Source organism: Microbacterium sp. WCS2018Hpa-23, assembly GCF_031843845.1.
GTDB lineage: Bacteria > Actinomycetota > Actinomycetes > Actinomycetales > Microbacteriaceae > Microbacterium.
In genome coordinates this window covers 1-57,001 of sequence record NZ_JAVTIZ010000013.1, presented here as the reverse complement: position 1 = coordinate 57,001, position 57,001 = coordinate 1, and the positions used below count along the sequence as shown (strand labels likewise).

Below are 57,001 nucleotides of genomic sequence, written 5' to 3'. Positions count from 1 at the left end.
GTGACACGGTGTCGGCGCCGCCGTGCACGGCGAGCACAGGGACCTCGATCGCCGCGAGGTCTGCGGATGCTGGGAGCGGCTCGGCCGGAGTGACGTCGACGGAGGTGGACTCGGTGGCCAGCACGCCCAGGTGCAGGGGGCACGCCGTGCGCTCCTCGGCGGACGGCAGGTCGAGCTCGGCATCCGCCAGGGTTCCGGCGACGACCGCAGCCTCGACGGAGACGCCCTGCGCAGCGAGACGGAGCACGGCGGATGCTCCGGCATCCGCCCCGACGAGCACCCGCGGTGTGTCGGTCGCCTCCGAGAGCCAGGCGCTCGCGGCATCGGCATCCTCTTCGAAGACGGCGACGAGGTAGCCGTCCGAGCTCAGCCGGCGGCCGAAGCGCTCGTACACGCCTGCGCGCTCGCCGCGTCCGGTGACGAGGGCGAGCGTGCCGCGGACGCGGGCGGGAGGCGCCCAGAGTGCGGGAGAGGAGGTCGTGGTCATGCCCCCATCCTCCGATCGGCCACCGACACGCACCGAGGATGTGTCGCCGTGTTGCGCTCCGTTTCGCTGCGCTTCCCCGGCGGTTGGCGGTCGGATCCGGGCGCTCATACTTTCGGGGCATGACCGAACCCCTCATCATCGGCGCCATGGTGCGCACCCTCGGCGCGTACCCGTCCGGTTGGCGTCAGCCTGGCGCGCACCGCGACCCCTCGGCAGACGCCGACATCCTCCGCCACATCGCGCGCGAGGGCGAGGATGCGGGGCTCGACTACCTGTTCTTCGGCGACTGGCTGGCGACGGGACCGGATCTCGAGTTCCGCGACCCGTATCTGTTGGCGCGCATCGACCCGGTGAGTGCGGTGCTGTTCCTCGCGGGGGTCACCTCGCGGATCGGGCTGATCGCCACAGTGAACACGACCTATGCGGACCCGTATGCGACAGCGCGCTCGCTCGCCTCGCTCGACGTGCTCACTCAGGGCCGCGCCGGCGTGAACCTCGTCACGGGCGCGGAGCCGCGCGCCGCGGGCAACCACGGCCGCGATGCGCATGCCGACAACGAGACCCGGTACGACCGCGCCGAGGAGTTCGTCACGGCGCTGCGTCGCCTGTGGGACTCGTGGAGTGAGGACGCGTGGATCGCGGATGCCGAGCGCGGCGTGCTGATCGACCCCGACGGCCTCCGCGGCGCCGACCTGCAGGGCACGCATGTACGGGTCTCCGGCCCGTTGAACGTGGCGCGCCCGCCGCAGGGCCAGATCCCCATCGTGCACGCGGGAACCTCGCCGCGATCCCGCGCGCTCGCGGCCACCGAGGCAGATCTGGCGCTGATCGCCGCCCCGAACATCGCGGATGCGATCGCCACCCGTCGCGATCTGCGCGAGATCGCGGCAGCCGCCGGGCGCTCGCCCGAGACGCTGAAGGTGATCGCTCCCGTGCTGCCGGTCGTCGCCGACTCCGACGCCCAGGCCCACCGCATCGTCGAGCGCCTGCTCGCTCTCGTGCCTCTCGCAGAGGGGCATCAGCCCGCGCGCACCGCGTTCCCGCCGAACCGGTCGGTCGCGGCGCTCGCCGACGCACTCGGGGTGGCGGCGGATGATCCGCTGCGCGCGGCCGACTTCGATCAGGTCGTGTCTGCGGACGACGCGTCTCGGCTGGGCGATGCCGGTGCAGCACTGCTCGACAGGCTGGGTCGAATCGCCGGCGTGCGCGTCGCGGGGAGGGGAGCCGGCGGTGCGCTGACCTGGCGTCACCTGGTCGCGGCGCACGCAGTGCCCGCCGCATTCGTCGTGGGCGACGCCTCGACGATCGCCGACCACTTCGAGACCTGGCGTGACGAGGGGGCGGCCGACGGATTCAACGTGCTGTCGGCGTTCCAGCCGGCGCAGTTCGAGGCCTTCACCCGACTGGCCGCTCCCGAGCTGCGTCGCCGAGGACTCCTCGGCCGCGCCGATGACGGTGCCCGGCCGACGCTCCGAGGCCGACTCGGGGTGGGTGTCCGCGACGGCGCCGCATCATCCCTCGCCGCACGCTGAACCGCCGCATCCGTTACGCCGCATTGCGCCGGGTGACCGGTCATGACGCCTCGTGACAGGTCAGGTCCGCGCATGACGACTCCATTCGCGACCGGGGTCGCAGAGTCCCTAGCGTGACGTTCACCCGCACACCACGAACCACAGCATCCCTTCTCAGGAGGACCGCATGACCCGCCGTCTCATCCGCGCAGCAGCCGTCGCGCTCCCGCTCGTCCTCGCAGCGGGCCTCGCCGCCTGCGCATCGTCGCCCGCGCCCTCCGACACCTCGGCTGCGGCCGGCGACCCCATCACCGGGGGCACGCTGACGTACCTGGAGCACCAGACGTTCACGAACCTGTACCCGCCGCAGGCGGGCTTCTATCCGAACGGCGGCGTGGTCAACAACATCACCGCGCGCCTCACCTGGCAGAACCCCGACTCGCTCGAGATCGAGCCGTGGATCGCGTCCGACTGGACCGTGAACGACGACGCGACCGAGTACACCTTCACCCTGAAGCCGGATGTCACGTTCTCCGACGGCACGCCGCTGGATGCCGCAGCGGTCGCGAAGAACTTCGACACCTACGGTCTCGGCGACGCCGAGCGCGGCCTGACCGTCTCGGAGGCGATCAACAACTACGCCTCCAGCGAGGTCGTCGACGAGGACACCGTCACCTTCCGCTTCTCCGCCCCCGCCCCCGGCTTCCTGCAGGCGACGTCGACGATCAACTCCGGACTCCTCTCACCCGAGACCCTCGACGGCACGATCGAGGACTTCGGTGCGGGCAACGCCGAGGCGATCATCGGTGCGGGGCCCTTCACCGTCACGGACGAGAAGCTCGGCACCGAGTTCACCCTGACCGCCCGTGAGGACTACGCGTGGGCTCCGGAGAGCGCCGAGAACCAGGGCCGCCCGTACCTCGACGCCGTGCACGTGCTCGTGACCCCCGAGGACTCCGTGCGCATCGGCTCGCTGCTCGCCGGCCAGGCCGACTATGTGCGCTACGTGCAGGCCTTCGACGAGGACCGCGTCGAGAGCTCGGGCTTCACGCTCTACGCTCCGCAGACCCGCGGAGTGAACAACTCCATCTCGCTGCGTCCCGAGAACCCGCTGCTCACCGACATCCGGGTCCGCCAGGCGCTGGTCGCCGCCGTGGATGCGCAGGAGGTCGTCGACACCCTGTTCACCGAGAACTACCCGGTCGCGACGTCGGTGCTGTCGCAGGAGGCCCTCGGCTACAAGGACGAGTCGGAGCACTACGCGTACGACCCCGACAAGGCTGAGGAGCTGCTCGATGAGGCCGGCTGGGAGCCCGGTTCCGACGGCATCCGCGAGAAGGACGGCGAGCGTCTGTCGATCACCGTCTACGAGGCCGCCCCGCAGCCGCTCTCGAAGCAGACCCTCGAGCTCGTCGCCCAGCAGCTCGCGAAGGTGGGCGTCGAGCTCACGGTGAAGCCCGCCGACGCGGGCTCCTACGCGGCGGACACCCGCGACCCGCTCAAGACCGGCTTCTACCACTCGATGGTCGGACGCGCGGACTTCGACGTGATCAAGAGCCAGTACTACACGAAGAACCGTGACGCGCTGATCTCGAACGACCCCGAGCTCGACGCGCTGCTCGAGGCCGTGGCCTCCGAGCCCGACACCGACAAGCGGGTCGAGGCATCGCAGGCTGTGCAGGACTACATCGCCGAGCAGGCGTACGTCATCCCGCTGTTCGAGGAGCCGCAGGTCTACGGCGCCGCCACCTACGTGCACGGTGTGGACTTCGAGTCGGTCGGTCGCCCCACCTTCTCGGGCGTCTGGCTCGCCGAGCACTGAGCCTGACTGACACGGTGCATCGATGAGCTTCGTCCTCCGACGGGCCGGGCAGGCCGCGATCGTTCTGATCGCGGCCTTCACGGCCACCTTCTTCCTGCTGCAGCTGCTGCCCGGCGATGCGATCCTGATCAAGTTCTCCGACCCCAGCCTCGGGCTGTCGCCGGAGCAGCTCGACGGGATCCGCGCCACCTACGGCACCGATCTGCCCTGGTGGCAGCAGTACGTGCATGCGGGGCTGGGCTTCGCGGCGGGCGACTTCGGATACTCGACGCAGTTCGGCACCCCGGTGCTGACCATGCTCGCCGAGGCGCTGCCGTCGACCCTGCTGCTGGCGTCGCTCGGACTCGTGGTGGCACTGCTGATCGCGGTTCTCGTCGCAGGGCTCTCCTCTCTCGCCCCGTTCGCATGGCTGCGCAACGGCATCCGCCAGGTGCCGGGCCTGTTCGTCGCGGTGCCGGTCTTCTGGCTCGGCATCCTGCTGATCCAGGTCTTCTCGTTCGGCCTCGGCTGGGTGCCGATCGTCGGCGCCGACCCGGTCGCGGGGCTCGTCCTGCCCGTTCTCACTCTGGCCGTGCCCATCTCGGCCCCGCTCGCGCAGGTGCTGGTGCGGGCGATCGATCAGGTGCAGGCGCAGCCCTTCATCACGGTGGTCCGCGCCAAGGGTGCGCCGCCGTCGTGGGTACTCACCCGCTCGGTCGCGCGCAACGCGGCGCTCCCCACGCTCACGATCGCCGGTGTGCTGTTCGGCGAGCTGGTCGGCGGCGCGGTCGTCACCGAGACCGTGTTCGGCCGCACCGGCATCGGCCGGCTCACCGAGCAGGCAGTGTCGAATCAGGACATCCCCGTGCTGCAGGGCGTCGTGCTGCTGTCCGCCCTCGGCTTCGTGCTCATCAGCTTCGCGGTCGACCTCGTCACCCCGCTGATCGATCCCCGCCAGCGCGCCCTCTCGAAGGCAGGAGTCTCGGCATGACCGTCGCCGCCATCGCCGCATCGACCGACCCCGCCGTCGAGTCTCCGGAGCAGGATGCCACGGCATCCGCCCCGAGCAGGCGGGCCCGCGGGCTGCGTTCCCGGCCCTGGGGCCTCTACCTCGCGATCCTCGTCGTGACGCTCGCGGTGCTCTGGGCGCTGATCCCCGGGGTGTTCGCGCCCGGCGACCCGCTCACCGGCACTCCCGCCGACAAGCTGCTGCCGCCGAGCGCGGCGCACTGGTTCGGCACCGACACCCTCGGCCGCGATCTGTTCGGTCGCGTCGTCCACGGTGCGGTGCACTCGCTCTCCGGCGCTCTCATCGCCGTCACGGTCGGCCTCGCGCTCGGCACCCTCCTCGGAGCGGTCGCCGGAGCCCTCGGCGGCGTCGTCGACGACATCCTGATGCGCGTGGTCGACGTGCTGCTCGCCATCCCCGGTCTGCTGCTGTCGCTGTCCGTCATCATCCTGCTCGGGTTCGGAACCGTGAATGCGGCGATCGCGGTGGGCCTCGGCAGCGTCGCCGCCTTCGCGCGTCTGATGAGGTCGGAGGTCGCACGCGTGCGGCGCAGCGAGTACGTCGAGGCGGCGTACGGCAGCGGCGGGACGTTCCTCAGCGTCCTCCGTCGCCATGTGCTCCCGAACTCGCTCACGCCGATCGTCGCGCTCGCAGCGCTGCAGTTCGGCACCGCGATCCTGGCGATCTCGACGCTGGGCTTCCTCGGCTACGGCGCACCGCCGCCCACCCCGGAGTGGGGTCTGCTGATCGCGGAGGGTCGCAACTACACCGCCACCGCCTGGTGGCTGACGGCTCTGCCCGGCCTCGTCGTGGTCGCGGTCGTGCTCAGTGCCAACCGCATCTCGCACCGCATCGGAAGGAGCTCGCGATGACCGTTCTCGCCGTCGACGACCTCAGGGTCTCGTATGCCACACGCACCGGTCAGCGCGAGGTCGTGCACGGCGTCTCGTTCGAGATCGCCGAGGGTGAGGCGCTGGCACTCGTGGGGGAGTCCGGGTCGGGCAAGTCCACGACAGCGCATGCGCTGCTCGGCCTGCTGCCCGCCGGCGGTCGGGTCGAGGGCGGCACCGTGCGTCTCGGCGACCTCGACATCTCGGGGTGGACGGATCGCTCGCTGCGGAGCATCCGCGGGCCCGAGATCGGCCTCGTCCCGCAGGACCCGGTGACGTCCCTCGACCCCGTGCGCCCGATCGGTGCTCAGGTCGAAGAGGTGCTGAAGCTGCACGGTCACCGCGACGGTCGTGCGCGTCGGGCACGGGTGATCGAGCTGCTCGATCGCGTCGGCATCGACGACCCCGACCTGCGTGTGCGCCAGTATCCGCACGAGCTCTCCGGCGGCATGCGGCAGCGGGTGCTCATCGCGTCGGCGATCGCATTGCGGCCCCGGCTGCTGATCGCCGACGAGCCGACCAGCGCGCTGGATGCCACGGTGCAGCGCAAGGTGCTCGACCTGCTCGACGAGCTGCGCCGCGACGAGGGGACGAGCATCCTGCTGGTCACCCACGACCTCGGCGTCGCCGCGGACCGCGCGCAGCGCCTGGTCGTGCTCAAGGACGGACGCATCGTCGAGCAGGGCGCGAGCGAGACCGTGCTCGCGGCGCCGTCCGACGCCTACACGAAGCAGCTGCTCGCCGATGCCCCGGCGTTCATCACGGGGTTCCGCCGGCCCGAGGCTCCGCCCTTCCTGCGGGACGCGGCGGCAGTGGCCGCCGAGAACCCGTTCGCGATCACCGCCACCGAGCTCGTCAAGGAGTTCAGGGTCGCCGGTCGTGAGCGCTTCCGCGCGGTCGACGACGTCTCGTTCCGGGTGCGCCGCGGTACGACGCACGCGCTGGTGGGGGAGTCCGGGTCGGGCAAGACCACCACGGCGCGTCTGATCACGCGGTTCCACCAGCCGGATGCCGGTGCCATCGAGATCGAAGGCGAAGACGTGACCGTGCTGTCGGGTCAGAGGCTGCGGGCGCTGCGCCGCCGCATCCAGCTGGTCTACCAGAACCCGTTCGCGTCTCTGGATCCGCGGCAGCAGATCGTCGACATCATCTCCGAGCCGCTGCAGAACTTCGGTGTCGGCTCGCGTGCCGAGCGCAAGGACCGGGCGCTCGCGCTGCTCGACCGGGTGTCGTTGCCGAGCGATGTCGCGCAGCGCACTCCTCGCGAGCTCTCGGGCGGTCAGCGCCAGCGTGTGGCGATCGCCAGGGCGCTGGCGATCGACCCCGAGATCGTCGTGCTCGACGAGGCGGTCTCGGCCCTCGATGTGACGGTGCAGGCGCGCATCCTCGAACTGCTCACCTCGCTTCAGGCCGAGCTCGGTCTGACCTACCTGTTCATCTCGCACGATCTCGCGGTCGTGCGCAGGATCAGCCATACGGTCTCGGTGATGCGCCGCGGTCGCATCGTCGAGGAGGGCAACACCGAGGAGCTCTTCCACGCCCCGCAGCACGAGTACACCAGGGAGCTGCTCGCAGCCGTCCCCGGACGAACGGAGCAGCCCGTATGACCGCCCCCACGATCGCCTTCTTCACGCGCCTGCTCGACGACGCGGCCCCTGCCGAGCGGTACGCGCTGGCCGCCGAGCAGATCCGGCACGCCGAGCGATACGGCGTCGGACGCGCGTGGGTCGCCCAGCATCACTTCCGTGCGGCGGAGGGCGGGCTCCCGTCGCCGCTCGTCTTCCTCGCCCATGTCGCGGCGCAGACGTCGCGCATCCGCCTCGGCACCGGCGTGATCACGCTGCCGCTCGAGGATGCGGTGCGCGTCGCCGAGGATGCGGTCGTCGCCGACCTCCTCGCCGGCGGACGCCTCGACCTGGGCCTGGGAAGCGGAGGGACGCCGTCGTCGTTCGTCCCGTTCGGCGAGGACGTGCGCGACAAGGCGCCGACCTACGACCGCAAGCTCCGCCTGCTGCTCGACGCCCTCTCGGGGCATGACATCGGCGCCGAGAACACCCTCTATCCGGATGCCGGCACGCTCGCCGACCGCATCTGGCAGGCGACGTTCTCGGCACCGGGCGGCCACAGGGCAGGCATCCACGGTCACGGCCTGCTGCTCTCCCGCACCCAGCCGCGGTCGACGGATGCGCTGCACGCGCCGCTCTCGGCGCTGCAGGATCCGATCATCGACGCCTACCTCGAGGCGCTGCCCGACGGCGTCGCCCCTCGCGTGACGGCCTCGCGCACGGTATTCGTCGCGGACGACCGTGCCGAGGCCCTGCGCTTCGCGGAGGTCGGACTGCGCCGTGCCGCCGAGGGCTTCCGACGCCAGGGGCAGAAGATCCCCGGCGACGACCTCGACGAGCTGATCGTCGCGCTCGACACCCATCTCGGCACCCCCGAGGAGGTCGCCGAGTCGCTCGCCGCCGACGCCACCCTGGCGAGGGCCACCGAGGTGGCGTTCCAGGTGCACTCCGTCGACGCACCGCACGAGCACGTGCTGCGCTCGATCGAGCTCTTCGCCGAGCAGGTCGCCCCGGCCCTCGGCTACGCCCTCACCGACACCATCAAGGAGAAGGCATGACCACCGACATCGTCGATCAGATCGTAGGGGTGACGCCCGAGCTGGATGCTCTGCGCCGGCGCCGCCCCGTCACCAGGGAGCAGCTCCAGGCGAGCTTCGACGCTCTCTTCGCGCCGGTGTCGACGACGGAGGTGTCACAGGCCGAGCGTGAGCTGGTCGCCGCGTTCGCCACGCGTCTCGCCGGCGACACCGACGCGACGGGCACGTTCTACGCCGACCGGGCCCTGGCGGCTGATCCGCAGCGGGCGACGGTCGTGATCGCCGAGGCCACGGGTGCCGCCGTCAGCGGACCCTTCGGCTCGTACACCGAGGCGGGCCTGCAGGACGAGGACACCGAGGGCGAGCGCTACACGCCGTCGGCGGAGGTCGCAGACGTGCTCGGCGACCGTCTCGCCGCAGCCCTCGCGCACACGCACCTGCTCGTGTTCCGCCCGCGGGAGTCCTCGGCCGCGGACATCCGGCGACTGGTGGATGCGGGGTGGTCGGCCGACGGCATCGTCACCCTCTCGCAGCTCGTCTCGTTCCTCGCGTTCCAGCAGCGAGTCATCACCGGACTGAGGGTTCTCGCGGCCGCCGGCATCGCCGCGGCATCCGACTCCGAGGAGGAAGCAGCATGACCGAGCTTCTGCATGATGACGCACCGCACCCCGAGGCCTTCACCCGGGCCGAGGTCGGGTGGACGCCCCACCTTCCTCCGCTCGCCGAGGAGGATCTGACCGAGCGCCATTACGACGGACTCGTCGACGCCGCCCGTGCGAAGAACGACTACTTCCGGCTGCTGGCGCGCGACCCCGAGGTGCTCAAGGCGCGCACGCTCGTCGACAAGGACATCTTCTACAACGCCAAGGAGGGGCTTCCGCGTGCCGAGCGCGAGCTCTCGGCGACGGCGGCCTCGCGTCGCAACGGCTGCGTGTTCTGTGCCTCGGTACACTCGCGCTTCGCGGCGCACCACAGCAAGCGCGTCGACGACGTCGATCTCCTGCTCGACGAGGGCGTGGACGCCGACCTCGGTGAGCGGTGGAACGCGGTGGTGGCCGCCTCCGTCGCCCTGACCGACACCCCGAGCGCCTTCGGCCCCGACGAGATCGCGCATCTGCGCGCAGCGGGGCTCGACGACCTCGAAGTGTCGGACGTCATCCACGGCGCCGCGTTCTTCAACTGGGCGAACCGTCTGATGCTCTCGATCGGGCGCCCGGTCGCGCCCGCCTAGACCCGGGCGAGTTCTGCGTCAGCCCCCTCCCGCCGTCGAGGCCGGAGGGGGCTGATCGCTTTGGCGAGAGTATCGGCATTCTGCCTAGCGTCCTCATATGACGACGTATAGATTGCTAACGTCGACGCATGGCATCTGGGGGCGGAACTTCGTACGACGTCGACACCGACGTGTTGAGGGCGATGTCGTCGAAGGCCATTCGTGTCGTCGGAGAGTTGACCTCGCGTGAGGTGACGAAGCTCGGTGACGCCGGCCACGAGTGGGTGGTCGCAGCAGCGGCACGTTTCTGCACTGCGTGGTCCGACGGGCTGTCCGCCCGCGTGACCGACACCGACGACTTCGCCGACAGGTTGCGAACGACCGCACGGGTCTTCGACGAGGGCACCGATGCGGCGAAGGCCGAAGTCGACGCGATGATCTGGGCCGACTGATGGAGCTGGGGCAGACCCAGTCGCCGACCGACCTCGTGCCGGGGTCCGTGTCCGACGTCCGGGCAGCCGCGGAAGCGTGGAAGGCGCGTGGCACAGAAGCGACGCGGGTGCGCGATGACCTCGCCACGTTGGATGACGACGGCACGTGGAAGGGCGCCGCCTACGACGCATACCTCGAACGGTTCGAGCGCCAGCTGCTGCACTGGAAGCGCGCGGGGGAGTGGCTCCGTGCCGGAGCGAGCGCACTGTTCACGTGGGCCGACGCAGTGCAGTGGGCGCAGGACGAAGCCGACCGTGCGATCACGCTCTGGAACGAGGCGGAGCAGCAGGCGGCGGCGGCGCTGACCGCCCACCGTGCGCACGTGCGGGAAATGCGCGTCGGCCAAGGACTGCGGCATCCCGATGCGGACGTGCCCTTCATCGATCCGTCAGGTCCGGCGCACGACGAGGCGCGTGAAGTCCTGTTCAACGCGCGGATGACTCTCGAGGTGTACGCGCGGGACTGCGCGATCCGGTTGGACGAGGCCGCGGATGCGGCACGGATGCCGCTGACCGACGCGGAAGCCGCGACGCAGACCCAGCACGCGATGACCGAGGCGATCTTCACCCTCGCCGTCGTCCAGCCGTTCCAGGCGACGATGGACATGCTCGCGATCTCGGCGCAGACGCTGTGGGAGCACCCCGACATCATCCTCGAGCTCCTCGGCGGCGCTGCCACGTTCCTCGGCGGTGCCGCCGTTGCAGCCGGAGGTGGGGCTATCACCATCACCGGTGTCGGTGCGCTGGCAGGGGCTCCCGCACTCGCCGTCGCCGGAGTGGGAGTCGCCGGCGCAGGCGCGACGATGATGGGCGATGCCGCGGGACGGTGGCTCACCGAGAACCACGCGGGTGGTGATCGGATCAGGGGTCTGGATCGCGGTGACGGCCGTGACTACCTCGGCCATTTCGCCAAGGGGCAGAACAGTCCGCTGTGGGTGGATAAAGAAAGGATCGGTCTCGACAAGTTCGCGGATGAGCGCCATGTCGATGTGATCAGAACCAAGGTCAGAGTGGACTTCGACAATTCGCCGCAAAACGGTCGGTATTACGACGGCCTCGTTGAGAACTCCGACGGGACCTACACTGCAGTCGAGATCAAATCGGGGTCTGCCTACGACGAATACTTCCGCCCAGGAAGCACACAGAGGCAGTTCGACGAATTGGTCAACGGCGGCACGTCCGCGACTGGAAGGCTCGACGGCAATGACATAGCGATCACGCGGGTGATCGTGAGGAAGGAACCATGACCTCCTACGGACCGTTCGCCGAGAGAACACCTCGCGGCCAGGACGGATGGATCGATGAGGCCTTTCGAACGGCCGCGGAACACCTTCGTCTGATGCTCGGAAGCTTGGACGGTGAGGAGAAGCACACGTACATCGTCTGGCGCGGAGACGACCCCACAACCATCGTCGGTTTCGGAGACCAGGCCAGCGATTCATTCATGCAGGCCGCAGGCTCCGCCGACGCGATGACCGTGGAGGTGCGGCTCCCGGGCCCTGATGGTGAGACTCACCTCTACACCGTCGGCAGGCCCGATCCTGCTGACGGCGCGACCACTCTCCTCCCCATCAGTGATGACCGCGCGGTGCGAGTGTTCTCGAACGAGGTGTTCACCGCCGATGAGGCCGCGGTCATCTTCTACACCTACTACCTCACGGATTCCGTCTCGCAGCCCTATGTGCTGCGCGAACTGGATCTCTCGCACGAACTCTCGGAGGAACGATGACGCTCTACGGTCCATTCGCTCAGGCGACATCCAGCGGTCAGACAGGGTGGTTGACGGACGACTACCGGCCGATTCTCGATCAACTGCGCCGCATGCTCGACCTCCTTGGCTCAGAAGAGAGATACACCTACTCCATCTGGCGCGGCGCTGATCCGACGAGCATTGTCGGGTTCCGCGACTCTGCGACTGACTCATTCATGCAGGCCGCGGGTTCGGATGAGGGGGTGACCGTGGAGGTGCGACTGCCTGGCCCCGATGGTGAGAGCCACCTGTATGCGGTGGGACGTTCGGAACCTACTGATGGCACGACCACTCTCATCCCCATCAGCCATGACCGTGCGGTACGCGTGTTCTCGAACGAAGTCTTCACCGCCGACGAGGCCGCGGCGATCTTCTACACGTACTACCTGACGGACAGCGTCGCGCAGTCCTACGTGCTGCGCGAACTTGACCTCGCACAGGAACTCTCGGAGTTACGATGACAGACAGTGCCGGACGCACGTACTCGGGACTGGTGAAGAACGGCGACGGCCCGAACACCTATACCGGCATCGTGATCCTCTTCGGTCCCGCGGTCGACGACTACTGCAGCCCGGAGAGCTTCGAGAGGCAATTCGACGAGGGGGTCAACGCCGGCACACCCGCGCATGGGGAACTCAATGGGGAAGCGATCGTCATCACTCGAGTGGAAGTGGAGATCATGCCGTGACAGATCACAGAACTCTCGCACGGGACCTCTCTGAGCTGCGATGAAGGTCTCGGTCCGCCACGACGCGGTCGTGGAGACGGTCGCGCAGCTCGCACTCGCAGTGAGAGCTTTCGAGCACGAACTCGACACCCTCGATTCCGAGATCGAACGGCTGGAGGCCGCGTGGGACGGGGAGGCACAGCGTGCCTACGACCGGGCACAACAGGAGTGGTCCACCGCGATCGGGAGCATGAAAGCCCTGCTCGCCGAAGCCACGCGCCGACTGATCGCCGCGAACTCCATCTCCATGAGCACTGCCGACACCGCCGCAGACGTCTGGTCCTGAGGCTCTACGGGATCAGGACGATCTTCCCCGAGGCGGCGCCGGACTCCACGAGCTCGTGGGCCTGCGCGGCTTCGGCGAGGGGAAGCTCGGGACCGAGCTCGATCGTGAAGTCGCCGGCCGCGAGCAGATCGACGGTCGCCGCGAGGGCCTCGGCTCGCCACGCGAGCTCCTGCTCGGTCAGCGGCACGGGGGAGCCGCCGGAGAAGGCACGGATGCCGAACGATGCGGCGTCCGGTCCACGCACGATCGTCGCGATGCGGTCGCGGTCGACGACCAGTTCGAGCGACACCTCGATGGCCTCATCGGTGCCGGCGCAGTCGAGAGCGACTGTCACGCCCTCCGGAGCCGCCTCGCGCACGCGCTCGAGAAGCCCCTCGCCGTAGGCGACCGGGATCGCGCCGAGTTCACGCAGCTGATCGTGGCGGGCGGGACTCGCGGTGGCGATCACGGTCGCGCCCCAGGCGACGGCGAACTGCACGGCCGCCTGCCCGACCGATCCGGAGCCGCCGTGCACGACAAGCACGTCGCCCTCCGTGATGCCGAGCGAGCGGAGCGCCTGGTGCGCCGTTCCCGCGGGGATGCCGATGCCGGCGCCCTCCGCCGCGGTGACCGAATCGGGGAGGGCGACGAGCTTGTCGACCGCCACGGCGAGCAGGCTCGAGTAGGTGCCGACCGTGTCGCGGATCGCCACCCGGTCGCCCACGGCGAAGGCGTCGACGCCGTCGCCGAGGGACTCGATCACACCGGCGCCGTCGAAGCCCACGCCGCGCGGTTCGGTGATGGGCGGCGACGGGCGCTTGGCCGAGCGGAGCTTGGCATCGATCGGGTTGACGCCTGCGGCTTCGATGCGCACCACCGCCTCGCCGCTCAGGGCGATCGGATCGGGGGTCTCGATCAGATGCAGCACGTCAGGGGAACCGAACTCTGTGTAGACGATCGCGCGAGCCATGCCTTCAGGCTACCCCCGTGCGGACAGCACCTTCATGATGCGCTGCGGCGAGACCGGCTGTGCGGTGCCGAGACGCTGCGCGAACACGCTCACGCGATACTCCTCGAGCAGCCAGCGCGTCTCGACGAGCGCGGGCGACGCATGCGGAGCGAGCGGGATCGTGCCTCCGGCATCCTCGAACACCTTCGCCATGCGCTCGAACTCGCTCATGCGGGTGCGGTCCTTGCCGGGTTCGCTCGCCAGCGTCTTCAGCCGATCGAGCATCCCGTCGAGGTAGCGCGGGAAGTGCGCGAGACGGTCGACGCCCGCCGCCGAGACGAACCCCGGGTGCAGCAGGCCCGAGAGCTGCGTGCGAATGTCGTTCAGGGGCCCGAGCAGCGCGAGCGAGTTCTGCGACTTGATGCCGCGTTCGACGTCACGTGTCTTGGTGAGGATGCGGGCGACGAGAGACACACAGGCGAACAGCTCGTCGACGAGCGATGCCGACACGGCGTCGCGCACCCTCACGAACTCGGCCTCGGTGCGGATGATGCCGCCGGGGTGCGCCCGGTCGATCAGGTTCTGCACGACGGCTGCTCGGCAGTCTTCGATGAGCGCCGCGGCCGACTGGTACGGCGATGCGGCGAGTGCGAGCTTCTCCTGGCTCGTGAGGTGCTGCTGCACGTAGGACGACGGCGAGGGCACACCGAGCAGCACGAGCCGCAGCACGCCCGCACGGGTGGCCGCGACCGCCGCATCAGCCGTGGACTCCACGCGCACCGAGACGGTCTTGCCCTGATCGACGATCGCCGGGTAGCCGCGCACGACGCCGCCGGCCACGCGTGTGTCGAGAACGTCGGGCAGATCGCCGAAGGTCCAGGTGGTGAGGCCGTCCTGCTCGATCGATGTGGTGGCCGCGGCTGCCGGCTGCGGCCCTCGCGAGGGCCCGGGGCGGCGGGGTGGCGCCGCGATCGATCGTGCCACGCTGCTGCGCGCCCGATCGGCGAGCTCGGCCTGCAGTGCGCTGAGGTCGCGGTTCGATCCCGCGATGCGCCCGCGCTCGTCGACGGCACGGAAGTTCATGCGCAGATGCGCCGGCACCCGGTCGTCCTCGAAGTCGGCCGCAGAGACGAGCTGGTTCGCGAGCGGCTGGATCAGGCGGGCGAGTGCCTCTTTGAGCGTGCGGCCGGGCAGGCCCCCGTGCGACTCCGGGCCCTCTCCGGTGAGCTCGGCACCGAACTTGTCGGCCCAGTCGGCCGCGGGAACCACGTGACGTCGGATCGCCTTCGGCAGCGCGCGCAACAGACCGGTGACGAGTTCCGCACGAAGCCCCGGCACCTGCCAGTCGAAGCCGCGGTCCTCGATCTGCGCGAGCAGGGGGAGCGGGATCACGACGCTCACGCCGTCGTCTGCGGCGCCCGGTTCGAAGCGGTACGCGAGCCCGAGCACCTGATCGCCCTGGGTCCACCGGGTGGGGAACTCGTTCTGGTCGGCACGGCTGTCGTCGTCGAGAAGGTCGGCCTCGCGCATCACGAGCAGCTTCGGGGTCGTGGCGAGCTGCTCGCGCCACCACTTCTCGAACGAGCGCACATCGAAGACGTCAGCGGGGATGCGCTCGTCGTAGAAGCGGAAGACCGCCTCGTCTCCCGCGAGGATGTCGCGGCGGCGCTCCCTCTCCTCGAGCTTCTCGAGGCGCTTGCGCAGTTCGGCGTTGCTGCGCCAGAACGCGCTCACGCGCTTGTCGATGCGCGTCGGATCCCATTCGCCCTCCACCAGCGCGTGCCGGAGGAACAGCTCGCGCGAGGCCGGGCGGTCGATCCGGGCGAACTGCACGCGGCGGCGCGGGATGATCTCGACGCCGAACAGCGTCACCTTCTCGTAGGCGACGGCGGCTCCTGCATCCTTCGACCAGTGCGGCTCGGTGACCTGGCGCTTCGCAAGGTCGCCCGCGAGCGCCTCTGCCCAGGCCGGATCGATCGCGGCGACAGTGCGTGCATAGGTACGCGAGGTCTCGACGATCTCAGCGGCCATGACCGCCGGCGGGCTCTTCTTGCGCAGGGCCGAACCGGGGAAGATCGAGAAGCGGATGCCGCGGGCGCCGCGATATTCGGCCTGACGGCGCTTCGCATCCTTCGGCGGGGTCTTACTCTGGCCGCGGCTGGGCGTGTTCCGCTCGTCGAGGATGCCGATCTGCGACAGGAGGCCCGCGAGCAGGGCACGGTGGATCGCATCCGGATCCGCGGTGCCGGAGCCTCCGGCATCCTTCTCCCTGACGAGCGACCGCAGCTGACGGTGCACGTCGAACCACTCGCGCACGCGGACGTAGTTGAGGTGCTCGGAGCGGCAGAGGCGTCGGAAGGCGCTCGAACCCAGCTCGCGCTGCTGCTCCCTGAGGTGGTTCCAGAGGTTGAGGATCGAGAGGAAGTCGCTCGTCGGGTCGGCGAAGCGCGCGTGCATCCGGTCGGCCTCGTCGCGCACACTCTGCGGGGCCTCCTGCGACGGACGCTCGCGCACGTCCTGGATCGACATCCCCGCCACGATCGCGAGCACGTCGCGCGTGACGTTCGAGGAACCCGATGCGGTGCGCCCCGCCTCGATGAGCATGCGGGCGAAGCGAGGGTCGATCGGGATGCGCGAGATGTCGCGGCCGATGCGGGTGAGGTGCGGAGAGTCCCCGCTGCCGGTCACCGCGCCGAGCTCGGTGAGCAGGTCGACGGCCGCCTTCACGCCGCGGGAATCGGGCGGGGTGAGGAACGGGAACGCCGTGATGTCGCCGAAGCCGAGCGACAGCATCTGCAGGATGACGGAGGCGAGAGAGGTGCGGAGGATCTCGGGTTCGGTGAACTCCGGCCTCTTGTCGAAGTCCTCTTCGCTGTAGAGGCGGATCGCGATGCCGTCGCTGGTGCGGCCGGCGCGGCCGGAACGCTGGTTCGCCGAGGCCTGCGAGATCGCCTCGATCGGCAGCCGCTGCACCTTCGAGCGGTTGCTGTAGCGCGAGATGCGCGCGGTGCCGGTGTCGATCACGTAGCGGATGCCCGGCACCGTGAGGCTGGTCTCGGCGACGTTCGTGGCGAGCACCACGCGGCGGCGCACGCCGGCGACCCGGCTCTTCTCGAACACCCGATGCTGTTCGGCGGCCGACAGGCGCCCGTAGAGCGGCAGCACCTCGGTGGGGGAGCGGTCCTTCGAATACGCGCCGCGCACGGCATCCGCCGCATCCCGGATCTCGGCCTCGCCGGGGAGGAACACCAGCACGTCGCCCGGCTCTTCCCTGTCGAGCTCGCGCAGCGCCGCGACGATCGCGGTGACCTCGTCGGACTCCTCGGTCTCCTCCGTCTGCGCGCGGTACCGGATCTCGACCGGATACGTGCGTCCGGACACCTCGATGACCGGCGCGGGCTCACCCTGCGGTGTCGCGAAGTGCCGGGCGAAGCTCTCGGGGTCGATCGTCGCCGACGTGATGACGACCTTGAGGTCGGGGCGCTCGGGCAGGATCCGCACGAGATACCCGAGCAGGAAGTCGACGTTGAGCGAGCGCTCGTGCGCCTCGTCGATGATGATCGTGTCGTAGCGGCGCAGCAGACGATCGCGGTGGATCTCGTTCAGCAGGATGCCGTCCGTCATCAGCGCGACGCGCGTCTCCTCCGACACCTTGTCGGTGAAGCGCACCTTGTAGCCGACGAGCGTGCCGAGCTCGACCTGCAGCTCCTCGGCCACGCGCTCGGCGATCGTCCGGGCGGCGAGCCTGCGGGGCTGCGTGTGCGCGATGCGCTCGCGGCCGAGGTCGAGGCAGATCTTCGGCAGCTGGGTCGTCTTGCCCGACCCCGTGGCACCGGCCACGATCACGACCTGATTGTCGCGGATGGCGTCGGCGATCTCGTCCTTGGCGGCGCTGACGGGCAGCTCGGGAGGATAGATGATCACGGGGGACGACATAGCACTCCCATCGTACGATTCATCCGTGAGCACTGTGTCGACGCCCCTCCCCGCAACGCGGTGGTTCCACGAGTTCGGGCGGGCTCCCCGCATCCTCGGCCTCGACGTCGCGAGAGGACTCGCGATCCTCGGGATGGCCGGAGCGCACATCGGCGAGACCGAGGCGTTCGACCCGCTCGACCTGTCGACCTGGACGGACCTCGTGTACGGACGCTCATCGATCCTGTTCGCGGTGCTTGCGGGCATCTCGATCGCGCTGATGACCGGCCGCAGTGTGCTGCCCGACCCCGAGCGCATGCCGACGATCCGTCTGCAGCTCGTCGGACGCGGTGCGGTGATCTTCGTGATCGGCCTCGCGCTCGAGATGCTGAACACCCCGATCGCGGTGATCCTCACCCTGTACGGACTGCTCTACGTCGCCGTCATCCCGTTCCTGCGGTGGCAGCCGTGGAAGCTGCTCATGACCGCGGGCATCCTCGCGCTCGCGACGCCGACGCTGCTGGCGCTGCTCGCCGCCCTGACCCTCAACCCCTACGGCGCCGGCATCAGCCTCGTGCTCTACGGCTCGTACCCGATCACCGCATGGCTCGCCTTCGTGCTGGCGGGCATGGCCCTCGGGCGGCTGCACGTCGAGAAGCTCGAGACCGCCGCCATCACCTTCGGCGCGGGCGTCGGCCTCATGATCACCGGTTACGGACTCGGCCTCGTCGGAGCGGTCGCGGGGATCACCGGCTCGTCCTCGAAGGGCGGGTGGGCGTCGGGGTCGGGAGCGGCATCGGGATGGAGCGCGTATCCGGATGCGCTCGCCGCAGCGGATCCGCTGGGGGCGGTGCTCCGGGCGATCTTCGGAGTCGATCCGCACTCCGGCGGCACGGCCGAGATCCTCGGCTCCGGCGGCTTCGCCCTGTGCGTCATCGCGCTGTGCGTGCTGCTCAGTCGTCCGCTGCGCTGGGCGCTGCTCCCGCTGGGTGCACTCGGATCCATGCCGCTGACGGCATACAGCGTGCACGTCCTTTCGGTCGCCCTGATCGGCGGCCCCGGCGGGTTCTTCTCGAGCAACGCCTTCTGGGCGGCGACGGCCATCTGCCTGCTTCTCGCCACCACCCTGTGGTCGATCCTGGTCGGGCGGGGGCCCCTCGAACGGCTGGTGGGCACGGCCGCGCAGAAGATGGCTTCAGTGCCGGGGCGGCCGCCTGTCATCACAGGGTCGTAGGGTGGGATCATGACGATTCCTGCACTCGAACTGAACGACGGCCACTCCATCCCGCAGCTCGGCTACGGGGTGTTCAAGGTTCCGGCCGACGAGACCGAGCGGGCCGTGAGCGAGGCGCTCGAGATCGGCTACCGCCACATCGACACCGCAGCCATCTACGGCAACGAAGAGGGCGTCGGCGCGGCCATCGCCGCATCCGGCATCGCCCGCGACGAGCTGTTCATCACCACCAAGCTCTGGAACGACCGTCACCACGACGACGAGCCGAACGCGGCGATCGCCGAGAGCCTCGAGAAGCTCGGCCTCGACGCCGTCGACCTGTATCTCGTGCACTGGCCGACCCCCGCGAAGGACGACTTCGTGCACGCCTTCGCGACGCTCATCGAGCTGCGCGAGGCCGGCCTCTCCCGCAGCATCGGCGTCTCGAACTTCCTCGTGCCGCACCTCGAGCGCGTGGTCTCCGAGACGGGCGTGACCCCCGCGGTCAACCAGATCGAACTGCACCCGGCCTATCAGCAGCGCGACGTCGTCTCCTGGGCGACCGAGCACGGCATCCGCATCGAGTCGTGGGGTCCGCTCGGACAGGGCAAGTACGATCTGTTCGGCACTCCCGCGATCGCCGAGGCCGCTGCCGCCCACGGCGTGACCCCCGCGCAGGCGGTGCTGCGCTGGCACCTGCAGAAGGGCTTCATCGTCTTCCCGAAGTCCGTGCGCGCCGAGCGCCTGCGCGAGAACCTCGACGTGTTCGGCTTCGAGCTGACGGATGCCGAGATCGCATCGATCGACGCCCTCGACCCGCTCGACGGCTCGGGCCGTGTCGGCTCGCACCCGAACGACGTCAACTGAGGCGTTCCGTTTCGACAGATGACGCCCCGTGTCGCTCTTCGCGACACGGGGCGTCGTCGTGAGTAGCGTCGACCGCATGACAGCTCCCTACCGCGTCGTCGCCGTGTCCGGCTCTCTGCACGAGCCCAGCAAGACCACGGCGCTCGTCCGTGCGATCGCCGCGGCCGTCGCCGAGCGTGCCGAGGTCGAGATCGAGGTCATCGAGCTCACCGACATCGGGCCTTCGCTCGCGGGGGCCCTGCGCCGCGACCACCTTCCGGCGAATGTCGAGGAGAAGCTCCTGGCCATCGAGGCGGCAGACCTGCTGATAGTCGGCAGCCCCGTCTACCGGGCCTCGTTCACCGGCCTGTTCAAGCACCTGTTCGACTTCGTCGGTCAGTACGAGCTCGTCGGCAAGCCGGTGCTGCTCGCGGCGACCGGTGGCGGCGAGCGTCACGCCCTGATCATCGAGCACCAGCTGCGGCCGCTGTTCGCGTTCTTCCAGGCGCTGACCCTGCCGCTCGGCGTCTACGCCAGCGACACGGACTTCGACGGCTACGTGATCGCGTCGGACGTGCTGCACTCGCGCATCGCCCTGGCGGCCGAGCGGGCGTTGCCCCTCGTCGGCTACGCAGCGTCACGGCCTGCGGAGCAGCTCCTCGTCTCCTGATCGGCGTAGCGTGAGCGCATGACCAACAGGCTCGCCGACACGCTCAGCCCGTACCTGCGGGCACACGCCGACAACCCCGTCGACTGGTATCCATGGGGCCCCGAGGCCTTCGCCGAGGCGCAGCGCCGCGACGTGCCGCTGCTGATCTCGATCGGCTACTCGACCTGCCACTGGTGCCACGTGATGGCTCGGGAATCGTTCGCCGACCCGGCGACCGCGGCGCTGATCAACCGCGACTTCGTGGCGATCAAGGTCGACCGCGAGGAGCACCCAGACGTCGACGGCGCCTACATGGCCGCAGCGTCCGCGTTCACGCAGAACCTCGGGTGGCCGTTGACGGTCTTCACGACGCCCCGCGGTCGCACGTTCTACGCCGGCACGTACTGGCCGCCGGAGGCGCGGCAGTCGATGCCCGCGTTCCGCGATGTGCTCGCCGCGGTGCACGAGGCATGGACCGTGCGCCGCGCGCAGGCCGAGGAATCGGCGGATGCGGTGACCGAGGCGCTCGCCAGGGCGGCGGCCTCGACTCCCTCCGATCTGCCGGATGCTGCGGCCCTCGCCGCGGCCGCCGACACCATCGCCCAGCGCGAGGACACGCTGTACGGCGGGTTCGGCGGCGCGCCGAAGTTCCCCGTCGCGACGACCCTGAGCCTGCTGCAGACTCCGCTCGTGCGAAGGGAGGCTCCGGATGCCGCGGCCACGGCCGACCGCGCACTCGCCGCGATGTCGGCATCCGATCTGCGCGACGCCGACGGAGGGTTCTTCCGCTACGCGACCCAGCGCGACTGGACCGTGCCGCACTACGAGCGGATGCTGACCGACAACGCCCAGCTGCTGCTCGTGGCGCTGGATGCGGGGGACGAGCCGACCGCACGCGGCGTCGCGTCGTTCCTCGTGGGCACTCTGCGCCGTGAAGGCGGCGGGTTCGGCGCCGCCCAGGATTCGGAGTCGTGGATCGACGGTCAGCGCAGCGAGGGCGGGTACTACCTACGACCGGTGACTGAGCGTGCGGCGCTCGAGCCGCCGGCCGTCGACGGCAAGGTCATCACGGGCTGGAACGGGCTGGCCATCACAGCTCTCGCCCGGGCGGGTGCCGCGCTCCGGGAGAGTTCGTGGGTGCAGGCCGCGGTCGATGCCGCCGAGTGCGTGCTCCGGGTCAATCGGGATTCGACGGGAGCCCTCGTCCGCGCGTCTCTCGACGGTGTCGCCTCGGGGGCGGTGGCGACCACGGCCGATGTCGCGCTCCTGGCCGAGGGGCTGTTCGCCCTCGCCGCGGCCACCGGTCAGGCGGCCTGGGCGGTCGAGGCGCGCGAGCTGCTGGACGCGGCGATCAAGGGGCTCGACGGTGATCCGCTGCTCGCGGCTCACGGTATCTCGGCGTCGCCCGATCAGACCGACGGAGACCTGCCGTCGGATGCGGCGGCCGTGGCTGCCGCATCCCTCTCGGCGTGGCGGCTCGGTGCGGGGGACCGGTATCGGGAGGCAGCCGCCGAACGCGTGCGCGCTCACGCCGCTCAGGCCGTGTCGCAGCCGTTCGCGCACGGCAGCCTGCTGCGCGTGGCCGCGGGTCTCGTCGATGCCCCGCGGCAGCTCGTCGTCGTCACCGAGACGCCGGAGGGGGCACTCGCGTCCACTGCGCACGCTGCAGACGCCGACGTGATCGCGATCGTCGCACCTGCGCAGGCGAGGGCATTCGCAGACGCCGGCTTCGACCTGTTCGAGGGCAAGGGCGACGCGAGAGAGCAGGCGTTCGACTGCCGCGCGTTCGTGTGCCGGCTCCCGGTGAGCGACCCCGCAGACCTTCCTCTCGCGCGGTGAATCGTCAGCGCGCGTTGCGCGGGTGCTGCCGTGCGGTGCGCTCGTTGCCGCGGCGGTAGTTCCCGGTCAGCCGGGCCATCAGCAGCTGCGCGTCGCCCTGATCGACCTGGGCCAGGAACTCGCTCGCCCTGGCTCCGCGCAGCACGGTCGCGGTGACCCCGTGATGACGGATGACCACGTCGTCACCGCGCACCGCGAACTCGAAACCTGTGGGGCTGCCCATGCTGCGATCCTAGAGCGCGGGCGGAGCCGCGTAGGCTGAGCAGTCTGCTCATCGCACGCAGGAGGCACGCGCATGACCGAGGTCCCCACCACCACGACGACGACCAAGGGGCTGCACCCGGGACTGACCCGTCGCCAGATCTCGATGATGGGGCTCGGCGGTGCGATCGGCGCCGGTCTCTTCGTGGGATCGGGCCAGGCCATCAGCATCGCCGGTCCTGCCGTGCTCATCTCGTACCTCGTCGCCGGCGGCATCGTGGTGCTGGTCATGGCGATGCTCGCCGAGATGGTCGCCGCCCGCCCGAGCTCCGGGGCGTTCAGCTCCTACGCCCAGAAGGCGATGGGACGCAGCGCCGGCAGCGCGGTCGGTTGGCTCTACTGGATCCAGCTCGTCGTGGTGATCGCGGCGGAGGCCACGGGAGCAGGAGGCATCATCTCGGCCTGGATCCCCGGCATCCCCGCGTGGGTGTGGGTGCTCGTCTTCGTGGTGGCGCTGACCGCCGTGAACCTCTTCGGGGTGCGCAACTACGGCACGTTCGAGTTCTGGTTCGCTGCGATCAAGGTCGCCGCGATCATCGTGTTCCTCGTCGTCGGCGTGTGCGCCATCGTGGGCTTCATCCCGGGGGTGCCGGCGACCGGCATCGGCAACCTCGTCGACAACGGCGGCTTCGCCCCGAACGGCATGACCGGCATCGCGGCCGCTCTCCTGATCGTGGTCTTCGCGTTCGGCGGCACCGAGGTGGTCGCGATCGCGGCTGCCGAGTCCGACGACCCCGCACGCAACATCCGCCGTATCGTGCGCGAGGTGCTGGTGCGCATCCTGATCTTCTACGTCGGCTCGATCTTCGTGATCGTGTCTGTGCTGCCGTGGAACGACCCGACCGTCAAGGACGGTCCCTTCTCTGCAGTGCTCGACACGCTGCAGTTGCCGGGCGTCGGACTCGTGATGGACCTCATCGTCGTGATCGCGCTGCTGTCGGCCATGAACGCGAACATCTACGGGGCGTCGCGCATGGCGTATTCGCTCGGCGAGCGGGGCCTCGCACCTCTCGCGGCGACCCGCACCACCCGCAACGGCGTGCCCGTCGTGGCCGTCCTCGCCTCCGTCGCGTTCGGCTTCGTCACGGTGGGCCTGAACTGGGCGTTCCCCGACGTGGTGCTCCCGGCGCTGCTCAACGTCGTCGGGTCCACGATCCTCATCATCTGGACTGCGACGGCGGTGTCGCAGACCATCCTCCGCCGTCGCGCCGATCGCGCGGGCGAGCGGATGCCGATGCGCATGTGGGGCTTCCCCTGGCTCTCATGGCTGTGCCTGGCGTTGCTCGCCGGTGTCATCGCTCTCTCGATGACGGACGAGGCCGCACGCATGCAACTGCTGCTGACCATCGCCCTGACCGCCGCGCTGCTGATCGTCGCCCGGCTCACGCGCGACGTCTCGCGACCGGGCGTCGCCAGCGACGCCGACTGACAGGTCAGATCCAGCCGGGCATCCAGTTGTGCAGCAGCCAGAAGTCATAGGGCACGCTCACGCCGGTCCACACGGGATAGAAGAATGCGGAGACCAGCACCACCACGGCGAGGAAGACCATCACGGTGCGCTCACCCGACTGCCGTCGGTGCAGGGGATCCTCGCGACGTCCGGCGATCTGACGCAGCACCACGGCGAGTCCGATCACGAGGAACGGCGCCATCGCGACCGTGTAGAACTGGAAGATCGTGCGCTCGGGGAACAGCAGCCACGGCACGTAGGTCGCGCCCAGCCCGACCGGCGGGAACGTGAATGCCGCGCCGACCGGCCGGCGGTCGACCCACCCCCGCACGAGCCGGTAGATCAGGTAGACGGCCGCCGCGACTCCGGCGTACCAGATGATCGGATTCGGGATGGTCGAGATCACGGCGATGCAGTGGTCGACACCGCAGGGCGCCGGGTCCGTGCCCACCCACACCGCAGTCGGTCGCAGCAGCAGCGGCCACTCCCAGGCCGGGCTCGCATACGGGTGGCCCTTGCTGAGGCCGACATGGAAGTTCAGGATCGCCTCGTGGTAGTTCCACAGTGCGATCAGCGGATTCGGGTCGCTCTGGCGGGCATAGCCGCCTGAGGTCACCAACCAGCCGGCCCAGCTGGCCAGGTACACCCCGAGTGCGGGGAACACGAGCAGCACGAACGACACCGGTCCCTGGCGGAACGCTGCGGCGGTCGGCCACAGCACGACGCCGGCGCGGCGCCTCGCGAGAGCATCCGTCACCACCACGTAGAGCCCGAAGGCGGCGAGGGCGTACAGGCCCGACCACTTGACGGCGCAGGCGGCGCCGAGGGCGAGACCCGCAGCGATCAGCCACGGGCGACGCCACAGCACCGGCCCCCACATCGGGTCGGGGGAGTCGGGGTCAGGGCGTTCGAGCAGCGGGATCGCGCGGTCGCGGTCGTACAGGATGAACAGCGCCCCGAGCAGCAGGAAGAAGGTCAGTGGGCCGTCGAGCAGTGCGGTGCGGCTCATCACGATGCTGAGGCCGTCGATCGCCAGCAGCGTTCCGGCGACCGTCGCCACGACGATAGATCCGGTCAGGCGCCGGGCGACCAGATAGACGAGCAGCACGGTGGCGGTGCCGAGCAGTGCTGTCGCGATCCGCCATCCGACGGTGTTGTCGGGGCCGCCGACGGCCATGCCGAGTGCGATCAGCCATTTGCCCAGCGGCGGGTGCACGATGAACGCGCCGACGTCTGACAGCGGCAGCTGCTGCAGGGTGATGAAGGCCTCGTTGGCGTCCTTGCCCCAGGTGCCCTCGTAACCCAGGCTCCACAGCGACCACGCGTCCTTGACGTAGTACGTCTCGTCGAACGCGAGCTGGTGCGGATGGCCGAGGTTGACCAGGCGCAGCACCGCCGCCAGCGCGGTGACGACGAGCGGGGCGAACCAGCGCATCATCCGCCCCCAGTCGGGGTCTCGCAGGATGCGGTCGCGCAGCTGGCCGTAGCGCGTCAGCCGCTCCTCGGGGGGAGGCAGCAGAGGCACGGGCGCGGTCACCGCTCCAGCCTAGACAACCCGCCTGTGGTGGCCGCCTAAGCTGGGCGAGTGATCATCCTCGCCGCAACACCGATCGGAAACCTCGGGGATGTCTCGCGTCGCCTCGTCGAGGTGCTGGAGAACGCCGAGGTGGTGGTCGCGGAGGACACGCGTACCACCGGACGGCTGCTGCAGGCGCTGCAGATCGCCAATCGGCCGCGACTGATCGCGCTGCACGACCACAACGAGAAGCAGAAGGCCGCCGAGCTCGCCGCGCTCGCGGTCGAGACCGACGTCGTCATCGTCAGCGATGCCGGGATGCCCGCGATCAGCGACCCCGGCTACGGACTCGTCGCCGAAGCCGTCGCGCTGGGCGTGACCGTGACGGCGATTCCCGGGCCGAGCGCCGTGCTGATGGCACTCTCGATCTCGGGGCTGCCGACCGACCGCTTCACGTTCGAAGGGTTCCTGCCCCGCAAGCCCGGCGAACGGCGGTCGACGCTGCGGGCGCTCGCCGCAGAGCCCCGCACCATGATCTTCTTCGAATCGCCCGCACGCGTCGCCTCGTCGCTGGCCGACATGGGAACGGCCTTCGGCGACGACCGCCGCATCGCCGTGTGCCGTGAGCTCACCAAGTTCTACGAAGAGGTGCGCCGCGGCACGTCGGCCGAACTCGTCGAGTGGGCGACCGCCGGGGTCAAGGGCGAGATCGTCGTCGTGGTCGAGGGTGCGCCCCATCGTGAGGCGTCTGCGGACGACGCGCTGGTGCAGGTGCAGAAGCTCGTGGCATCCGGCGTGCGCCTCAAGGACGCCTGTGCCGAGGTCGCCGCGGCCACCGGGCTGTCGTCCCGTGACCTGTATCAGGCAGCGCTCGCGGCCCGCAGCTGATGGGTCGGGCCTCTGACCCCGACATCGCGGCGGCGTACGACGCGCGGGCCGCGGAGTACGTCGCGCTGGCCGGCTCGATCGAGCAGATGGATGCACGGGATGCGGCGGTCATAGCGGCCTGGCGTGACGGCACCCGGGGCTTGTTGTTGGATGCCGGATGCGGGCCCGGTCAATGGACGGAGTTCCTGTCGCGCGGAGGTCGTGATGTGCACGGCATCGACCTGTCTGCCGAGTTCATCGCGACCGCGCGGACGCGGCACCCCGGCATCCCGTTCGAGATCGGCTCGTTCCGCGACCTGCCGTTCGAGGCGGCGTCGCTCGGCGGCATCCTCGCCTGGTACTCGCTGATCCACACCCGGCCCTCGGACGTGCCCGAGATCCTCACCGAGTTCGCCCGCGTGCTGGCGCCAGGCGGCAGCATCCTGATCGGGTTCTTCGACGGCGAGCCGCGCGAGCCGTTCGCGCACGCCGTCGCCCCGGCATACTTCTGGTCTGCGGACGCGCTCGCCGAGATGCTCGCCGACGCGGGCTTCGAGGTCGTGGCGAGCGACAGTCGCGGCCGGGAGCCCGGCGAGATCAGCGCCCGCCCTCATGGCTCGCTCGTCGCCCGTGCGGCGGCGGGTACCCTGGTGCACACGCAACCGGAGGAGGACCGAGCGTGAGCAAGAAGGCGACCGTCTACGACGTCGCAGAGCGCGCCGGGGTCTCGATCGCCACGGTCTCACGGGTGCTGCGTCAGCCGGATGCCGTGCGCCCGGCCACCCGCGAGCGCGTGCTCGACACGGTCTCCGAGCTCGGCTACGTGCCCAGCGGCGCCGCTCGCGGCTTGGCCGAACGCCGCACCGGTGTGCTGGGGCTGTACTTCCCGGGCTTCGATGCGTCGGAGGATGCACCGGTCCTCGATGTGCTCGCCGACGAGCAGGCCGACGCGCCGCCGTTCACGGTCGAGCAGGCGTCGGCGGACGCCGACGCGCCGCATCCGACCATGCTGTTCCTCGACGAGGTGCTGCGCGGCGCCGAGCTCGAGGCGTGGAAGCAGGGCTTCGTGCTCATGATCGGCGTCGGCCGAGGCGACCCCGCCCGCGAGACCGTGCGTGACATCGCCGGCCGGGTCGACGGGCTGATGGTGCTGGCGCAGAGCGTGCCGGACGACGTGCTCGCCCGACTCGCCCAGCGCATTCCGGTGGTCGTGCTCTCGGGCCCCGCGCGGGGCGACAGCTACGACCATGTGACGGTCAGCAATGCCGAGGCCATGACCGAGCTCACCCGTCTCGTGCTCGCACAGGCCGACCCCGGGAGGATCGCCTTCCTCGGCGGTCCGGAGGACTCGCCGGACGGTGCGCAGCGGTGGGACGGCTTCGCCACCGCCGTCGCCGAGGCGGGGCTCGCGATCGACGACGTGACCGTGCTGCGAGGCGACTTCACTCGCGCCTCGGGTCATGCCGCCGCAGAGCAGCTCATCGCGCAGGGGGCGCCGTCCGTGCTGGTCGCGGCCAACGACCAGATGGCTCTCGGGGCGATCGAGGCATTCGGCTCGGCGGGCATCCGCGTGCCGGACGACGTGAGGGTCACCGGCTTCGACGGACTCGAGGCGGCCGCGCTCTCGCGACCCACGCTCACGACCGTCCGCCAGCCGATGATCGATCTCGGTCGCGCCGCCGTGCAGCTGCTCGCACGGCGCCTCGAGCAGCCGGACGCCGATCCGATGACCGTGCGCCTGCCCCTGCAGATCCTCGTCCGCGAGAGCTCGCAGCGCCCCGAGTAGTCGCCAGTTTGGCACCGCTCCCATCCCTGTCGCCGAGGGGGATGGCGATCCACGACACGGTTGTCAAGGGGTTGCGGACGCAAAATGTATGCGCTTACAATCGCTCATGCGGCTTCGGCCGCGGGGTGCCCCGACCCGCGGGACCCCCTTCATGACACAGACGACATGAGGTGGCAGTGTGGCGAAGACGCACATGCTCCGACGCTGGCGGAGAGCCGCGATCGTGGGACTGGCGGCAGCAGCCGTCGTGCTCAGCGGTTGCAGCATCCAGATCAGTTCGCAGCCCGATCCATCGATCGGCGACGACACGATGCTCATCAATGCGGACAAGGGGAACCCGTTCTTCACGCGGAACTTCAACCCGTATCTGACCAACACGCGCACCGCGTCGCGCTGGATCTACGAGCCGCTGATCCTGGTGAACCCGCTCGACGGAACCGAGAACCCGTGGCTGGCCAGCGAATGGTCGCAGCCCGACGCCCGCACGATCGTGATGACGATCCGCGACGACGTCGAGTGGAGCGACGGCGAGCAGCTGACGCCCGATGACGTGGCGTTCACGTTCCAGCTGCTCAAGGACAACCCCTCGCTCGACATCAAGGGCGCCTGGCAGCACCTCGAGACCGTCGAGGTCGACGGCGATGACGTCATCATGCACCTGCAGACCGATGACGCGCCGTCGCTGCCGATCCTCGGTCAGACCATGATCGTGCCCGAGCATCTCTGGTCCGGCGTGAAGGATCCGGGCACCTACCGCAACGAGAACCCGGTCGGCACCGGCCCGTTCGTGCTCGGAAACTACAACGACCAGCAGTACTCGGTGGACAAGAACCCCGACTACTGGCAGGCCGACAAGATCGAGATCGAGCACATCATCCTGCCGTCCACGAACTCGCAGCTCGACACCGTCACGCGCGGCTACGACTGGGCCTACTCGTTCATCTCCGACGTCGAGGGCACGTGGGGCGCGGCAAGCGAGCACAACGCCTGGTGGTTCCCGCCGGGTGGCGTGATCGCGCTCATGCCGAACCTCGAGGTCGCGCCGTTCGACGACGTCAACGTGCGCCGAGGCATCGCCCTCTCGCTCGACCGCGAGGAGATCGCCGAGACCGCCTCCGAGGGGTACATGGAGCCCGCAGGGCAGACCGGACTCATCCTCCCCAACCAGGAGGAGTACCTCGATCCGAGCATCCCCGATGCGGGCATGATCACGCAGGACACGGATGCCGCGCTCGCGGCGTTCGCCGAAGCGGGATACACCCTCGACGGCGACCGCCTCGTCGGCGCCGACGGAGAGCAGCTCGAGTTCGCGCTGACGACAGCCAACGGCTATTCGGACTGGACCCGCGCCGCGCAGACGGTGCAGAGCCAGCTCGCGAAGGTCGGCGTCAAGGTGACGCTCAAGCTTCCGCAGCCGGCCGGCTACCAGAGCGCCATCAGCAACGGCGACTTCGAGATGGCCATCGGCGGCATGGGCAACGGCGACATCTACCAGGCGTACAACAACCTGCTCTCGAGCGAGTTCTACGTGCCTTCGGGTGAAGCGACCGCGAACAACTTCGAGCGCTACCGCTCGGACGAAGCCGACGCGCTGCTCAAAGAGTACCGCGAGACCGTCGACCCCGCGCGCCAGACCGAGATCGTGCAGGAGCTGCAGGCCATCGTCTACGAGGAGATGCCGGTCATCGGCCTCTACTACGGCGGCATCTGGGGCCTGTTCAACGATTCCAAGTTCACCGGATGGCCCTCAGAGGACGACCCGTACATGATCCCGCAGAACTACGACTCGGCACCTCTGGGCATCTTCACCCGGCTCGAGCGCGTGAAGGAGGGTGACCGATGAAGTACGTCCTCCAGAAGATCGGACTGTTCGTTCTCACGCTGTGGGCGGCCGTCACCCTGAACTTCTTCCTTCCTCGTCTCATGCCCGGCTCGCCGGCCGACGCCGCGATTGCGAAACTCTCGCAGAACGGTCCGGTGTCGGATGCGACGCGGGCCGCGATCGAGGCCCAGCTCGGCGTGCCGACCGGGTCGATTTGGGACCAGTACGTGGCCTACCTCGGGCAGGTCGCCCGGCTCGACTTCGGTGTCTCGTACACGTTCTATCCGCAGACCGTGTCGAGCATGGTCTCGACCGCGCTGCCGTACACGATCGGCCTCGTCGGCATCGTCACGATCCTCGCGTTCGTGATCGGCACGCTGATCGGCACCGCCGCCGCCTGGCGCCGCGGCACGTGGCTCGACTCGCTGCCGACGCTGACCGGATCGTTCCTCAGCACCTTCCCGTACTTCTGGACAGCGCTGCTGCTGCTGTTCTTCTTCGGATACGTGCTGCACTGGTTCCCGACGACCGGCGCGTACTCGGCGACCACCACACCGGGCTTCACCTGGGACTTCTTCATCGATCTCGTGCAGCATGCGATCCTCCCGGCGGTGACGATCCTGTTGACGTCGCTCGGCGGATGGATCATCGGCATGCGCAACGCGATGATCAACACCCTGGGTGACGACTACGTGACCTTCGCCGAGGCGAACGGCCTGCACGGTCGCACCATCGCCCTCCGCTACGCCGCACGAAACGCGATCCTGCCGAACCTCACCGGCTTCGGGCTCACGCTCGGCGGCGTGGTCGGCGGATCGATCCTCGTGGAGCAGGTGTTCGGCTATCCGGGCATCGGATATCTGCTCTTCAACGCCGTGATCGGGCAGGACTACCCGCTCATGCAGGCGCTCTTCCTGATGATCACCGTGAGCGTGCTCGTCGCCAACTTCCTCGTCGACATCCTGTACGGCGTGCTGGATCCAAGGACCCGCCGATGACCTCCACCATGAACGTCAAGGTTCCCTCCGACCGGATCGCGGCTCCCAGCCCGTGGCGCTCGTTCGCCCGGATGGTGGGCACCCTCTGGTCCAACGGCAAGGCTCGACTGGGCCTCATCATCCTCGGGCTGTTCGTGCTCGTCGCGGTGTTCGCACCGCTGCTCGCGCCGTACGGCCCCAAGGACAACTCGTTCGAGCGCAACGCCGACGCGTCGGCCGCGCACTGGCTCGGCACGACGGCTGCCGGTGAAGACGTGCTGAGCCAGCTGATCTACGGCTCGCAGATCAGCCTGCTGGTCGGCATGGCCGCCGGCATCCTCTCGACGATCGTCGCGGTGCTGATCGGACTCAGCTGGGGCTACATGCGCGGCTTCGCTGGCGAGGTGGTCGGCTTCATCGTCAATCTCTTCCTCGTGATCCCCGGCCTGCCGCTCATGATCGTGATCGCCGCCTATCTGCAGAACGGCGGCATCCTGATGATCATCGCGGTGATCGTCGTCACCGGATGGGCGTGGGGCGCGCGCGTGCTGCGCAGCCAGACCCAGTCGCTCCGGGGCAACGACTTCGTCACCTCGGCGCAGTTCTCGGGCGACAGCCGGGCGCGCATCGTGTTCCGCGAGATCCTGCCGAACATGACCTCGATCATCGCGGGCACGCTCTTCGGGGCGGCGACCGCGGCGATCCTGGCAGAGGCGGGCCTCGAGTTCCTCGGGCTCGGCGACTCGAGCATCGTCAGCTGGGGCACCATGCTCTACTGGGCGCAGAACTCCAACTCCCTGCTCACCGGGCAGTGGCTGCTGCTGTTCGCTCCCGGTCTCTGCATCGCCCTGCTCGCTCTGAGCCTGACACTGATCAATTTCGGCGTGGACGGCATCTCCAATCCGCGCCTGCGAGAGGGGAAGGGCCGATGAGCGCCATGGAAGCGAACACCCGCACGGACGACGTGCTGCTCGATGTCCAGGGCCTGTCCGTCGAGTACGCGTCGCCCGGAACCACCCCGGTCACCGCGGTCGAGGACGTCTCGTTCACGCTGCGCCGGGGCGAGTTCGTCGGTCTCGTCGGCGAGTCGGGTTCGGGCAAGTCGACTCTCGGCTTCGCGCTGACCCGTCTGCAGAAGCCGCCGGCTCGCATCAGCGGCGGACGCATCCTGTTCGATGGGCGCGACATCCGCGAGCTGGACGCCGAGGAGCTGCGTCGTCAGCGCCAGGGCGGGTTCGCGATGGTGCTGCAGTCCGGCATGAACGCGCTGAACCCGGTGCGCACGATCGGCAACCATTTCCGGGACATCTTCGCGGCTCACGGGCACGTGGCCAGGGAGAGCCGGGATGCCAGGGCGCGCGAGCTGGTCGGCAAGGTCGGTCTCGACCCCGTGGTGCTCTCGCGCTACCCGGGGGAGCTCTCCGGCGGCATGCGCCAGCGCGCCTCGATCGCGCTCGCTCTGTCGCTCGAGCCGCAGCTGATGGTGTTCGACGAGCCGACCACGGCCCTCGACGTGCTCGTTCAGCACGCCGTCATGGACACGATCAAGGATCTGCAGCGCTCCGAGCACTTCACCGCGATCCTCATCAGCCACGATCTGGGCATCGTTCTCGAGGCGACCGATCGCGTGATGGTGATGCACGAGGGGCGGATCGTCGAAGACGCGCCGAGCCTCGACATCCTGCACCGTCCGCAGGACGAGTACACGCGGATGCTGCTGAGCCATTACGCCGACCCCAGGGCCGAGTCGATCTCGATCCCCGGCTTCGTGGACCTCGGCACCCGGCGGCGTGAGGGGCACTCGCGCACCGACCTCACCGAGACCCTGCCGACGGTGTCGCAGCGCGACACCCGACGGGCTGATGCCGCGATCGTGGTCGAGGGCGTGTCCAAGCGCTATGCGGCTCCCCGTCGCGGAGAGAAGCCGGTGATCGCCGTCGACGACGTCTCCTTCCGGCTCGAACCCGGCGAGGCTCTGGCTCTCGTCGGCGCCTCCGGATCGGGCAAGTCGACGATCGCGAAGCTCATCACCGGAGTCGAGAAGCCGACCGAGGGCACCGTGCGCTTCGGAGACGTCGACGTCGCGACCCTGCGACGCAAGGGTCTGCGCGACCTGCGCAAGGACGTGCAGATGGTGTTCCAGGATCCGTATGCGGCGCTGAACCCGCTGCACACGGTGGAATACGCGCTGAGCCGGCCGATCCGCAATTACACGCCCCTGCGCGGTGATGAGGCGAGAGCCCGCGTGCTCGAGCTCCTCGAGACGGTGGGGCTGACGCCCGTCGAGCAGTTCGCGGCCAAGTTGCCGCATCAGCTGTCGGGCGGGCAGCGCCAGCGCGTGGTCATCGCCCGGGCGCTCGCGAGCGATCCGCAGGTCCTGATCGCCGACGAGCCCGTGTCGATGCTCGACGTGTCGCTGCGCGCCGGCGTGCTCGCCCTGCTCGAGGACCTGCGCGAGAGATGGGGCATCAGCATGCTCTACATCACGCACGACCTGCTCAGCGCGCGCCTCGTGACCGAGAACATCCTCGTGCTCAACAGCGGTCGCGTCGTCGAACGCGGCGAGACCTCGCAGGTGCTTCAGCATCCGGAGGACGAATACACCGTGCAGCTGCTCGACGCCGTGCCGAATCCGGCACGCGCCGAACGCTGACCGAAGACCCATCGCAAGACGAAAGGAGCACTCGTGCTCACATTCCCTGACGGCTTTCTCTGGGGCGCTGCGACCGCAGCCCATCAGGTGGAGGGGAACAACACGACCAGCAACTGGTGGGCCATGGAGCATGCTCCGGGCTCGCCGATGGTGGAGCCCTCGGGCGACGCCGCCGACCACTTCCACCGGTACCCGGAGGACATGCGTCTGCTGGCGGACGCCGGTCTGAACTCGTACCGCTTCTCGATGGAGTGGGCCCGTATCGAGCCCGAGCGCGGCTTCGTGTCTCGCGCGATGCTCGACCACTACCGCCGCATGATCGACACGGCGCGCGAGAACGGCCTCGATCCGACGGTGACCCTGATGCACTTCACGGTGCCGCAGTGGTTCCAGAAGGACGGCTTCTGGCGTGCCGACGACGCGGTCGACCTCTTCTCCCGTTATGTCGAGACGGTGCTTCCGATCCTCGAGGGCGTGAAATACGTCTGCACGATCAACGAGCCGAACATCGCGGCGATGCTCGCCGGGGGAGAGGATGCGGCCAACCTCGTCGCCTTCGGTCTGCCGAACCCCGACCTCGCGGTCGCCGACACGCTGCTCGACGCGCACCACCGCGCCTCCGAGATCCTGCATTCCGTCTCTGGTGTGCAGGCCGGATGGACGATCGCGACGCAGGCGTTCCACTCCACAGGCGAGCCGGGCGCCGACGAGATGCTCGCCGAATACGGCGACCCTCGCGACCACTGGTACCTCGATCAGTCGGCGGGCGACGACTTCGTCGGCGTGCAGGCGTACACGCGCACCTTCATCGGACCGGAGGGCCCTCGGCCCGTCGCGGACGATGTCGAGACGACCCTCACCGGGTGGGAGTTCTTCCCCGAGGCGCTCGAGATGGGCGTGCGCAGTGCGTGGGAGCGCAGCGGCGGAGTGCCGGTGCTCGTGACCGAGAACGGCATCGCGACCGGCGACGACACCCGACGCATCGCGTACACACAGGGCGCGCTCGAAGGTCTGCACCGGGCGATCTCCGACGGCATCGAGGTGAAGGCGTACCAGCACTGGAGCGCGCTCGACAACTACGAGTGGGCCAGCGGATTCCGGCCGACCTTCGGTCTGATCGGTTTCGACCACCAGACGTTCGAGCGCTTCCCGAAGCCCTCGCTCGCCTGGCTCGGCGAGGTCGCACGTCGCAACGGGCTCTGAGACGGACGACCCCGGGGCACTGCCCCGGGGTTACCCTCGGATCATGAGCCATGCAACCCGTACGACGCGCGGTGACAGGCTCCGATCGGCGGCCGCCGGGCTCAGCTCGGCGGTCGTCGCGGTCGGTGTGGGAGAACTGATCGCGGCGGTCGTCGAGCCGAGCGCAAGCCCCTTCGCCGTGATCGGCGGCGGACTGATCGACCTCGCGCCCAGCTGGGCGAAGGATGCGGCGATCGCGCTCTTCGGCACCGGCGACAAGGTGGCACTGCTCATCGGGATCGCGATCGTGCTCGCGGGGGTGGCGGCGCTCGCCGGCATCCTGGAGTCCCGCCGGGCGGGCGTGGGGTCGGCGATCCTCGGCGCCCTCGGCGTGCTCGCGCTCGTGGCGGCGATGATCCGTCCGGGTGCGGGCCCCTTCGCCTGGCTCCCCGGTCTCGTCGCGGGGGTCACCGCGGTGGTCGCACTCCGCCTGCTCATGCGCACCGTGCATCCGGTTCCCTATCTTCGTGCCGAGCACGAGGAACGCAGACGGTTCCTGCTCTGGACCGCGGGTGTGGCTGCCGCAGGAGTCGCGGCGCTCGTCATCGGCACCGCCGCACGCGGTGCCACCCGCTCGATCGAGGCGGTGCGCACGATGCTCCGGCTGCCTGCGCCGACGACGGCGGCTCCCGCCGTGCCGGCCGCCGCCGAACTGGACATCCCCGGTCTCGCTGGCGTCGTCACCTCGAACACCGAGTTCTATCGCATCGACACCGCGCTGATCGTGCCGCGGATCGACCCGGCCGACTGGTCGTTGCGGATCCACGGGATGGTCGATCGCGAGGTCGTGATCACGTGGGACGAGCTGCTGACCATGCCGATGACCGAGTCGCACGTGACGCTCGCGTGCGTGTCGAATCAGGTCGGCGGGGATCTGATCGGCAACGCCCGCTGGCTCGGCCACCCGATCCGCGAGCTCCTCGCCCGCGCGGGGGTCGACTCGGATGCCGACATGGTGCTGTCCCGATCCTCCGACGGCTTCACAGCCTCCACCCCGATCGAGGCGCTCACCGATGACCGCGATGCCCTGCTCGCCCTCGGCATGAACGGCGATCCATTGCCCCTCGAGCACGGCTTCCCCGTGCGCATGGTGGTGCCTGGGCTCTACGGCTATGTCTCGGCGACCAAGTGGGTGACCGAGCTGGAGGTCACCCGGTTCGATCGGGCGTCCGCGTACTGGACCGACCGCGGGTGGTCGGAGCGAGGGCCGGTGAAGCTGCAGTCGCGGATCGACGTGCCGCGCCGAGGAACCCGGATCGAGTCTGGTGACGCCGTCATCGCGGGCATGGCCTGGCAGCAGCACGTGGGCATCGAGGGCGTCGAGGTGCGGATCGACGAGGGCCCATGGCGCCGTGCCGAGCTCGCTGCCGCGATCTCGGTCGACACCTGGGTGCAGTGGCGTCTGGACTGGGCGGCCACGAGCGGAGCGCACACGATCGAGTGCCGTGCGCTCAGCGCCGACGGCGAGACGCAGACGTCGGATCCGGCCGATGTCGTGCCCGACGGCGCCCAGGGGTGGCACCGCATCGAGGTGTCGGTCGCCTGAGCGTAACGACCCCTGCATGCCGCCTAGAATTGTCCCCATGCCCGCAGGCGAATCGTTCTACATCACCACGCCCATCTACTACCCCTCCGATGTGCCTCACATCGGTCACGGGTACACCTCGGTGGCGGTCGACGCGCTCGCGCGCTGGCACCGTCAGGGCGGCGATGACACGTGGATGCTCACGGGCACCGACGAGCACGGCCAGAAGATGCTCCGCGCGGCGGCGGCGAACAACGTCACCCCGCAGGAGTGGGTCGACAAGCTCGTCACCGAGGCGTGGTTCCCGCTGCTGAAGACCCTCGACGTGGCGAACGACGACTTCATCCGCACCACGCAGGAGCGTCACGAGACCAACGTGCAGACGTTCTTCCAGCGTCTCTACGACCGCGGCTACATCTACGCGGGCGAGTACGAGGCGCTGTACTGCGTGGGGTGCGAGGAGTTCAAGCCCGAGTCGGAGATCGTCGACGGCACCGGTCCCTTCGAGGGACTCAAGGTCTGCGCGATCCACTCGAAGCCGCTCGAGCTGCTGCAGGAGAAGAACTACTTCTTCAAGCTCAGCGAGTTCCAGGACCGCCTGCTCGAGCTCTACAAGACCCAGCCCGACTTCGTGCGTCCGGATTCGGCGCGCAACGAGGTCGTCTCCTTCGTCAGCCAGGGTCTGAAGGACCTCTCGATCTCGCGCTCGACGTTCGACTGGGGCATCCCGCTGCCGTGGGACGAGTCGCACGTCATCTACGTGTGGGTCGACGCGCTGCTCAACTACGCCACCGGAGTCGGCTACGGCTCCGACCAGGAGACGTTCGACCGTCGCTGGCCCGCGTACCACGTCGTCGGGAAGGACATCCTGCGCTTCCACGCCGTGATCTGGCCCGCACTGCTGATGGCCGCAGGCCTCGATGTGCCCAAGGGCGTGTTCGCGCACGGCTGGCTGCTCGTCGGCGGCGAGAAGATGTCGAAGTCGAAGCTCACCGGCATCGCGCCGACCGAGATCACCGACGTCTTCGGATCCGACGCGTACCGCTACTACTTCCTGTCGGCGATCGCGTTCGGTCAGGACGGCTCGTTCTCGTGGGAGGACCTGTCGGCCCGATACCAGTCCGAGCTCGCCAACGGCTTCGGCAACCTGGCCTCGCGAACCACGGCGATGATCGAGAAGTACTTCGAGGGCATCGTGCCGCCGCCCGCCGAGTACACCGAGAAGGACCTCGCGATCCAGAAGATCGTGGCGGATGCCGCCTCGAACGCGGATGCCGCCATCGAGCAGTTCCGCATCGACGAGGCGATCTCGTCGATCTGGACGATCGTCGACGCGCTCAACGGCTACATCACCGAGAACGAGCCGTGGGCGCTGGCCAAGCAGGCGAACAGCGGAGACGAGGCTCAGCGTGGTCGCCTCGGCACCGTGCTGTACACGTGCGCAGAGGGCCTGCGCGCCCTCGCGGTGCTGCTCTCGCCGGTCATGCCGCAGTCGACCGAAAAGCTGTGGGTCGCCCTCGGCGCCGCCGAGAGCCTCGGACGCCTGCAGGACCAGCCGATCCGCGAGGCAGGCTCGTGGGGCGTGCTGCGCCCGGGCACGAGTGTCAACGGCATCGCGCCGCTGTTCCCGCGTGTGGAGTCCGCCGCCTGAGCATGACGTACGTGCAGCAGCGAGACGGCGACGGACGCAAGGACCTCCGGTATCCGGCGGCCCCCGAGCCGCTCGCCGTGCCCGTCTACGACAACCATGCGCACCTCGAGATCCTCGACGGTGACGAGCCGCTGTCGTTGACCGAGCAGCTCGACCGCGCAGCGGCCGTGGGCATCGCGGGCGTCGTGCAGGCCTCGGGCGACATCGAGTCGTCCCGCTGGGCTGTGGAGGCCGCGGCATCCGACCCCCGCGTGCTCGCAGCTGTCGCGATCCACCCGAACGATGCTCCCGCGTACGCCGAGCAGGGGCGCCTCGGCGGTGTCGATCTCAGTGACGCGATCGCGGTGATCGACGAACTCGCCGCGCACCCGCGCACCCGGGCGATCGGTGAGACCGGTCTCGACTTCTTCCGCACCGAGCCGGAGCGCCGCGCGCCGCAGTTCGAATCGTTCGAGGCGCACATCGCACTCGCCAAGAAGCACGGCATCGCGATGCAGATCCATGACCGCGACGCGCACGACGCGGTGCTCGAGACCCTGGCTCGTGTGGGGGCTCCCGAGAAGACCGTGTTCCACTGCTTCTCGGGCGATGACGCGATGGCGAGGATCTGCGCGGATGCGGGGTACCACCTGTCCTTCGCGGGCAACGTCACGTTCAAGAACGCGCAGAACCTGCGCGATGCCCTGAAGGTGACGCCGCTCGATCGCATCCTCGTCGAGACCGACGCCCCGTTCCTCACTCCGACGCCGCTGCGCGGACGGCCCAACGCCCCGTACCTCGTGCCGATCACGGTGCGGTTCATGGCGGCCGAGCTCGGCATCGAGGTCGACGAGCTCAGCGCCCAGTTGGCTGCGAACACACTGCGGGTCTACGGCTCGTTCGACTGAGTCACCGGCGAACCACCACGGCGCCGTGAGTCCCCACACCTCGGCGATCACGCCTTCGAGGGCCTGGCTCGGCGCTCGCGATCACATTCCGATGTATCGCAAGACCGTCACAGATACCGAGGACTCAGCGATGCGAGTCTCATCGGGCAGGGTGCTATTCGAGTGTCTTGCTGATCGAGATGAGGCGTACATGTTGAAATTGGAACCCCTTGCTCGGATGACTGCCACCACCGGCATCATCGCGGCCTTATGCATTGCTGGGGCGTCCCCTGCGGTCGCTGCTGACCCGGCTGACGACCCCAGTGCGCTGGAGATGATTGAAACGGCAACTCCAGGCAGCGAGAACGCAGAAGTCCTCGCTGTCCTCGAGAACGTCGGCATGGAGGACTACGTTGCTGCGATTCCCGCGAGGGACACACTCGTCACGATCCCCGTGGATGCAACAAGCGGCCTAGCCTTGGACCAAGGAGGAGATGTCGTCACCATCGGACTTCCTAATGCATCGCAGGCAGCGCCGGGGGTCGCTGATGAAGATGGTCTCGTGCATTTCGATAACGGGGACGGGTCTACCACCGTCCCCATCGTTCGTGAGGACGGAGTCGTCCAGATCACGACACTGATCGAAGGTCCCTCCGCACCAAAACGTTACGAGTATCCGATGACCGTTGCCGACGGTGGACAGCTCGTCGACGCGGGAGACGGCTTCTTTGCCATCCTCGACGCAGTCGGGCAGCCGGTTGCGATGATCGACCCAGCTCGGGCCAAAGACGCGGATGGTCGTGATGTGCCAACCCGGTACGAGCAGCAAGAGGACACTTTGGTGCAAATCGTTGAGCACGGCACCGATTTCACATATCCGATCGTTGCCGATCCCGCGGTGCGGGGTAACCTCATCACCGGCGTCGCCTATCCATCGAGCCCGTACGGGATCGTTGTGAGCGTCACACCTCGCTCGGGCTGGGCGATCACCCCGTTCGAAAACTGGTGGGCAGAATACAAGCTCTGGGTGGCGTCCTGGTACGAAGGAAACAAGTTCTATAACCAGCTGCGGTGTCATGTCGATGTAGCGCCATTCAAGTCACCATGGAATCTCGACGCTTGGCGTCCTGACGTGAGCTACAGCAACGTCTTGGCAGCAGCATGCAACCCTTAGGAGTGAGCGTGAAGCAGCGGACGAGACGAACGATGGCCGGCATCGGCTCCCTGGGTGCAACGCTCATCATCCTCGCAATAGTCATGGCGATTGCTGAGGGGTACGTCTCTGATGCGACATATACGACAGGGAACCTCGCCCCCGCTGCTCTCACGGGTCTCGTCGGGGCGGGCCTCATGCTCCTCGGATTTGGCAGCATCCTCTTCCGCAGAGAATGACCGCACCGTGGCCACATCGGCTCGGACATGGAACCGCGGCTATCGCAGGTTGACCCCGCCACGTGTAAGGGCGGCGGGGTCAGCTTCGCCAGGGCAGGATCACTCAAGGAGGCGCAGCCGCTCAGTGCGCCGACGCCGCTGCATGGCCAACACGCTGCGGGTCTACGGCTCGTTCACCTGAGTCTCGATCGCCTGCGTGTCGGATACCGGCTTCGCAGAGACGATCTGCGAGATCGGCTTCCAGACGAGCACGAGCGTGAGCGCGGCCCCGACGAACGCGAACCACCACGGTGCCGTGAGACCCCAGACCTGGGCGATCACCCCGCCGAGGGCCTGGCCGATCACCATGCCGCCGAACACCCCCACCATGTTGACGGATGCGACCCTGCCCTGCAGCTCGGCGGGCACCAGACGCTGACGCACGGTGGTCGAGACGGTGCCCCAGACGAAGGCGTAGGCGCCGAACACGAACATGATCACGAGCGCCACCCATCCGGCGGTCGTGAGGGCGAAGGCCAGATGCATCAGCACCTCGAGCGACAGCACCACGCGCATCAGGGTGGCGAACGACACGTGGCGTTCGAGCCACCCGAAGCACACCGTGGCGAGGATGCCGCCCGCAGCGGATGCCGTCGTCAGGGCTCCGTAACCCACGGCGCCCATGTTCAGGTGCTCGGTGGCGTAGAGCACGAGCACGCCCCAGGGAGCGGCCCAGGTCACGTTGAACACCAGGATGATGAGCACCAGCATCCGCACCGGCGGGTTCTGCCACAGCCAGCGGAGCCCCTCGCCGATGTCGGTGTGGACATGCGTCTTCTCGGCGTCGCCCGTCGCCCGAGGGGGCACCGGCGTCCGTGCCATGCGCGAGATCAGCACGACCGCGAGGAGGACGCAGAGGATCTCGAGCAGGAACGGCCAGGCGGTGCCCGCGGCGAAGAGGAAGGCGCCGAGCGGGGGACCGGCGAACTGATTCGCGACCAGATATCCCGCCTGCAGTCGCGCGTTGCCGATGCCGAGATCGGCGGGCTTCACGAGCATCGGCAGCAGCGTGCTGCCTGCCGTGTCGACGAACACCTCGGCGGTTCCGTAGAGAAAGGCCACCGCGAGCACGATCCAGATGTTGGCCGTGCCGGTCAGCAGGAAGACGCAGAGGCCCGCGAGCACGACGGCCCGCGCGGCGTTGGCGAACATCACCAGGCGACGGCGGTCGAATCGGTCGGCGATCGCACCCGCATGCAGGCCGAACAGCAGCCACGGCAGGAACTGCATGATGGCGCCGGCCGCGACGAGGATCGGCGACGACGTCATCGACGCGATGAGCAGGGGAGCGGCAGCGAGAGCGACGCCGTCTCCGACGTTGCTCGTCCACGATGACGCGAGCAGCCAGCGGAAATCCCCGCCCATGCGCCGTGGTGCGATCAGTTCACCGAGGGAGGGCATCACAGAAGACTACTGGCCGGTTCGGACACTGATGGTGGTGGGGGACAATGGAGCAATGACAGTCACCCTGCTCGGCGCCACCGAGATCCGCCGGCTCGCCGCCGAGCTCGATGTCACCCCGACCAAGAAGCTCGGACAGAACTTCGTCGTCGACGCGAACACCGTGCGCAAGATCGTGCACGCCGCTCGCGTGCAGCCGGGGGAGCGGGTCGTCGAGGTGGGGCCGGGGCTCGGCTCGCTCACACTCGCGATCCTCGAGGCCGGGGCATCCGTCACCGCCGTCGAGATCGATCACCGGCTCGCCGCCCGACTCTCGCAGACCGTCGTCGAACACGGAGTGCCGGCCGAGATGCTCACGGTCGTCGACGCCGACGCGCTGCGCATCACCGAGCTGCCCGGCGAACCCACCGTGCTCGTGGCCAACCTGCCCTACAACGTCTCGGTCCCGGTGCTGCTGCACTTCCTCGAGCACTTCTCGTACCTGAAGCGCGGTGTCGTGATGGTGCAGGCCGAGGTCGCCGAGCGCATCGCGGCCAAGCCCGGCTCCAAGATCTACGGCACCCCGAGCGTCAAGGCGGCCTGGTACGGCGAGTGGAAGCTCTCCGGCACCGTGTCTCGTCAGGTCTTCTGGCCGGTGCCCAACGTCGACAGCCTCCTTGTCGGCTTCGACCGGTCGGAGGGCGAGCGCGGCACGGAGGACGAACGCCGACTCACCTTCAAGATCGTGGATGCCGCCTTCAACCAGCGCCGCAAGATGCTGCGTCAGGCGCTGTCCGACCTCTTCGGCAGCTCCGCCGCGGCATCCGAGATCCTGATCGCGGCAGGAGTCGCGCCGACCGCTCGTGGCGAGGACCTCACGGTCGAGGACTATCACCGTGTTGCGCGGCAGGTCGCTCAGATCGAAGACGCCGTCGTCACCGACTAACCTGGCACCGTGACCGACTCTCCCCGCTTCCGTCCGAACATCCCCGAGCTGCACCGTCCGTATGCCGCCGACGAGAGCCGCTACCAGCAGTTCGAGTACCGCCAGGTGGGCACCTCGGGCCTGTTCCTGCCGCCCATCTCGCTGGGGCTGTGGTGGAACTTCGGCGACAACATCCCGATCGACAACCAGCGTGCGCTGCTGCGTCATGCGTTCGACCGCGGCATCACGCACTTCGACCTCGCGAACAACTACGGCCCGCCGTACGGCTCGGCCGAGAAGAACTTCGGGCGCATCTTCGCCGAGGACTTCCGCCCCTACCGCGACGAGCTGATCATCTCGTCGAAGGCCGGCTGGGACATGTGGCCCGGACCCTACGGCGACTTCGCGAGCCGCAAGTACATCCTCGCGAGCGCCGAGCAGTCGCTGACCCGCATGGGCCTCGACTACGTCGACATCTTCTACTCGCACCGCGCCGACCCGGTGACTCCTGTCGCCGAGACGGTCGCGGCGCTCGACACGCTCGTGCGCCAGGGCAAGGCGCTCTACGTCGGCATCTCGTCGTACAGCGCCGAGCGCACGGCCGAGGCGGTCGCCGTCGCCACCGAGCTCGGCACGCCGCTGGTGATCCACCAGCCCGCGTACTCGATCCTCAACCGCTGGGTGGAGGACGGTCTCACCGAGACCCTCGAGCAGGCCGGGGTCGGCGCGATCGCGTTCACGCCGCTCGCCCAGGGCCTGCTCACTGACAAGTACCTCGGCGACGGCACCGCTGCGCGCGCGCAGAAGCGCGGGTCGCTTCCCGAGGCTCCGCTGTCGGATGCCGCGGTCGAGACGCTCCGGTCGCTGAACGAGATCGCGAAGGAGCGCGGGCAGTCGCTCGCGCAGCTGGCGATCCAGTGGACGCTGCGCAACCCCGTGGTCGCCTCCGCGCTGGTCGGAGCATCGCGCCCCGAGCAGCTCGACGAGAACATCGCCGCGGTGAACGGCCCCGCCTTCACCGACGAGCAGCTCACCCGCATCGATGAGGCCGCAGGCTCCATCGACGTCGACCTGTGGGCGTCGTCCACGGAGCTGTGACGGGAACACCCAGATGAGCTTCGCCGCCCCCGTCGACTCGGTACACGTCCGCGCCCCGGGAAAGATCAACGTCTACCTCGGTGTGGGTGGTCGTCACGACGACGGCTACCACGCGCTCGCGACGGTGTTCCAGGCGGTGTCGCTGTACGAGGACGTGATCGCCAGGCACGCCGACGACTTCTCGATCACGGTGTCGGGTGTCGACGACCCCGACTCCGTGCCGCTGGATGATCGGAACCTCGCCATGCGGGCGGCGAAGCTGCTCGCCACAGCGGCCGATTACGACGGCGGGGTCGCGCTCGAGATCCGCAAGAGCGTGCCGGTCGCCGGCGGCATGGGCGGCGGATCGGCGGATGCGGCTGCGGCCCTCGTCGCGTGCGACGCCCTGTGGGGCACCGGCTTCTCGACAGCTCGTCTGCACGAGCTCGGCGCTCGTCTCGGCGCCGATGTGCCGTTCGCGCTGCACGGCGGCACCGCGGTCGGCACCGGTCGCGGTGACCAGCTGAACCCGGCGCTCGCCCGCGGCCGCTTCGACTGGGTGCTCGTCCAGAGCGAGGAGGGGCTCTCGACGCCGGTGGTCTATGCCCGGCTCGACGCCCTGCGCGATGACGAGGGCGCTCTCGCCGACGATCCGCCGCTCTCGCTGGAGGTGCCGGCACCCGTGCTCCAGGCGCTGCGCTCGGGAGATCCGGATCTGCTGGCCGAGAGCATCTACAACGATCTGCAGGAGGCCGCTCTCTACGAGCGCCCTGAGCTCGAGACGACGATCCTGCGCGGCATCCATGCCGGAGCCCTGCAGGGGATCGTGTCGGGCTCCGGCCCCACGGTCGCTCTGCTGTGCGCGAGCCCCGAGGGTGCGCAGGAGGTGCAGTCGCTGCTGCGCGAGCACGGCCTCGAGTCGCTGCATGTGCATGGCCCCGTGCAGGGCGCCCGCATCATCTCCTGAGCGGTCGCGGCAGCCCCTCGGCACCCGCTCAGCACCCACGCGGCACGGCACCGGCGTGCGCTCGGTGCGTCTGGCATACATAATGTAGAGACGATGTGACCGTGCACATACAAGGAGGTCTGTGATGTCGACGGCCTCCGAGCGTGCCCGCATGCCCAGTATCCGCGACGTCGCGCGCCTCGCAGGAGTGTCGCATCAGACCGTCTCCCGGGTGCTGAACGACCACCCGAGCATCCGCCCTGAGACCAAGGCCAAGGTCCTCGACGCCATCGCGGTGCTCGACTACCGCCCGAACCTCGCGGCACGGGCGTTGGTGACGAGCAAGTCCAACATGCTCGGCATCCTCGCAGCGACCGTGGGCGAGTTCGGTCCCACCTCTTCGATCGTCGGCATCGAGGATGCGGCGCGCGAGGAGGGGTATTCGGTCTCGACCCTGAATCTCTCGGCCACGACTCCCGAAGCCATCGGCAGCGCTCTCAGGCAACTCGCCCGAGAGCAGGTCGACGGCATCGTGGTGCTGGCACCGCAGGTGCGGGCGTTCCATGTGCTCCGCGGAATGGCGGTCGAGATCCCGTTCGTGTCGCTGCAGACGGCGTCAGGCTCCGACGGCGTGAGCCTGTCGGCCGACCAGGTCGCCGGTGCACGAAAGGCCACCGAGCATCTGATCGGTCTCGGGCACAGCGACATCATCCACATCGCAGGTCCCCAGGACTGGATAGAGGCGGAGTCGCGCATGCGCGGCTACCTGGATGCCCTGCGCGAGGCCGACCTGCCGACCTTCCCGCCCATCCGCGGAGACTGGACGGCGGACTTCGGCTACTTCGCGGGGCAGGAGCTCTCGCGCAGGCGTGACTTCACGGCCGTGTTCGTCGCGAACGATCAGATGGCGATCGGGCTGCTGCACGGATTCAGGGATGCGGGCATCCGCGTGCCGGAGGACGTGAGCGTCGTCGGGTTCGACGACATCCCGGTGGCGGCGCATGTCGCGCCGACGCTGAGTACCGTGCATCAGGACTTCCCCGAGCTCGGTCGCAGGGCCGTGAGGCTGCTGCTCGCCCAGATCCGCGGAGAGCAGGTGCCCCAGTTCGGGCCGCTGCAGACGACTCTGCGCACGAGGGAATCCTCGGCCCCTCGATAAGGCCACAATTTCGCTCGTGGTCTTGACACCGCCTGAGCGAGCGTAGACTATGTAAACCAATGTGAACGGTCACATCGAATGTGGCCGCCCGTCGCGAGGAAGATCTTGTGAGCACCACAGCAACGTTGCCGGTCGTGTCAGGCCCCATCCTGGAGATGCGTAGCATCACCAAGGAGTTCCCGGGGGTCAAGGCGCTGTCCGATGTGTCCATCACCGTCCGCGCAGGAGAGATCCATGCGATCTGCGGGGAGAACGGCGCCGGGAAGTCGACCCTGATGAAGGTCCTCTCCGGTGTGTACCCCTACGGCACGTACGAGGGGGACATCCTGCTCTACGGCGAGGAGCAGCGCTACCGCGACATCGCGGCGAGCGAGCAGGCGGGAATCGCGATCATCCACCAGGAGCTCGCGCTGATCCCCGAGCTCTCGATCACCGAGAACATCTTCCTCGGCAATGAGATCCGCCGCTTCGGACGTATCGACTGGCAGGCGCAGCGCCAGCGCACGGTCGAGCTGCTCGCCCGTGTCGGGCTGCGCGAAGACCCCGACGTCGCCGTCAAGACTCTCGGTGTCGGCAAGCAGCAGCTGATCGAGATCGCCAAGGCGCTCAACAAGGACGTCAAGCTCCTCATCCTCGACGAGCCCACCGCCGCCCTCAACGAGAACGACTCGCAGCACCTGCTCGATCTGATCCTGGGTCTCAAGGCCAAGGGCATCGCGTCGATCATGATCAGCCACAAGCTCAACGAGATCGAGCAGATCGCCGACGAGATCACGATCATCCGCGACGGTCGCACGGTCGAGACGCTCGACATCTCGCGCGGCGAGATCAACGAGGACAGGATCATCCGCGGGATGGTCGGACGCTCGCTCGAGAGCCGCTACCCCGACCGCACCCCCGAGATCGGCGAGGTCTTCTTCGAGGTCAAGGACTGGTGGGTGCAGCACCCGACTGTCTCCGAACGCATGGTCGTCAAGGGGTCGAACCTCAACGTCCGCCGCGGTGAGGTCGTCGGCATCGCAGGGCTCATGGGCGCGGGTCGCACCGAGTTCATGATGAGCATCTTCGGACGCTCGTACGGCAACTTCCAGGGTGGGCAGATCATCAAGGACGGCCGCGAGATCTCGATCCCGGATGTCTCCTCCGCCATCAAGCACGGGCTCGCCTACGTGAGCGAGGACCGCAAGGTGCTGGGCCTCAACCTGCTCGACACGATCAAGCGGTCGGTCGTGGCGGCCAAGCTGTCGAAGATCTCGAAGCGCGGCGTCGTCGACGAGCGCGAGGAGTACTCGGTCGCCGAGCGTTACCGCAAGGCGCTGCGCATCAAGACGCCCAGCGTCGAAGAGGGCGTCGGCAAGCTCTCGGGAGGAAACCAGCAGAAGGTCGTGCTGGCGCGGTGGATGTTCACCGACCCCGACCTGCTGATCCTCGACGAGCCCACCCGCGGCATCGACGTGGGCGCGAAGTACGAGATCTACGCGATCATCAACGAGCTCGCATCCCAGGGCAAGGGCGTCATCGTCATCTCCAGCGAGCTGCCAGAACTGCTCGGCATCTCCGACCGCATCTACACAGTCTTCGAAGGTCGGGTCACCGACTGCATCCCGGCCGACCAGGCGACACCCGAGGCACTCATGCGCAGCATGACCTCCGCGACTCAGAAAGCATCCGCATGACCACCGACCTCACGACAACGAAGCGTGGCTTCCACTTCAGCGACATCCGCAAGATGTTCGGAAGCAACGGCACCTCGTCACTGCGCCAGTTCGGCATCCTGGGCAGCCTCATCGTCATCATCGCCCTCTTCGAGATCCTGACGCTGCTGCGCAACGGACCGAACGGTGCGACGCTGACGTCGGGCAACCTGATCAACGTCATCAACCAGTACTCGTTCATCCTGATCCTCGCGATCGGCATGGTGATGGTCATCATCATGGGGCACATCGACCTGTCGGTCGGCTCGGTGGCGGCCTTCACCGGCATCATCGTCGCGAAGTCGATGGCCGACTGGAACCTCCCTTGGCCGGCGGCGATCCTGCTCGGTCTCGGCGTGGGTGCCCTCGTGGGTGCCTGGCAGGGATTCTGGGTGGCGTATGTCGGGGTGCCCGCGTTCATCGTGACGCTCGCCGGCATGCTCTTCTTCCGCGGCGCACAGCAATGGATCGGTGACGCTCAGACGATTCCGGTGCCCAAGGGCTTCCAGGTGATCGGCACCGGCTATCTGCCTGAGGTCGGGCTGCCTCTCGACTTCAACGTGCCGACCATGCTCCTCGCCCTGGTCGCCGTGGCGTGGCTGGTCTTCTGGGAGATCCGCACCCGTCGTCAGCAGCACAAGATGGGCTCCGACAGTGCGCCTCTGTGGGTCAGCGTGGTCAAGGTCGTGCTGATCTCGGTCGTCGTCCTCGCGGCTGCGTGGATGTTCGCGACCGGTCGCCCCGGCACGAGCTTCCCGGTTCCCGGTCTGATCCTGCTCGCTCTGGTCATCATCTACTCGTTCATCACGCGGAACACCGTGTTCGGACGTCACATCTACGCCGTGGGTGGTAACCGCCAGGCCGCGCGCCTCTCGGGTGTCAAGGACCGATGGGTCGACTTCTTCGTCATGATGAACATGTCGATGATGGCCGCTCTCGCCGGCATGATCTTCGTCGCCCGTTCGCAGGCATCCGGACCCAACGACGGCACGGGCTGGGAGCTCGACGCCATCGCCTCCGTCTTCATCGGTGGCGCTGCCGTCGCCGGTGGTATCGGAACGGTCATCGGGTCGATCATCGGTGGTCTCGTCATGGCCTTCCTCAACAACGGTCTGGCGCTTCTCGGCCAGGGCGCCGACGTCGTCTCGATGATCAAGGGCCTCGTGCTCCTGCTCGCGGTCGGCATCGACGTGTGGAACAAGCAGCAGGGCCGCCCGTCGCTCATCGGTCTGCTCACGCGCCGGTCCGCTCTCAGGAGCGACCCGGAGGCCAACGCGATCTTCGAGCCCAACAAGACTTACCAGGCTCCGCCCGTCGACAAGACGCGGAGCGAGTAAGCGGATTCGTCGCGCAGTGCTCGCGCGCAGGATCCGTCACACCACCACACAGAAAGAGATCACATGAAGAAGATCATCGTCACAGCGACAGCGCTCGTCGCGACGGCTGCCTTCGCACTCACGGGTTGCTCCGGTGAGCGCGGCGGCGGAACCGACACGGGCTCTGGCGAAGAGGCCGCAGCGGGCTTCGCGGCAGACTCCACGATCGGCGTCGCGCTTCCTGACAAGACCAGTGAGAACTGGGTCCTCGCTGGCGACTTGTTCAAGAATGGCCTTGAGAAGGCCGGCTTCAAGGCCGATGTCCAATACGCTCCCGCGAGCAACACCGTCGCGGAGCAGCAGAACCAGATACAAGCCCTTGTCACCAACGGCGCCAAGGTCATCATCATCGGCGCGAAGGACGGCAAGCAGCTCGCCACGCAGGTGCAGGCCGCCAAGGACGCCGGCGCGTACGTGATCGCGTACGACCGTCTCATCGAGAACACCGAGGCTGTCGACTACTACGTCGCATTCGACAACTTCAAGGTCGGCCAGCTGCAGGGCCAGGCTCTGCTCGACGGTCTCGCCGAGCGTGCCGGTCACGAGGCTCCGTACAACATCGAGCTCTTCTCCGGTTCGCCTGACGACGCCAACTCGAAGGTCTTCTTCGACGGCGCCATGGACGTGCTGAAGCCGGAGATCGACAACGGCAACCTGGTCGTCGTGTCGGGTCAGACCGAGATCGCGCAGACCGCGACCGAGGGCTGGCTTCCGGAGAACGCTCAGAACCGCATGGACACCCTGCTGACCTCGTCGTACAGCGGTGACACCGTCGTCGACGGTGTGCTGTCCCCGAACGACACCCTTGCTCGCGCCATCATCACCTCGGTGCAGCAGGCCGGCAAGCCGGTTCCGGTCGTCACGGGTCAGGACTCCGAGGTCGAGTCGGTGAAGTCGATCATGGAGGGCATCCAGTACTCCACGATCAACAAGGACACCGCGCTGCTCGTCGAGCAGTCGATCAAGATGGTCGGCCAGCTGCAGAAGGGCGAGGAGGTCGACGTCAACGACACCGAGTCGTACGACAACGGTGCCAAGGTCGTTCCCGCTTACCTGCTCGACCCGATCATCGTCACCAAGGAGAACGCTGCCGAGGCGTACGCCAACGTGCCGAGCCTCCTCGAGATCGTGAAGTCGTACCAGTAAGCGATTCCGCTCGAACAGCGACGAGCCGTCCGGACCTTCGGGTCCGGGCGGCTCGTTGCCATGTCGGGTCGACTTTTCACACCGCGCGCGGGCGAGCCGCTGGCGGATAGCGGCCGTCCTGTCGGAGGACGTCCGCACACGGTGCGCTAGCCCCAGAGGGGGTCGTCGGGATCGGGAGAGTCTGTGCCGTCGGCATCTGTCATGATGCGCGCTTCAGCGATCCACGACGTCAGAGGGCCATCGCGGAGGAGATGAGGTCGCGGTGTGTCGAGCAAAGCGGAGGCGGTCACCTTGTCCAGCGGCTCATCGCTCGCGAAAATGACGACGTTCCCGAGCGGCCCTTCCGCATCTTCCGGCTCTGCGTCGAGCACGACAGCGACGTGATCGAACACGGTGCTCAGGGTCGCGGCCTGTCGTCGTGAGTATTCGAACGGATGCCCGTCGAGCAGGTTCACGGCGACTACGCCCGCTGCTGCGGAGCGCGCGGCGACCCGGCGATAGAACTCCTGGCTGGCCACACGATGCCGGATGACGGCGGCATCCCAGAGATCGACGACGGTGAAGCACGCCTCCACCCAATCGGTGTCGATTGCGGTGCGATAACTCGCTGCGTCGTCAAGTCCGGGGGACGGAGATGACTGCACCGGCGATGTCTTCTCATTCGGAAGAGCGGCGTCCGCGACCGTCCGAGCGTCACCGAAGATGACTCGTATGTCAGACCCGGGAGGCAATGGCAGTGCGTCGATGACGGCGGCGTAGAGCGCGGGTTCGAACTCCACCACCAGCTGAGGTGATCCGGCGCGCGTCGCCTGGACGTAGCGCGCCAGCGTGAGTGCTCCGGCCCCCAGATGCACGGTGAACAGCGGCGCATCAGGCTCCGCGGCGGCATCCAGTGCGCGGGCGATGTGTTGGGTGTAGCTGTACTCGAGGGCGGTGGGTTCGGTGATCGAGACGACGGACTGCGCAACTCCATCCACGCTGAGCTCGAAGCGACCGGGTCGCCTTCTCGACTGCACCAGCTTTGCCTTGCGGTTGGCTAATGAGAGCGAGAACATCCGGCGACTCCATGGCACCTGTCTAGTTTAGGCCGGAGGGAATCGGTCGGCGGCTGCCTCTCGAGGAGCAGAGCGCCGTAGGCGAATATGCTCGCGGAGGGCCGAGCCTCTTCGAGATCGTCGAGTCGTACGAGAAAGCGATCAGCCAGCTGACAGAACAGGGCCGCTCGGACCTTCGGGGCCGGGGGCTCTTTCTTGTTGGCGTGCTGCTGCGGTGCGTTCTTCAGCAGCCTATGCCGGCCGGGTTCTCGTCGCAGGTGTGGGCGACGAGCGCGGTGCGGGCCTCGAGGATGCGGATCTCCTGCGTGGCCCCACGGGTCGTGAGCTGCCCGGGAACGTCGATCCAGCCGGCGCCGAGGTCCACCTGCGCGGTGTATCGGATGTCCACCCGGGCTGGGTACACGCCGGGTTCGCGATACACGTGGCTCGTCGCGGTGGGGGTGAACTGCGCCTGACCCAGCGCCGCCCAGGTCTGCCCCGGGCTCGTCACGGTCGAGGTGCTGCCATCGCCGTACGTGTAGTCGTATCCGGCCGGGGTGAAGCGGACGCGGAGGGGGATGCCGAACAGCTCGCCGTTCTGGATCTGCGATGTTGCTGCGCCGATGAAGTTCGTCGGCATGCCGGCGATCCCGAGGTTTCCCGGTTCGGAAGCCGCAAGGACGGATGCCGGGGCGAACCGCGCGAGGTCGGAGATGACGATCGTCGGTATGCCAGTCGCCGGCGGGGGCGTCCCCGGGGCAGCGGGCCGGTTCAGACGGGGCGCACATCGCGTGGTGCCCGAGTCGTCCATGCACGCCGCGAGATCGATCGCCTCCTGGCTCGGCCCCGATGGTCCGCGCTGTGCGTCGGGCCCTCCACCGCTGCGGGGTGGGCCGGAGTTCGAGTCGGTTCCCGGCTGCTCCTGCGTGCCGGAGATATCGAGTGACGTGCCGTCGGTTGAGCCGCAGAGGCCGACGCGCGACGCCGCTATCGTGCAAGTGCTCATCGCGGCCGCATCTGTCGCAGCCCAGCCGAGTGCCAGCGATAGTCCTATGCAGGCAGACGCTACATGGATCAACATGTCGATCCATCAACGGCTGATTCGTTCGAGATGCGCAGTGAGTCCTCTGCGCCGAGGAACACCACCCGCTGAGTGATCTTGTCCTCCCTGCCGAGCGGCGTCACGTCCACTCCCGACCTATCTATCAATGAGACATCCGAAACATCGATGCAGACAATCCCGGTCATCGTGGGAGTGTCTCCGTCGAGATCGGCCGTCTCTGCCGCGAACGTCACAATGGCTGCGTCGCCAGAGACTTGCAGATCCCCTGATGCGAGAAGGTTCTGGGTGTCGATGTCGCCTTCGAGCGCCAGGCCGGTTAAGTACTGTTGCGGATCGGCTTCGGCTCCACCTGTCCCGTTTGCCCGGGCGTTCACCGCATCGTTGTACGCCCGGTACACCTCTTCTGCAGCTGCGAACGCCTCCTCCTCGCTGGCGAACGCAGGCGTCGAAGTCGGTGTCGGGGAGGACGCCGGCGTCGGCGCGCATCCCGTGAGACAACCGAGCGCCACGGTCAGCACGCCAGCAGCCAGCGCGAGAGCACGCACAGACGGGCGCGTCCGCTGCATCCGCATCCCATCAGGCATGGTCGACCGACCACTGCAGACCGATGTAGAACCGGTATACCTTCTCGGCGTCCGCCGACGTTCTTTCATCAGCGAAGCCTGCGTCCCGTCCGGGCGTCACGATAGCCGCTGATGCACAGCCCGCGAAAGCGCAGGTCATGAGCAAGATGCTGACAACCGAGCTCAATCGCGTGCGCGTGGAGATAACTGGATTTTGAGGAGGAGTCATCGCGCCACCGTAGTGAAATCACGCTCCGCGGCGTCGCGGTTGTCCACAGCCCTGGGATTCCGCGCACGCCGAAACCGTCAGAACGGAGCGCGCACGTCGTCGGACACGGTGAAGGTGACCGTGTTCGGTGCAGGAGGAGTGTCGATGTAGGTGCGGCCGGTCGGGCTCGTCCATTCGATGACTCCGCCCGGCTTCTGTTCGACGTGCCAGGGGGAGTGGTGTTTCAGGACGTGGTGTCGCCGACAGAACGACGCGAGGTTCGTCTCGCAGGTCGCGCCACCCGCCGACGCTGCGTGGTTGTGGTCGAGGTCGCATTTTCGCGCCGCTATCCCGCATCCGGGGAATCGACAGCGTTGGTCTCTCGCTCGAAGGTGTCGTCGGAGGTGCTTGCCGGGTCTGTATCGGTCGACCGCGAGCACCCGCCCGCTGATCGGATGAGTCATCACCCGATCCCACCCCGTGGCCGTGCCTGCGAGCTTTCGCGCAGTGTCTGTGTCGATGGGGATGGCGCCGTCGAGCTCTGCCGGCGGAGTCACGGAGCCCTCGCCGATCGGCATCTGGTCGCTCGACGCCGGACTCGCGTCATCTGCCATCAAGGTCGTCACCGGAACCGTGACCTCGATGCGTGCCGTGATCTCTGCGAGTAGCCCGTCTTCGGTGTCGTGCCCGGTCGGCGCACCGCTGAGCACCAAATCGGTGAGCAGATCGGCGCGGATCTCATCGATGGTCCGGTCGTCGGCTTCGAAGTCTCGTCCTTCTCGCTTCGCCTCCCGCTTCTGGCGAAGGTTCTCGTCGCGCAGCGAGTGCGCCATCTGCGAGAGGCGGTCGAACATGCCGTGGATCAATGCGGCGGGCGCGTGCGCATGCAACCCGGCCATTCCGTCTTCGCCGTCAGTCACCCAGACGCGCCGCTGAGCGCGCGCCTTGCGGTGTCGCTCCGTCACGGTCGTCGGAGCGAATCGCTCGGCAACTCGACGCGCCAGCGCGCGCAGCCTGTTGGGGGACTCGACTTCGGCGAGAGGAAGCATGATCGTCGCGTACGCCTGGCGGGCGCTCGGCGACTCGATGTGCGACCCGGCGTCGACGATGACCCGGGAATGTGCGGCGCTGATGCGACCCTGGCCCTGCGCCTCCCACACGGTCGGGAAGAGATCGATCAACATTCCGGCAGCTGCCATCCGCCGCTCGATGGTGCGATCGCTGACATGCTGCACCGTCGCGATCTCGGCGGCGATGGTGCGGATCGAGTGGTCGCCGCGATCAGGATGGTCACCCTGTTTCGCGATGTCGATCGCCAGCCGGCCCGCGATCGCAAGAAGACCGTCGCGAGCCGCCATCATGCTGCTCACCGTCGCCTCCGCGATCTGCAGCGACGTCACCAGATCGGCGAGTGTCGCCATCTGGGAATCCGTCGCGTCGAGCAGAGCTGTCATGCAATAAGTAGATCAGCAACCACCGACATTCGAACGTAGTTTCGAGACATACCGAAATCAATGTCATTACGAAGAGGTAACGAACTCTGGCACACTGGCGGGATGCTGCTTCACGCGATCGACGCAGAACCGGATGCGAATGCACACGCAGGGGACGCTCACGAACGCACGTCCACCGTCGTCTTGCTCCACGGGATGATGGGATCGTCCGAGAGCTGGTGGCGAGTGATCCCTCGCCTCACAGCGCAAGGGCACCGCGTGCTCGCGCTCGATCTGCCGGGCCATGGTCAGTCGCCGCGAGACCCGAACCTCACCATTGAACAGGCGGCGTCGTCCGTCGTCGAGACCGTGCAGAGCCTCGCGAACGGGCATCGGGTCGCCGCGATCGGGCACTCCTACGGGGCGAGCGTCCTCGCGGAGGCGGCGAGGGAGCTCAGTGCGGAACTTGCGGTCTACGTCGACGCGTCGCTCTCGCTCGTCGGCGGCCAGGACCGTTCACGCCTGACCGAGCAGTACACGCGGGATCGACGCGCTCGATCGTCTGTCGAAGACCTGCGAGCGTCACGCCCCTTCTATTCCGAGAGAGATGCAACAGTCGAGGCACGTGCGGCAGTGCGGTTCGACCCGGCGACTATGGCATCCGTCTCCTGCGGGACCGATCACGAGTGGCTTCTGGATGCAGGCTCGATCGTCATCCGCGCCGATCCGAGCAACTGGGTGACCGACGCCGATGTCGCGCGGTTCGAGCGTCGAGGCATCGACGTGCGGAGCATCCCGGGTGCCGCGCACACCGTCTGGTACAGCCATTTCGACGAGTTCATCGCATCAGTTCCCGAGCTCTTCGGCACTCCCGCTCAGAACCCCCTGCCATAGCCTCGACCCATGGCCACGGCACTTCCACCCTCACGCGCCACGCTCGCCGAGTTCGCCATCGCGAGCGCACACCAGGACGCGATCCTGAACCTGCCGGGCGGGCGCGGGTTGACCTGGCGGGCCGGAGACACGGTGCTCCGTCCGTCCGCAGGCGACGGCGAGACGGTGTGGAAGGCGACCGTCCTCGCCGAGTTGTCCCACTCCGCGGGGTTCCGCACCCCGCGTCCGATCGCCGCGCGATCCGGGGCGTGGACGGTCGACGGATGGGAGGCCTGGCAGTGGCTCCCGGGTGCTGCGGATGAGACGCGCGTGACCGACGTACTCGACGCGGGGGAGGCGTTCCACCAGGCGGTCCGGGGGCTCGATCGCCCCGACTTCCTCGATCAGGCCGACGATCCGTGGGCGAGATCGGACAGGATCGCGTGGGAAGAGGAAGAAGCGCCCGCGAACGCGACCCTCCATCGTCTGATCGCCGCCTTCCGTCCGGTATCGACGAAAGCCCAGATCATCCACGGAGATCTCCTCGGCAACGTGATGTTCGAGCCGGGACAGCCGCCGGCGATCATCGACTGGGCTCCGTACTGGCGTCCGGTCGGATTCGCCGACGCGATCGTGCTGGCCGACGCAGCATGCTGGCATGGACTCGATCCGACCGAGATGCTCAGGCTCGCAGACGAGAGAGCAGAAGGCCGTCAGTGCATCATCCGCGCCCTCGTGTTCCGCATCGCGACCTTCGAGCTCCTGGGCATCTGGGATGCCGAGATGGAGTCGCGCCACGCTCCCGCCGTTGCCGCAGCGCTCAGCTGACCGGCCCACCCAGCGTGCCCGGCTACCCTGGGAAGCAACATGGCACATCTTCTCGGGGCAGAAGCCCTTCACCTCGAATATCCGACCAGGGTCGTCTTCGACTCCGTGACCCTCGGCATCGAAGAAGGTGACCGCATCGGCATCGTCGGCCGCAACGGCGACGGAAAGTCGAGCCTCCTCGGCATGCTGGCCGGCATCAAGGAGCCGAACTCGGGCCGAGTCACGGTGCGCGGCGGCACGACCATCGGAGTCCTCGACCAGGCCGACACCCTCAGCGACGACCTGACCATCAGCGCTGCAGTGGTCGGTGACACCCCGGAGTACGAGTGGGCCGGCGATCCCCGCATCCGCGATGTGATCGAGGGACTGCTCAAGGATCTGCCCTGGGATGCCGAGATCGGCTCCCTCAGCGGTGGCCAGCGTCGTCGTGTCTCGCTCGCGAAGCTGCTCACGGGCGACTGGGACGTCATCGCCCTCGACGAGCCCACCAACCACCTCGACGTCGAGGCCATCACCTGGTTGGCCGGACACCTCAAGAAGCGGTGGAGCCCGAACTCCGGAGCGCTCATGGTCGTGACTCACGACCGGTGGTTCCTCGACGAGATCTGCACCGAGACCTGGGAGGTGCACGACCGCATCGTCGAGCCCTTCGAGGGCGGCTATGCGGCGTACATCCTGCAGCGCGTCGAGCGCGACCGCATGGCGGCGGCGACAGAGGCCAAGCGTCAGAACCTCGCCAAGAAGGAGCTCGCATGGCTCCGTCGAGGCGCACCCGCGCGAACCGCGAAGCCGAAGTTCCGCATCGATGCGGCCAACGAGCTCATCGCCGACGTGCCCGAGATCCGCGACAAGGTCTCTCTGCAGTCGCTCGCCGTCTCTCGTCTCGGCAAGGACGTCGTCGACCTGCTCGATGTCGGAGTGACCTACCCGACCGCCGACGGCGGCACCCGCGAAGTCCTCCGCGACGTCGAGTGGCGCATCGCGCCGGGCGAGCGCACCGGCATCCTCGGCGTCAACGGCGCCGGCAAGTCGACGCTGCTCGGACTCATCTCGGGCACGGTCGAGCCCACCGTCGGCCGCGTGAAGCGCGGCACG

At 68.3% G+C, this 57,001-nt stretch carries 52 protein-coding genes (1 of these 52 cut by a window edge); 42 read left to right on the top strand and 10 right to left on the bottom strand.

What is annotated here, in order from left to right:
- Positions 1-487: the 5' portion of a hypothetical protein gene (locus RQG77_RS18505; protein ID WP_311246051.1), read on the bottom strand. 206 nt of this gene lie to the left of the window's left edge; 487 of the gene's 693 nt are visible here — the first part of the coding sequence; it begins with the start codon at positions 485-487; its stop codon lies off the left edge, out of view.
- Positions 488-606: 119 nt separating this feature from the next.
- Between RQG77_RS18505 and RQG77_RS18500 the strand changes: the two genes are divergently transcribed.
- The 14 genes from RQG77_RS18500 (at position 607) to RQG77_RS18435 (ending at position 12,764) form a co-directional block, all read left to right on the top strand.
- On the top strand, positions 607-2,019 hold the full coding sequence (locus RQG77_RS18500) for an NtaA/DmoA family FMN-dependent monooxygenase (protein WP_311246050.1): 1,413 nt from the start codon (positions 607-609) through the stop codon (positions 2,017-2,019).
- A 166-nt stretch (positions 2,020-2,185) separates the two neighbouring features.
- On the top strand, positions 2,186-3,820 hold the full coding sequence (locus RQG77_RS18495; RefSeq protein WP_311246049.1) for a TIGR04028 family ABC transporter substrate-binding protein: 1,635 nt from the start codon (positions 2,186-2,188) through the stop codon (positions 3,818-3,820).
- A 22-nt stretch (positions 3,821-3,842) separates the two neighbouring features.
- Positions 3,843-4,790: an ABC transporter permease gene (locus tag RQG77_RS18490; protein WP_056312436.1), complete on the top strand. Its 948-nt coding sequence runs from the start codon at positions 3,843-3,845 to the stop codon at positions 4,788-4,790.
- Positions 4,787-5,680, top strand: a complete 894-nt coding sequence (locus tag RQG77_RS18485; RefSeq protein WP_311246048.1) for an ABC transporter permease — start codon at positions 4,787-4,789, stop codon at positions 5,678-5,680. The genes RQG77_RS18490 and RQG77_RS18485 overlap by 4 nt, the downstream gene beginning before the upstream one ends.
- Positions 5,677-7,305, top strand: a complete 1,629-nt coding sequence (locus RQG77_RS18480; protein ID WP_311246047.1) for an ABC transporter ATP-binding protein — start codon at positions 5,677-5,679, stop codon at positions 7,303-7,305. The genes RQG77_RS18485 and RQG77_RS18480 overlap by 4 nt, the downstream gene beginning before the upstream one ends.
- Positions 7,302-8,321, top strand: coding sequence for a putative FMN-dependent luciferase-like monooxygenase (locus tag RQG77_RS18475; RefSeq protein WP_311246046.1), 1,020 nt, complete (start codon positions 7,302-7,304; stop codon positions 8,319-8,321). The genes RQG77_RS18480 and RQG77_RS18475 overlap by 4 nt, the downstream gene beginning before the upstream one ends.
- Positions 8,318-8,938 carry a CMD domain protein gene (locus tag RQG77_RS18470; protein ID WP_311246045.1) on the top strand — a complete coding sequence of 207 codons (621 nt, stop codon included), beginning with the start codon at positions 8,318-8,320 and terminating at the stop codon, positions 8,936-8,938. Before RQG77_RS18475 ends, RQG77_RS18470 begins: the two co-directional genes overlap by 4 nt.
- On the top strand, positions 8,935-9,531 hold the full coding sequence (locus RQG77_RS18465; protein WP_311246044.1) for an alkylhydroperoxidase domain protein: 597 nt from the start codon (positions 8,935-8,937) through the stop codon (positions 9,529-9,531). Before RQG77_RS18470 ends, RQG77_RS18465 begins: the two co-directional genes overlap by 4 nt.
- Positions 9,532-9,659: 128 nt before the next feature.
- Positions 9,660-9,962, top strand: a complete 303-nt coding sequence (locus RQG77_RS18460) for a hypothetical protein (RefSeq protein WP_311246043.1) — start codon at positions 9,660-9,662, stop codon at positions 9,960-9,962.
- Positions 9,962-11,248, top strand: a complete 1,287-nt coding sequence (locus RQG77_RS18455; RefSeq protein ID WP_311246042.1) for a putative T7SS-secreted protein — start codon at positions 9,962-9,964, stop codon at positions 11,246-11,248. The genes RQG77_RS18460 and RQG77_RS18455 overlap by 1 nt, the downstream gene beginning before the upstream one ends.
- Positions 11,245-11,730: a hypothetical protein gene (locus tag RQG77_RS18450; protein ID WP_311246041.1), complete on the top strand. Its 486-nt coding sequence runs from the start codon at positions 11,245-11,247 to the stop codon at positions 11,728-11,730. Before RQG77_RS18455 ends, RQG77_RS18450 begins: the two co-directional genes overlap by 4 nt.
- Positions 11,727-12,212 (top strand): hypothetical protein, encoded by a 486-nt coding sequence (locus tag RQG77_RS18445; protein WP_311246040.1) that lies wholly within the window; start codon positions 11,727-11,729, stop codon positions 12,210-12,212. Before RQG77_RS18450 ends, RQG77_RS18445 begins: the two co-directional genes overlap by 4 nt.
- Positions 12,209-12,439, top strand: a complete 231-nt coding sequence (locus RQG77_RS18440; protein WP_311246039.1) for a hypothetical protein — start codon at positions 12,209-12,211, stop codon at positions 12,437-12,439. The genes RQG77_RS18445 and RQG77_RS18440 overlap by 4 nt, the downstream gene beginning before the upstream one ends.
- Positions 12,440-12,479: 40 nt before the next feature.
- Positions 12,480-12,764 carry a WXG100 family type VII secretion target gene (locus RQG77_RS18435; protein WP_311246038.1) on the top strand — a complete coding sequence of 95 codons (285 nt, stop codon included), beginning with the start codon at positions 12,480-12,482 and terminating at the stop codon, positions 12,762-12,764.
- 4 nt (positions 12,765-12,768) lie between these two features.
- Here the strand turns inward: RQG77_RS18435 and RQG77_RS18430 are convergent, their stop codons facing one another.
- The gene (locus RQG77_RS18430; protein ID WP_311246037.1) at positions 12,769-13,713 is read right to left on the bottom strand and encodes an NADP-dependent oxidoreductase; all 945 of its coding nucleotides are present in this window, start codon (positions 13,711-13,713) and stop codon (positions 12,769-12,771) included.
- Positions 13,714-13,722: 9 nt separating this feature from the next.
- Positions 13,723-17,628 carry an ATP-dependent RNA helicase HrpA gene (gene hrpA / locus RQG77_RS18425; protein WP_311246036.1) on the bottom strand — a complete coding sequence of 1,302 codons (3,906 nt, stop codon included), beginning with the start codon at positions 17,626-17,628 and terminating at the stop codon, positions 13,723-13,725.
- Between the two features lie 25 nt (positions 17,629-17,653).
- Here hrpA and RQG77_RS18420 point away from each other — a divergent pair, with 25 nt between their 5' ends.
- The 4 genes from RQG77_RS18420 to RQG77_RS18405 all read left to right on the top strand — a co-directional run bounded on the left by RQG77_RS18420 (position 17,654) and on the right by RQG77_RS18405 (position 22,154).
- Positions 17,654-18,841, top strand: coding sequence for a heparan-alpha-glucosaminide N-acetyltransferase domain-containing protein (locus RQG77_RS18420; protein ID WP_311246035.1), 1,188 nt, complete (start codon positions 17,654-17,656; stop codon positions 18,839-18,841).
- 9 nt (positions 18,842-18,850) lie between these two features.
- The gene (locus RQG77_RS18415) at positions 18,851-19,687 is read left to right on the top strand and encodes an aldo/keto reductase (RefSeq protein WP_311246034.1); all 837 of its coding nucleotides are present in this window, start codon (positions 18,851-18,853) and stop codon (positions 19,685-19,687) included.
- A 76-nt stretch (positions 19,688-19,763) separates the two neighbouring features.
- Complete coding sequence (msuE, locus tag RQG77_RS18410; RefSeq protein ID WP_056313590.1) at positions 19,764-20,336, top strand: FMN reductase; 573 nt, start codon at positions 19,764-19,766, stop codon at positions 20,334-20,336.
- Positions 20,337-20,354: 18 nt separating this feature from the next.
- Positions 20,355-22,154 carry a DUF255 domain-containing protein gene (locus RQG77_RS18405; protein WP_311246033.1) on the top strand — a complete coding sequence of 600 codons (1,800 nt, stop codon included), beginning with the start codon at positions 20,355-20,357 and terminating at the stop codon, positions 22,152-22,154.
- A 4-nt stretch (positions 22,155-22,158) separates the two neighbouring features.
- On the opposite strand, the gene RQG77_RS18400 is transcribed toward RQG77_RS18405, so the two are convergent.
- Entirely contained in the window at positions 22,159-22,377 is a 219-nt protein-coding gene (locus RQG77_RS18400; RefSeq protein WP_311246032.1) for a hypothetical protein, read from the bottom strand.
- 72 nt (positions 22,378-22,449) lie between these two features.
- Between RQG77_RS18400 and RQG77_RS18395 the strand changes: the two genes are divergently transcribed.
- Positions 22,450-23,844 carry an amino acid permease gene (locus RQG77_RS18395; protein ID WP_311246031.1) on the top strand — a complete coding sequence of 465 codons (1,395 nt, stop codon included), beginning with the start codon at positions 22,450-22,452 and terminating at the stop codon, positions 23,842-23,844.
- A gap of 4 nt (positions 23,845-23,848) precedes the next feature.
- Here RQG77_RS18395 and RQG77_RS18390 read toward each other — a convergent pair whose 3' ends face one another.
- The gene (locus RQG77_RS18390; protein WP_311246030.1) at positions 23,849-25,402 is read right to left on the bottom strand and encodes a phospholipid carrier-dependent glycosyltransferase; all 1,554 of its coding nucleotides are present in this window, start codon (positions 25,400-25,402) and stop codon (positions 23,849-23,851) included.
- A 48-nt stretch (positions 25,403-25,450) separates the two neighbouring features.
- On the opposite strand from RQG77_RS18390, the gene rsmI reads away from it, so the two are divergent.
- From rsmI to RQG77_RS18325, 13 genes are all read left to right on the top strand, one after another.
- The gene (rsmI, locus tag RQG77_RS18385; RefSeq protein ID WP_311246029.1) at positions 25,451-26,269 is read left to right on the top strand and encodes a 16S rRNA (cytidine(1402)-2'-O)-methyltransferase; all 819 of its coding nucleotides are present in this window, start codon (positions 25,451-25,453) and stop codon (positions 26,267-26,269) included.
- Entirely contained in the window at positions 26,269-26,931 is a 663-nt protein-coding gene (locus tag RQG77_RS18380; protein WP_311246028.1) for a class I SAM-dependent methyltransferase, read from the top strand. The genes rsmI and RQG77_RS18380 overlap by 1 nt, the downstream gene beginning before the upstream one ends.
- Positions 26,928-28,034: a LacI family DNA-binding transcriptional regulator gene (locus RQG77_RS18375; protein ID WP_311246027.1), complete on the top strand. Its 1,107-nt coding sequence runs from the start codon at positions 26,928-26,930 to the stop codon at positions 28,032-28,034. Before RQG77_RS18380 ends, RQG77_RS18375 begins: the two co-directional genes overlap by 4 nt.
- 178 nt (positions 28,035-28,212) lie before the next feature.
- Positions 28,213-29,877, top strand: coding sequence for an ABC transporter substrate-binding protein (locus RQG77_RS18370; RefSeq protein WP_311246026.1), 1,665 nt, complete (start codon positions 28,213-28,215; stop codon positions 29,875-29,877).
- Positions 29,874-30,854: an ABC transporter permease gene (locus RQG77_RS18365; protein ID WP_311246025.1), complete on the top strand. Its 981-nt coding sequence runs from the start codon at positions 29,874-29,876 to the stop codon at positions 30,852-30,854. Before RQG77_RS18370 ends, RQG77_RS18365 begins: the two co-directional genes overlap by 4 nt.
- Positions 30,851-31,765 carry an ABC transporter permease gene (locus RQG77_RS18360; RefSeq protein ID WP_056513522.1) on the top strand — a complete coding sequence of 305 codons (915 nt, stop codon included), beginning with the start codon at positions 30,851-30,853 and terminating at the stop codon, positions 31,763-31,765. The genes RQG77_RS18365 and RQG77_RS18360 overlap by 4 nt, the downstream gene beginning before the upstream one ends.
- Positions 31,762-33,486: an ABC transporter ATP-binding protein gene (locus RQG77_RS18355; RefSeq protein WP_311246024.1), complete on the top strand. Its 1,725-nt coding sequence runs from the start codon at positions 31,762-31,764 to the stop codon at positions 33,484-33,486. Before RQG77_RS18360 ends, RQG77_RS18355 begins: the two co-directional genes overlap by 4 nt.
- Positions 33,487-33,519: 33 nt before the next feature.
- Positions 33,520-34,689: a family 1 glycosylhydrolase gene (locus tag RQG77_RS18350; RefSeq protein ID WP_311246023.1), complete on the top strand. Its 1,170-nt coding sequence runs from the start codon at positions 33,520-33,522 to the stop codon at positions 34,687-34,689.
- A 43-nt stretch (positions 34,690-34,732) separates the two neighbouring features.
- Entirely contained in the window at positions 34,733-36,274 is a 1,542-nt protein-coding gene (locus RQG77_RS18345) for a molybdopterin-dependent oxidoreductase (RefSeq protein WP_311246022.1), read from the top strand.
- Between the two features lie 37 nt (positions 36,275-36,311).
- Positions 36,312-37,904, top strand: a complete 1,593-nt coding sequence (gene metG / locus RQG77_RS18340) for a methionine--tRNA ligase (protein ID WP_311246021.1) — start codon at positions 36,312-36,314, stop codon at positions 37,902-37,904.
- A gap of 2 nt (positions 37,905-37,906) precedes the next feature.
- Positions 37,907-38,791 carry a TatD family hydrolase gene (locus RQG77_RS18335; RefSeq protein WP_311246020.1) on the top strand — a complete coding sequence of 295 codons (885 nt, stop codon included), beginning with the start codon at positions 37,907-37,909 and terminating at the stop codon, positions 38,789-38,791.
- 217 nt (positions 38,792-39,008) lie between these two features.
- Positions 39,009-39,944, top strand: a complete 936-nt coding sequence (locus RQG77_RS18330) for a DUF2599 domain-containing protein (protein WP_311246019.1) — start codon at positions 39,009-39,011, stop codon at positions 39,942-39,944.
- Between the two features lie 8 nt (positions 39,945-39,952).
- Entirely contained in the window at positions 39,953-40,162 is a 210-nt protein-coding gene (locus tag RQG77_RS18325) for a hypothetical protein (protein ID WP_311246018.1), read from the top strand.
- A gap of 162 nt (positions 40,163-40,324) precedes the next feature.
- Here RQG77_RS18325 and RQG77_RS18320 read toward each other — a convergent pair whose 3' ends face one another.
- Entirely contained in the window at positions 40,325-41,602 is a 1,278-nt protein-coding gene (locus RQG77_RS18320) for an MFS transporter (protein ID WP_311246017.1), read from the bottom strand.
- A 55-nt stretch (positions 41,603-41,657) separates the two neighbouring features.
- Here RQG77_RS18320 and rsmA point away from each other — a divergent pair, with 55 nt between their 5' ends.
- The 7 genes from rsmA (at position 41,658) to RQG77_RS18285 (ending at position 49,904) form a co-directional block, all read left to right on the top strand.
- Complete coding sequence (gene rsmA / locus RQG77_RS18315; RefSeq protein ID WP_311246016.1) at positions 41,658-42,527, top strand: 16S rRNA (adenine(1518)-N(6)/adenine(1519)-N(6))-dimethyltransferase RsmA; 870 nt, start codon at positions 41,658-41,660, stop codon at positions 42,525-42,527.
- A gap of 9 nt (positions 42,528-42,536) precedes the next feature.
- The gene (mgrA, locus tag RQG77_RS18310) at positions 42,537-43,604 is read left to right on the top strand and encodes an L-glyceraldehyde 3-phosphate reductase (protein WP_311246015.1); all 1,068 of its coding nucleotides are present in this window, start codon (positions 42,537-42,539) and stop codon (positions 43,602-43,604) included.
- Between the two features lie 13 nt (positions 43,605-43,617).
- Complete coding sequence (locus tag RQG77_RS18305; RefSeq protein WP_311246014.1) at positions 43,618-44,550, top strand: 4-(cytidine 5'-diphospho)-2-C-methyl-D-erythritol kinase; 933 nt, start codon at positions 43,618-43,620, stop codon at positions 44,548-44,550.
- A gap of 151 nt (positions 44,551-44,701) precedes the next feature.
- A complete protein-coding gene (locus tag RQG77_RS18300) occupies positions 44,702-45,688 on the top strand; it encodes a LacI family DNA-binding transcriptional regulator (protein ID WP_311246013.1) in 987 nt (328 codons plus the stop codon).
- A gap of 155 nt (positions 45,689-45,843) precedes the next feature.
- Positions 45,844-47,364, top strand: coding sequence for a multiple monosaccharide ABC transporter ATP-binding protein (gene mmsA, locus RQG77_RS18295; RefSeq protein WP_311246080.1), 1,521 nt, complete (start codon positions 45,844-45,846; stop codon positions 47,362-47,364).
- Positions 47,361-48,719, top strand: coding sequence for a multiple monosaccharide ABC transporter permease (mmsB, locus tag RQG77_RS18290; protein ID WP_311246012.1), 1,359 nt, complete (start codon positions 47,361-47,363; stop codon positions 48,717-48,719). The genes mmsA and mmsB overlap by 4 nt, the downstream gene beginning before the upstream one ends.
- Positions 48,720-48,782: 63 nt before the next feature.
- Positions 48,783-49,904, top strand: coding sequence for a substrate-binding domain-containing protein (locus tag RQG77_RS18285; RefSeq protein ID WP_311246011.1), 1,122 nt, complete (start codon positions 48,783-48,785; stop codon positions 49,902-49,904).
- A gap of 146 nt (positions 49,905-50,050) precedes the next feature.
- Here RQG77_RS18285 and RQG77_RS18280 read toward each other — a convergent pair whose 3' ends face one another.
- The 4 genes from RQG77_RS18280 to RQG77_RS18265 form a co-directional block, all read right to left on the bottom strand.
- Positions 50,051-50,881, bottom strand: coding sequence for a hypothetical protein (locus tag RQG77_RS18280; RefSeq protein ID WP_311246010.1), 831 nt, complete (start codon positions 50,879-50,881; stop codon positions 50,051-50,053).
- A gap of 301 nt (positions 50,882-51,182) precedes the next feature.
- Positions 51,183-51,944 carry a hypothetical protein gene (locus RQG77_RS18275; RefSeq protein WP_311246009.1) on the bottom strand — a complete coding sequence of 254 codons (762 nt, stop codon included), beginning with the start codon at positions 51,942-51,944 and terminating at the stop codon, positions 51,183-51,185.
- 68 nt (positions 51,945-52,012) lie between these two features.
- Positions 52,013-52,654, bottom strand: a complete 642-nt coding sequence (locus RQG77_RS18270) for a hypothetical protein (protein ID WP_311246008.1) — start codon at positions 52,652-52,654, stop codon at positions 52,013-52,015.
- A gap of 216 nt (positions 52,655-52,870) precedes the next feature.
- Positions 52,871-54,226, bottom strand: a complete 1,356-nt coding sequence (locus RQG77_RS18265; protein ID WP_311246007.1) for a DUF222 domain-containing protein — start codon at positions 54,224-54,226, stop codon at positions 52,871-52,873.
- A gap of 102 nt (positions 54,227-54,328) precedes the next feature.
- Here RQG77_RS18265 and RQG77_RS18260 point away from each other — a divergent pair, with 102 nt between their 5' ends.
- The 3 genes from RQG77_RS18260 to RQG77_RS18250 all read left to right on the top strand — a co-directional run.
- Positions 54,329-55,099 carry an alpha/beta hydrolase family protein gene (locus RQG77_RS18260; protein ID WP_311246006.1) on the top strand — a complete coding sequence of 257 codons (771 nt, stop codon included), beginning with the start codon at positions 54,329-54,331 and terminating at the stop codon, positions 55,097-55,099.
- Between the two features lie 9 nt (positions 55,100-55,108).
- The gene (locus tag RQG77_RS18255) at positions 55,109-55,906 is read left to right on the top strand and encodes a phosphotransferase (protein WP_311246005.1); all 798 of its coding nucleotides are present in this window, start codon (positions 55,109-55,111) and stop codon (positions 55,904-55,906) included.
- Between the two features lie 39 nt (positions 55,907-55,945).
- Positions 55,946-57,001, top strand: a 1,056-nt coding sequence (locus tag RQG77_RS18250) for an ATP-binding cassette domain-containing protein (protein WP_311246004.1), incomplete at its 3' end; no start/stop codon positions are given.

What these genes read in the sequence shown, in the direction of transcription:
- RQG77_RS18415 (WP_311246034.1), top strand. Translation starts at nt 18,851, where the DNA reads ATGACGATTCCTGCACTCGAACTGAACGACGGCCACTCCATCCCGCAG.
- RQG77_RS18465 (WP_311246044.1), top strand. Translation starts at nt 8,935, where the DNA reads ATGACCGAGCTTCTGCATGATGACGCACCGCACCCCGAGGCCTTCACC.
- RQG77_RS18330 (WP_311246019.1), top strand. Translation starts at nt 39,009, where the DNA reads ATGACTGCCACCACCGGCATCATCGCGGCCTTATGCATTGCTGGGGCG.
- hrpA (WP_311246036.1), bottom strand. Translation starts at nt 17,628, where the DNA reads ATGTCGTCCCCCGTGATCATCTATCCTCCCGAGCTGCCCGTCAGCGCC.
- RQG77_RS18430 (WP_311246037.1), bottom strand. Translation starts at nt 13,713, where the DNA reads ATGGCTCGCGCGATCGTCTACACAGAGTTCGGTTCCCCTGACGTGCTG.
- RQG77_RS18345 (WP_311246022.1), top strand. Translation starts at nt 34,733, where the DNA reads ATGAGCCATGCAACCCGTACGACGCGCGGTGACAGGCTCCGATCGGCG.
- RQG77_RS18500 (WP_311246050.1), top strand. Translation starts at nt 607, where the DNA reads ATGACCGAACCCCTCATCATCGGCGCCATGGTGCGCACCCTCGGCGCG.
- mmsA (WP_311246080.1), top strand. Translation starts at nt 45,844, where the DNA reads ATGCGTAGCATCACCAAGGAGTTCCCGGGGGTCAAGGCGCTGTCCGAT.
- RQG77_RS18455 (WP_311246042.1), top strand. Translation starts at nt 9,962, where the DNA reads ATGGAGCTGGGGCAGACCCAGTCGCCGACCGACCTCGTGCCGGGGTCC.
- RQG77_RS18360 (WP_056513522.1), top strand. Translation starts at nt 30,851, where the DNA reads ATGACCTCCACCATGAACGTCAAGGTTCCCTCCGACCGGATCGCGGCT.
- RQG77_RS18460 (WP_311246043.1), top strand. Translation starts at nt 9,660, where the DNA reads ATGGCATCTGGGGGCGGAACTTCGTACGACGTCGACACCGACGTGTTG.
- RQG77_RS18285 (WP_311246011.1), top strand. Translation starts at nt 48,783, where the DNA reads ATGAAGAAGATCATCGTCACAGCGACAGCGCTCGTCGCGACGGCTGCC.
- RQG77_RS18405 (WP_311246033.1), top strand. Translation starts at nt 20,355, where the DNA reads ATGACCAACAGGCTCGCCGACACGCTCAGCCCGTACCTGCGGGCACAC.
- RQG77_RS18440 (WP_311246039.1), top strand. Translation starts at nt 12,209, where the DNA reads ATGACAGACAGTGCCGGACGCACGTACTCGGGACTGGTGAAGAACGGC.
- RQG77_RS18265 (WP_311246007.1), bottom strand. Translation starts at nt 54,226, where the DNA reads ATGACAGCTCTGCTCGACGCGACGGATTCCCAGATGGCGACACTCGCC.
- RQG77_RS18260 (WP_311246006.1), top strand. Translation starts at nt 54,329, where the DNA reads ATGCTGCTTCACGCGATCGACGCAGAACCGGATGCGAATGCACACGCA.
- RQG77_RS18365 (WP_311246025.1), top strand. Translation starts at nt 29,874, where the DNA reads ATGAAGTACGTCCTCCAGAAGATCGGACTGTTCGTTCTCACGCTGTGG.
- RQG77_RS18445 (WP_311246040.1), top strand. Translation starts at nt 11,727, where the DNA reads ATGACGCTCTACGGTCCATTCGCTCAGGCGACATCCAGCGGTCAGACA.
- RQG77_RS18470 (WP_311246045.1), top strand. Translation starts at nt 8,318, where the DNA reads ATGACCACCGACATCGTCGATCAGATCGTAGGGGTGACGCCCGAGCTG.
- RQG77_RS18270 (WP_311246008.1), bottom strand. Translation starts at nt 52,654, where the DNA reads ATGAAAGAACGTCGGCGGACGCCGAGAAGGTATACCGGTTCTACATCG.
- rsmA (WP_311246016.1), top strand. Translation starts at nt 41,658, where the DNA reads ATGACAGTCACCCTGCTCGGCGCCACCGAGATCCGCCGGCTCGCCGCC.
- RQG77_RS18305 (WP_311246014.1), top strand. Translation starts at nt 43,618, where the DNA reads ATGAGCTTCGCCGCCCCCGTCGACTCGGTACACGTCCGCGCCCCGGGA.
- RQG77_RS18475 (WP_311246046.1), top strand. Translation starts at nt 7,302, where the DNA reads ATGACCGCCCCCACGATCGCCTTCTTCACGCGCCTGCTCGACGACGCG.
- RQG77_RS18395 (WP_311246031.1), top strand. Translation starts at nt 22,450, where the DNA reads ATGACCGAGGTCCCCACCACCACGACGACGACCAAGGGGCTGCACCCG.
- RQG77_RS18275 (WP_311246009.1), bottom strand. Translation starts at nt 51,944, where the DNA reads ATGAGCACTTGCACGATAGCGGCGTCGCGCGTCGGCCTCTGCGGCTCA.
- RQG77_RS18485 (WP_311246048.1), top strand. Translation starts at nt 4,787, where the DNA reads ATGACCGTCGCCGCCATCGCCGCATCGACCGACCCCGCCGTCGAGTCT.
- RQG77_RS18495 (WP_311246049.1), top strand. Translation starts at nt 2,186, where the DNA reads ATGACCCGCCGTCTCATCCGCGCAGCAGCCGTCGCGCTCCCGCTCGTC.
- msuE (WP_056313590.1), top strand. Translation starts at nt 19,764, where the DNA reads ATGACAGCTCCCTACCGCGTCGTCGCCGTGTCCGGCTCTCTGCACGAG.
- RQG77_RS18435 (WP_311246038.1), top strand. Translation starts at nt 12,480, where the DNA reads ATGAAGGTCTCGGTCCGCCACGACGCGGTCGTGGAGACGGTCGCGCAG.
- RQG77_RS18490 (WP_056312436.1), top strand. Translation starts at nt 3,843, where the DNA reads ATGAGCTTCGTCCTCCGACGGGCCGGGCAGGCCGCGATCGTTCTGATC.
- mmsB (WP_311246012.1), top strand. Translation starts at nt 47,361, where the DNA reads ATGACCACCGACCTCACGACAACGAAGCGTGGCTTCCACTTCAGCGAC.
- RQG77_RS18450 (WP_311246041.1), top strand. Translation starts at nt 11,245, where the DNA reads ATGACCTCCTACGGACCGTTCGCCGAGAGAACACCTCGCGGCCAGGAC.
- RQG77_RS18335 (WP_311246020.1), top strand. Translation starts at nt 37,907, where the DNA reads ATGACGTACGTGCAGCAGCGAGACGGCGACGGACGCAAGGACCTCCGG.
- RQG77_RS18400 (WP_311246032.1), bottom strand. Translation starts at nt 22,377, where the DNA reads ATGGGCAGCCCCACAGGTTTCGAGTTCGCGGTGCGCGGTGACGACGTG.
- RQG77_RS18355 (WP_311246024.1), top strand. Translation starts at nt 31,762, where the DNA reads ATGAGCGCCATGGAAGCGAACACCCGCACGGACGACGTGCTGCTCGAT.
- metG (WP_311246021.1), top strand. Translation starts at nt 36,312, where the DNA reads ATGCCCGCAGGCGAATCGTTCTACATCACCACGCCCATCTACTACCCC.
- RQG77_RS18300 (WP_311246013.1), top strand. Translation starts at nt 44,702, where the DNA reads ATGCCCAGTATCCGCGACGTCGCGCGCCTCGCAGGAGTGTCGCATCAG.
- RQG77_RS18255 (WP_311246005.1), top strand. Translation starts at nt 55,109, where the DNA reads ATGGCCACGGCACTTCCACCCTCACGCGCCACGCTCGCCGAGTTCGCC.
- RQG77_RS18480 (WP_311246047.1), top strand. Translation starts at nt 5,677, where the DNA reads ATGACCGTTCTCGCCGTCGACGACCTCAGGGTCTCGTATGCCACACGC.
- RQG77_RS18320 (WP_311246017.1), bottom strand. Translation starts at nt 41,602, where the DNA reads ATGCCCTCCCTCGGTGAACTGATCGCACCACGGCGCATGGGCGGGGAT.
- RQG77_RS18380 (WP_311246028.1), top strand. Translation starts at nt 26,269, where the DNA reads ATGGGTCGGGCCTCTGACCCCGACATCGCGGCGGCGTACGACGCGCGG.